This window comes from Kingella sp. SNUBH-2017, assembly GCF_028680565.1.
In the GTDB taxonomy this organism is placed as follows: Bacteria; Pseudomonadota; Gammaproteobacteria; order Burkholderiales; family Neisseriaceae; genus Kingella_D; species Kingella_D pumchi.
This window is the reverse complement of sequence record NZ_JAPHVK010000008.1, coordinates 1-56,223: the sequence shown is the minus strand read 5'-3', so window position 1 is coordinate 56,223 and position 56,223 is coordinate 1. Positions and strand designations below refer to the sequence as shown.

Annotated in this window: 53 protein-coding genes and 1 pseudogene (1 of these 54 only partly in view); 18 read left to right on the top strand and 36 right to left on the bottom strand. The window is 60.4% G+C overall.

The genetic code is table 11. The features are described 5' to 3' along the window. The 6 genes from pgi to zwf form a co-directional block, all read right to left on the bottom strand. On the bottom strand, window positions 1-108 hold the 5' portion of the coding sequence (pgi, locus tag OP500_RS07490) for a glucose-6-phosphate isomerase (protein WP_274070607.1). 1,560 nt of this gene lie to the left of the window's left edge; the window shows 108 of its 1,668 coding nt (coding positions 1-108); the start codon lies at window positions 106-108; its stop codon lies beyond the left edge, outside the window. A 104-nt stretch (window positions 109-212) separates the two neighbouring features. Then, window positions 213-1,061, bottom strand: a complete 849-nt coding sequence (locus OP500_RS07485; RefSeq protein ID WP_238748648.1) for a MurR/RpiR family transcriptional regulator — start codon at window positions 1,059-1,061, stop codon at window positions 213-215. Between the two features lie 338 nt (window positions 1,062-1,399). Then, window positions 1,400-1,960, bottom strand: a complete 561-nt coding sequence (nudE, locus tag OP500_RS07480) for an ADP compounds hydrolase NudE (protein WP_274070606.1) — start codon at window positions 1,958-1,960, stop codon at window positions 1,400-1,402. A 40-nt stretch (window positions 1,961-2,000) separates the two neighbouring features. Beyond that, entirely contained in the window at window positions 2,001-2,981 is a 981-nt protein-coding gene (locus OP500_RS07475) for a glucokinase (protein ID WP_238748650.1), read from the bottom strand. After that, a complete protein-coding gene (gene pgl, locus OP500_RS07470) occupies window positions 2,962-3,660 on the bottom strand; it encodes a 6-phosphogluconolactonase (RefSeq protein ID WP_238748651.1) in 699 nt (232 codons plus the stop codon). The genes OP500_RS07475 and pgl overlap by 20 nt, the downstream gene beginning before the upstream one ends. Window positions 3,661-3,892: 232 nt before the next feature. Beyond that, window positions 3,893-5,314 (bottom strand): glucose-6-phosphate dehydrogenase, encoded by a 1,422-nt coding sequence (gene zwf / locus OP500_RS07465; protein WP_274070605.1) that lies wholly within the window; start codon window positions 5,312-5,314, stop codon window positions 3,893-3,895. Window positions 5,315-5,536: 222 nt separating this feature from the next. On the opposite strand from zwf, the gene OP500_RS07460 reads away from it, so the two are divergent. Further along, window positions 5,537-6,877, top strand: coding sequence for a cell division protein ZipA C-terminal FtsZ-binding domain-containing protein (locus OP500_RS07460; RefSeq protein ID WP_274070604.1), 1,341 nt, complete (start codon window positions 5,537-5,539; stop codon window positions 6,875-6,877). 235 nt (window positions 6,878-7,112) lie between these two features. Then, window positions 7,113-9,044 (top strand): molecular chaperone DnaK, encoded by a 1,932-nt coding sequence (gene dnaK / locus OP500_RS07455; RefSeq protein ID WP_238748654.1) that lies wholly within the window; start codon window positions 7,113-7,115, stop codon window positions 9,042-9,044. Between the two features lie 306 nt (window positions 9,045-9,350). Here the strand turns inward: dnaK and OP500_RS07450 are convergent, their stop codons facing one another. The 3 genes from OP500_RS07450 to mltB form a co-directional block, all read right to left on the bottom strand. Then, complete coding sequence (locus OP500_RS07450; RefSeq protein WP_238748655.1) at window positions 9,351-9,599, bottom strand: putative hemolysin; 249 nt, start codon at window positions 9,597-9,599, stop codon at window positions 9,351-9,353. A gap of 60 nt (window positions 9,600-9,659) precedes the next feature. Continuing rightward, window positions 9,660-9,992, bottom strand: coding sequence for a DUF333 domain-containing protein (locus OP500_RS07445; protein ID WP_238748656.1), 333 nt, complete (start codon window positions 9,990-9,992; stop codon window positions 9,660-9,662). A 67-nt stretch (window positions 9,993-10,059) separates the two neighbouring features. Continuing rightward, complete coding sequence (gene mltB, locus OP500_RS07440) at window positions 10,060-11,151, bottom strand: lytic murein transglycosylase B (RefSeq protein ID WP_274070603.1); 1,092 nt, start codon at window positions 11,149-11,151, stop codon at window positions 10,060-10,062. Window positions 11,152-11,366: 215 nt separating this feature from the next. Between mltB and gshA the strand changes: the two genes are divergently transcribed. From gshA to OP500_RS07425, 3 genes are all read left to right on the top strand, one after another. Next, the gene (gene gshA, locus OP500_RS07435; protein WP_274070602.1) at window positions 11,367-12,740 is read left to right on the top strand and encodes a glutamate--cysteine ligase; all 1,374 of its coding nucleotides are present in this window, start codon (window positions 11,367-11,369) and stop codon (window positions 12,738-12,740) included. Window positions 12,741-12,847: 107 nt separating this feature from the next. Further along, the gene (locus OP500_RS07430; protein WP_274070601.1) at window positions 12,848-14,503 is read left to right on the top strand and encodes a hypothetical protein; all 1,656 of its coding nucleotides are present in this window, start codon (window positions 12,848-12,850) and stop codon (window positions 14,501-14,503) included. Window positions 14,504-14,579: 76 nt separating this feature from the next. Then, the gene (locus OP500_RS07425) at window positions 14,580-15,344 is read left to right on the top strand and encodes a hypothetical protein (protein ID WP_274070600.1); all 765 of its coding nucleotides are present in this window, start codon (window positions 14,580-14,582) and stop codon (window positions 15,342-15,344) included. Window positions 15,345-15,620: 276 nt separating this feature from the next. On the opposite strand, the gene OP500_RS07420 is transcribed toward OP500_RS07425, so the two are convergent. The 11 genes from OP500_RS07420 to OP500_RS07370 form a co-directional block, all read right to left on the bottom strand. Next, entirely contained in the window at window positions 15,621-16,850 is a 1,230-nt protein-coding gene (locus OP500_RS07420; RefSeq protein WP_274070599.1) for a beta-ketoacyl-ACP synthase, read from the bottom strand. Further along, the gene (gene fabG / locus OP500_RS07415) at window positions 16,850-17,581 is read right to left on the bottom strand and encodes a 3-oxoacyl-ACP reductase FabG (protein ID WP_274070598.1); all 732 of its coding nucleotides are present in this window, start codon (window positions 17,579-17,581) and stop codon (window positions 16,850-16,852) included. The genes OP500_RS07420 and fabG overlap by 1 nt, the downstream gene beginning before the upstream one ends. A 253-nt stretch (window positions 17,582-17,834) precedes the next feature. After that, window positions 17,835-18,344, bottom strand: a complete 510-nt coding sequence (locus OP500_RS07410) for an ApeP family dehydratase (RefSeq protein ID WP_274070597.1) — start codon at window positions 18,342-18,344, stop codon at window positions 17,835-17,837. Continuing rightward, on the bottom strand, window positions 18,345-19,550 hold the full coding sequence (locus OP500_RS07405; protein ID WP_274070596.1) for a beta-ketoacyl-ACP synthase: 1,206 nt from the start codon (window positions 19,548-19,550) through the stop codon (window positions 18,345-18,347). It abuts the gene before it with no gap. Continuing rightward, window positions 19,543-19,971: a hypothetical protein gene (locus OP500_RS07400; RefSeq protein ID WP_238748665.1), complete on the bottom strand. Its 429-nt coding sequence runs from the start codon at window positions 19,969-19,971 to the stop codon at window positions 19,543-19,545. The genes OP500_RS07405 and OP500_RS07400 overlap by 8 nt, the downstream gene beginning before the upstream one ends. Window positions 19,972-20,142: 171 nt before the next feature. Continuing rightward, window positions 20,143-21,387 (bottom strand): NAD(P)/FAD-dependent oxidoreductase, encoded by a 1,245-nt coding sequence (locus OP500_RS07395; RefSeq protein WP_274070595.1) that lies wholly within the window; start codon window positions 21,385-21,387, stop codon window positions 20,143-20,145. Between the two features lie 245 nt (window positions 21,388-21,632). After that, window positions 21,633-23,051 carry a TIGR00341 family protein gene (locus OP500_RS07390; RefSeq protein ID WP_238748667.1) on the bottom strand — a complete coding sequence of 473 codons (1,419 nt, stop codon included), beginning with the start codon at window positions 23,049-23,051 and terminating at the stop codon, window positions 21,633-21,635. A gap of 172 nt (window positions 23,052-23,223) precedes the next feature. Continuing rightward, on the bottom strand, window positions 23,224-25,533 hold the full coding sequence (locus OP500_RS07385; RefSeq protein ID WP_274070594.1) for an MMPL family transporter: 2,310 nt from the start codon (window positions 25,531-25,533) through the stop codon (window positions 23,224-23,226). Next, window positions 25,526-27,202, bottom strand: coding sequence for an ApeI family dehydratase (locus OP500_RS07380; RefSeq protein ID WP_238748669.1), 1,677 nt, complete (start codon window positions 27,200-27,202; stop codon window positions 25,526-25,528). Before OP500_RS07380 ends, OP500_RS07385 begins: the two co-directional genes overlap by 8 nt. A 390-nt stretch (window positions 27,203-27,592) precedes the next feature. Continuing rightward, window positions 27,593-28,186 (bottom strand): LolA family protein, encoded by a 594-nt coding sequence (locus OP500_RS07375; RefSeq protein ID WP_274070593.1) that lies wholly within the window; start codon window positions 28,184-28,186, stop codon window positions 27,593-27,595. Between the two features lie 81 nt (window positions 28,187-28,267). Further along, complete coding sequence (locus tag OP500_RS07370; protein WP_274070592.1) at window positions 28,268-30,349, bottom strand: site-specific recombinase; 2,082 nt, start codon at window positions 30,347-30,349, stop codon at window positions 28,268-28,270. A gap of 343 nt (window positions 30,350-30,692) precedes the next feature. Between OP500_RS07370 and rpsB the strand changes: the two genes are divergently transcribed. Further along, complete coding sequence (rpsB, locus tag OP500_RS07365; RefSeq protein ID WP_238748672.1) at window positions 30,693-31,424, top strand: 30S ribosomal protein S2; 732 nt, start codon at window positions 30,693-30,695, stop codon at window positions 31,422-31,424. A gap of 124 nt (window positions 31,425-31,548) precedes the next feature. Then, a complete protein-coding gene (gene tsf / locus OP500_RS07360; protein WP_238748673.1) occupies window positions 31,549-32,403 on the top strand; it encodes a translation elongation factor Ts in 855 nt (284 codons plus the stop codon). A gap of 142 nt (window positions 32,404-32,545) precedes the next feature. Here tsf and OP500_RS07355 read toward each other — a convergent pair whose 3' ends face one another. Further along, complete coding sequence (locus tag OP500_RS07355) at window positions 32,546-33,490, bottom strand: ABC transporter ATP-binding protein (RefSeq protein WP_274070591.1); 945 nt, start codon at window positions 33,488-33,490, stop codon at window positions 32,546-32,548. A gap of 140 nt (window positions 33,491-33,630) precedes the next feature. Further along, window positions 33,631-34,146, bottom strand: coding sequence for a MarR family winged helix-turn-helix transcriptional regulator (locus tag OP500_RS07350; protein WP_274070590.1), 516 nt, complete (start codon window positions 34,144-34,146; stop codon window positions 33,631-33,633). A gap of 154 nt (window positions 34,147-34,300) precedes the next feature. On the opposite strand from OP500_RS07350, the gene OP500_RS07345 reads away from it, so the two are divergent. Continuing rightward, complete coding sequence (locus tag OP500_RS07345) at window positions 34,301-35,158, top strand: EamA family transporter (RefSeq protein WP_274070589.1); 858 nt, start codon at window positions 34,301-34,303, stop codon at window positions 35,156-35,158. A gap of 57 nt (window positions 35,159-35,215) precedes the next feature. Here the strand turns inward: OP500_RS07345 and OP500_RS07340 are convergent, their stop codons facing one another. From OP500_RS07340 to OP500_RS07275, 14 genes are all read right to left on the bottom strand, one after another. Next, complete coding sequence (locus tag OP500_RS07340; RefSeq protein ID WP_238748677.1) at window positions 35,216-35,524, bottom strand: ArsR/SmtB family transcription factor; 309 nt, start codon at window positions 35,522-35,524, stop codon at window positions 35,216-35,218. Between the two features lie 111 nt (window positions 35,525-35,635). Continuing rightward, the gene (locus OP500_RS07335; protein WP_274070588.1) at window positions 35,636-36,166 is read right to left on the bottom strand and encodes a rhodanese-like domain-containing protein; all 531 of its coding nucleotides are present in this window, start codon (window positions 36,164-36,166) and stop codon (window positions 35,636-35,638) included. Then, window positions 36,163-36,357: a YgaP family membrane protein gene (locus OP500_RS07330; RefSeq protein WP_238748679.1), complete on the bottom strand. Its 195-nt coding sequence runs from the start codon at window positions 36,355-36,357 to the stop codon at window positions 36,163-36,165. The genes OP500_RS07335 and OP500_RS07330 overlap by 4 nt, the downstream gene beginning before the upstream one ends. Before the next feature lie 211 nt (window positions 36,358-36,568). Next, window positions 36,569-37,909 (bottom strand): argininosuccinate synthase, encoded by a 1,341-nt coding sequence (gene argG, locus OP500_RS07325; protein ID WP_238748680.1) that lies wholly within the window; start codon window positions 37,907-37,909, stop codon window positions 36,569-36,571. A 176-nt stretch (window positions 37,910-38,085) separates the two neighbouring features. Next, on the bottom strand, window positions 38,086-38,367 hold the full coding sequence (locus OP500_RS07320) for a PepSY domain-containing protein (RefSeq protein ID WP_238748681.1): 282 nt from the start codon (window positions 38,365-38,367) through the stop codon (window positions 38,086-38,088). 268 nt (window positions 38,368-38,635) lie between these two features. After that, window positions 38,636-39,262 (bottom strand): NAD(P)-dependent oxidoreductase, encoded by a 627-nt coding sequence (locus OP500_RS07315; protein WP_238748682.1) that lies wholly within the window; start codon window positions 39,260-39,262, stop codon window positions 38,636-38,638. Between the two features lie 2 nt (window positions 39,263-39,264). Continuing rightward, complete coding sequence (gene hutW / locus OP500_RS07310; protein ID WP_238748683.1) at window positions 39,265-41,085, bottom strand: heme anaerobic degradation radical SAM methyltransferase ChuW/HutW; 1,821 nt, start codon at window positions 41,083-41,085, stop codon at window positions 39,265-39,267. 196 nt (window positions 41,086-41,281) lie between these two features. Continuing rightward, window positions 41,282-43,564, bottom strand: coding sequence for a 5-methyltetrahydropteroyltriglutamate--homocysteine S-methyltransferase (gene metE, locus OP500_RS07305; RefSeq protein WP_238748684.1), 2,283 nt, complete (start codon window positions 43,562-43,564; stop codon window positions 41,282-41,284). Window positions 43,565-43,850: 286 nt separating this feature from the next. Next, window positions 43,851-43,985 (bottom strand): hypothetical protein, encoded by a 135-nt coding sequence (locus OP500_RS07300; RefSeq protein WP_255778784.1) that lies wholly within the window; start codon window positions 43,983-43,985, stop codon window positions 43,851-43,853. A 488-nt stretch (window positions 43,986-44,473) separates the two neighbouring features. Further along, window positions 44,474-45,634, bottom strand: coding sequence for a 5-(carboxyamino)imidazole ribonucleotide synthase (locus OP500_RS07295; protein WP_274070587.1), 1,161 nt, complete (start codon window positions 45,632-45,634; stop codon window positions 44,474-44,476). A 186-nt stretch (window positions 45,635-45,820) separates the two neighbouring features. After that, window positions 45,821-46,075 (bottom strand): hypothetical protein, encoded by a 255-nt coding sequence (locus tag OP500_RS07290; protein WP_238748686.1) that lies wholly within the window; start codon window positions 46,073-46,075, stop codon window positions 45,821-45,823. 96 nt (window positions 46,076-46,171) lie between these two features. Further along, window positions 46,172-47,269, bottom strand: coding sequence for a bifunctional diaminohydroxyphosphoribosylaminopyrimidine deaminase/5-amino-6-(5-phosphoribosylamino)uracil reductase RibD (gene ribD / locus OP500_RS07285; protein WP_274070586.1), 1,098 nt, complete (start codon window positions 47,267-47,269; stop codon window positions 46,172-46,174). A 212-nt stretch (window positions 47,270-47,481) separates the two neighbouring features. Continuing rightward, window positions 47,482-48,048: a hypothetical protein gene (locus OP500_RS07280; protein WP_274070585.1), complete on the bottom strand. Its 567-nt coding sequence runs from the start codon at window positions 48,046-48,048 to the stop codon at window positions 47,482-47,484. A gap of 88 nt (window positions 48,049-48,136) precedes the next feature. After that, on the bottom strand, window positions 48,137-48,865 hold the full coding sequence (locus tag OP500_RS07275; protein WP_274070584.1) for a YebC/PmpR family DNA-binding transcriptional regulator: 729 nt from the start codon (window positions 48,863-48,865) through the stop codon (window positions 48,137-48,139). A 207-nt stretch (window positions 48,866-49,072) separates the two neighbouring features. Here OP500_RS07275 and OP500_RS07270 point away from each other — a divergent pair, with 207 nt between their 5' ends. The 10 genes and pseudogenes from OP500_RS07270 to OP500_RS07225 form a co-directional block, all read left to right on the top strand. After that, window positions 49,073-49,480 (top strand): ATP synthase subunit I, encoded by a 408-nt coding sequence (locus OP500_RS07270; protein WP_274070626.1) that lies wholly within the window; start codon window positions 49,073-49,075, stop codon window positions 49,478-49,480. Beyond that, window positions 49,470-50,336, top strand: coding sequence for a F0F1 ATP synthase subunit A (gene atpB / locus OP500_RS07265; RefSeq protein ID WP_238748691.1), 867 nt, complete (start codon window positions 49,470-49,472; stop codon window positions 50,334-50,336). The genes OP500_RS07270 and atpB overlap by 11 nt, the downstream gene beginning before the upstream one ends. A 64-nt stretch (window positions 50,337-50,400) precedes the next feature. Then, window positions 50,401-50,643 (top strand): F0F1 ATP synthase subunit C, encoded by a 243-nt coding sequence (atpE, locus tag OP500_RS07260; RefSeq protein ID WP_238748692.1) that lies wholly within the window; start codon window positions 50,401-50,403, stop codon window positions 50,641-50,643. Window positions 50,644-50,695: 52 nt separating this feature from the next. After that, window positions 50,696-51,166, top strand: coding sequence for a F0F1 ATP synthase subunit B (locus OP500_RS07255; protein WP_238748693.1), 471 nt, complete (start codon window positions 50,696-50,698; stop codon window positions 51,164-51,166). A gap of 4 nt (window positions 51,167-51,170) precedes the next feature. Further along, window positions 51,171-51,716 (top strand): F0F1 ATP synthase subunit delta, encoded by a 546-nt coding sequence (locus tag OP500_RS07250; protein WP_238748694.1) that lies wholly within the window; start codon window positions 51,171-51,173, stop codon window positions 51,714-51,716. A 10-nt stretch (window positions 51,717-51,726) separates the two neighbouring features. Then, window positions 51,727-53,274 carry a F0F1 ATP synthase subunit alpha gene (atpA, locus tag OP500_RS07245; RefSeq protein WP_274070583.1) on the top strand — a complete coding sequence of 516 codons (1,548 nt, stop codon included), beginning with the start codon at window positions 51,727-51,729 and terminating at the stop codon, window positions 53,272-53,274. Between the two features lie 27 nt (window positions 53,275-53,301). Further along, the gene (atpG, locus tag OP500_RS07240; RefSeq protein WP_238748696.1) at window positions 53,302-54,174 is read left to right on the top strand and encodes a F0F1 ATP synthase subunit gamma; all 873 of its coding nucleotides are present in this window, start codon (window positions 53,302-53,304) and stop codon (window positions 54,172-54,174) included. Between the two features lie 33 nt (window positions 54,175-54,207). Then, window positions 54,208-55,605, top strand: a complete 1,398-nt coding sequence (gene atpD / locus OP500_RS07235; RefSeq protein ID WP_238748697.1) for a F0F1 ATP synthase subunit beta — start codon at window positions 54,208-54,210, stop codon at window positions 55,603-55,605. Window positions 55,606-55,615: 10 nt separating this feature from the next. Further along, window positions 55,616-56,041: a F0F1 ATP synthase subunit epsilon gene (locus OP500_RS07230; RefSeq protein ID WP_238748698.1), complete on the top strand. Its 426-nt coding sequence runs from the start codon at window positions 55,616-55,618 to the stop codon at window positions 56,039-56,041. A 94-nt stretch (window positions 56,042-56,135) separates the two neighbouring features. After that, window positions 56,136-56,223: pseudogene (locus tag OP500_RS07225) on the top strand (IS1595 family transposase); the annotation flags it as partial.

Sequence of the window (56,223 nt, the reverse complement as noted above, 5' to 3'; positions counted from 1 at the left end):
CTCGGCGCGGCCGGGGTCCTGGCGGAACAAATCGCGCATATGCAGGTGGCGGGTGGCTTCAAAGTCTTGCTGCAGCCGTTGCCAGGCGGGCAGGTCGATAGGGTACATAGTCGGCTCCAAACGGGTTTTACCCTTAGGGGCAATGGAAAAACGGAATAAGGCTTTTCAGGCTGCCTTTGCCCTGTGCCGGCAGGCAGCCTGAAAAGCCGTTTTCATTCTTCGGCGGCGCCGGCGCGGTGCGCCTCCACGCTGCGCTTGCCTTTGGCCAGGCTGCTGCTGGCGGCCTCGCCCAGCCGCAGCGCCAGCGAAATCACCAGAATGTCGATCACCGCCAGATGCAAAAGGCGCGACACCATCGGCGTGTACAGCCGGCCGTCTTCGCGCGAAGGCACCGCCAGCAGGCAGTCGGCCTGTTCGGCCAGCGGGCTGCCCGGGCGGGTTAGGCCGATAATCACGCAGCCGTTGTTTTTGGCGATTTCCACCGCTTCGAGCACCTCGCGCGACAGGCCGGAATTGGACACCGCCACCAGCACGTCCTGCGGGCTGAGCACCGACGCGGCCATCAGCTGGATGTGGCTGTCCACATAGGCGACGGTGGAAATGCCGAAGCGGAAAAACTTGTGCTGCGCGTCCTGCGCGACGATGCCGGAATTGCCGACGCCGTAAAACTCCACCCGCCGCGCTGCCGCCAGCAGCGACACCGCACGTTCCACTTCGGCGTCGTCCAGGCTGCCGCGCAAGCCGAGCATGGCGGCGGCGGTGTTGGACAGCACTTTTTCGCGCACGGCGGCAACGTTGTCGTCGATGTTCAGCTCTTCATGCACATAGGGCAGGCCGTTGTGGCTGGTGGCGGCCGACAGCGCGAGCTTGAACTGCGGCAGGCCGTCGTAACCCAGGCTGCGGCAAAAGCGGATCACCGTGGGCTGGCTCACTTGGGCGCGGGCGGCGATTTCCGCCACCGGCGACTGCACAAACCATTTGGGCTCGGCCAGCACATATTCGCCGACTTTGCGTTCGGCTTTGGAAAGGGTGTCGAGTTGGCGGCTGATGGTGGCAAGCATGGGAAACTCCGTATCGTGGCGGTAGCGGGCGGCTTTCAGGCAGCCTGAAAGGCAAAAAACGGGCGGCGCGGTTTTTCAGGCTGCTTTTGGGCTATGGAGCGCGGCGGGTGCGGCAAAACGCGGATGCCGCATTGCGGCGCGTGTTTCGGTGCGCGGGGCGCACCCTACAGCGCTTTGGCGAAACGGGCATATCGGTGCGAAACGGACGGCGGGCAGGGTTTCGCATTTTCAGGCTGCTTTGGCGTTTCGGCTGTAGGGTGCGCCCCGCGCACCGCAAACCGGCGCTGCCTGATTCCTTTCGCCCTATCCCGAATCTGCAAAAAGCAGCCTGAAAACATTTAGCGCTCGGCCAGCAGGCGCTGCAGCAGAAACAGCGCAGCCAGCGTGCGCGAATCGCCGGTGGCGGGGTTGTCGAGAATTTCGTCCAGGCGCGACAGCGGCAGCGGGTGCAGGATTAGCGGTTCGGGTTCGTCGCCTTCCAGCTGCGACGGGTACAGGTCTTCTGCCAGGAAAACGTGCATCGGGCTGTACATGTGGCTGGGCGAAGAATAGAGCACGCGCAGCGGTTTCAGGCTGCGGGCGGCCATGCCGATTTCTTCCTGCAATTCGCGGTTGGCGGCCTGCTCGGGCGTTTCGCCCTCGTCTATCAGGCCTTTGGGCAGCGTCAGCTCGTAGCGCTCGGTGCCGACAGCGTATTCGCGGATCATCATCAGGCTGCCTTCGTGCAGCGCCAGCACCATCACCGCCGGCCGGCGCGCGGGGGTCAGCCGCTCGTAGGTGCGCTCGGTGCCGTTGGCAAAACGCAGATCAACCGCCTGCACTTGGAAAATGCGGGTTTGGGCGGCGGTGCGTACCGCCAGGATTTCGGGTTTGCCGCGTTCGCTGTCGAAAGCCGCCATACGATGTCCTCTCTTCGATGGCAGGCAGCCTGAAAGGTTTTCAGGCTGCCTGCAGATGGTTGTCCAGCGCCACCGCCGCGCCGCTGATGCCGGGGTGTTTGCTCAGCACCACATATACCGGAATCGCCGCCAGATAGGCGTCGAAGCGGCCTTTGCTCTCGAAGCGGTTGCGAAAGGGCGACTGGCGGAAGTAGTCGATAAAGCGCGGAACGATGCCGCCGCACAGGTACACGCCGCCGCGCGCGCCTAAAGTGAGCGCCAGATTGGACGACACGGTGCCGAGCATGGCGCAGAAAATGTCGAGCGTCAGCCGGCACAGCGGCGACGAGCCGCTTAGGGCGCGTTCGCTGATTTCGGCGGCGGTCAGATCCTGCCGGCGCGCGCCTTCGCGCTCGGCCAGCGCTTCGTAAATCAGCACCAGTCCAGCGCCGCTGAGAAAGCGCTCGGCGGAAACGTGGCCGTAGCGCTGTTTGGCATACTGCCAGACTGCCATTTCCGCATCGTCGAAAGGCGGAAAGCTGGTGTGGCCGCCTTCGCCGGCCAGCGGCACATAGCCGGCGGGCGACGGAATCAGCCCGCTCACGCCCAAGCCGGTGCCCGGGCCGATAACCGCCTTGGGCGCGCCTTCCACCGGCGCCAGCCCGCCCACCTGCAGCAACTCTTCGCTGGGTGTGCGGGTAATGGCCAGCGCCTGCGCGGTGAAATCGTTGAGAAACAGCAGGGTTTCCAGATGCAGCGCCTGGCGGGTGGTTTCGATGGAAAACGCCCAATGGTGGTTGGTCATCTGCACCCAATCGCCGACGATTGGGTTGGCAATCGCCACCGCGGCGTGGCGCACGGCGGAAATATCGTGGCGGCGCAGAAATTCTTTCACCGCATCGACCAGCGTGTTGTAGTCGTTGCAGGCGAGCACTTCGACGAATTTGAACTGCTGCGGCGCGATTTCCAGCGCGAAGCGGGCGTTGGTGCCGCCGATATCGGCCACCAGCCGCGGATAGGTGTCAGGGGTGGGTGATGACATGGCAGTCTGCCTTTGCGGAATGAAGGACGAAGCTGACCGGCAGTTCGGGATCGACGCCCTGCTCGGCCTGCTGCAGCACGCGCAGCTTGTCGCCGCCGCCCAGCGCCAGATAGCAGTGCGGCGTGCGCTCGATGGCCGCCAGCGTCAGCGTGATGCGCTCGTGCGGCGCGGTTTGAGGGCTGGTAACGGCCAGCGGCTGCGGATTATCGGCGGCCAGCGCTTGCGCCAGCTGCGGCGCCTGCGGAAACAGGCTGGCGGTGTGGCCGTCGCCGCCCATGCCCAGCACCAGCACATCGGGCTGTTTGAACTGCGACAGCGCGAAAGCCAGCGCCTGCTCGTGGTTTTTCAGGCTGCCCTCGTCGGCATTATCGGCCACCAGCGGCAGCCATTGCGCGGCGGCGGCGCGGTTTTGCCGCAGATGGTGGCGCACCAGTGCGGTATTGCTGTCGGTGTGATCGGTCGGCACCAGCCGCTCGTCCACCAGCGTCAGAGCAACGCGCGCCCAGTCGAGATCGGTGCGGCTGAGTATTTCAAAAAACGCCACTGGCGATTTGCCGCCGGATACCGCCAGCACGGCCTGCGGCGATTCCGCCAGCACGCGGCGCAAATCGGCGGCCACGGCATCGGCCAGCGTTTGCGCCGCTGCTTGGGCGTCGGCGGTTTCGGTGATACGGAACATGGGATTTTCTCCGGCAGGCTGCGGCAGGCAGCCTGAAAAAGCGATACGGCAGGGCAGACAGTCTTTCAGGCTGCCTGTCGCGAATGGGGAGCGGATGACCGCGGCAGGCAGCCTGAAACGTAAAAGCAAGCGCCATGCGTTTGGTGCTTGGGCTGTAGGGCAGGGCGTTTTTCAGGCAGCCTGAAAACGCTGCGGGCAGCCTGAAAGCCGCCGCGCGTTTGGAACAGACGTTTCAGGCTGCTTCCGACCAGCGGTTGCCGTCGCGCGCGGGCAGCTCGTCGGCGGCCTGCGGCCCCCAGCTGCCGGCGGGATAGTCGTACAGCGGCACGCTGTCGGCCGCCCAGTTTTGCAGCAGCGGCTCGAGCCACGCCCACACGGTTTCGGCTTCGTCGCGGCGGACAAACAATTCCTGCCGGCCGGCAATCACTTCGCGCAGCAGCAGCTCGTAAGCGTCGGCACGGCGGCCGGCGGCGGCCTGCGCCAGATCGAGCGTCATCTCGGCGGCGGTGGTTTCGCTGCCGCCGGGCGCTTTCACCTGCAGCGACAGCGACACGGTTTCCTGCGGCTGCAGGCTGATCAGCAGGCGGTTGGCGCTGCCGCCGAAAGCGCCGGCTGCCGCTTTGAAGTTGAGCACGATGCGGGCGCTGCGCTCGGTCATGCGCTTGCCGGTACGCAGGTAAAACGGCACGCCCGCCCAGCGCGGGTTGTCGATTTCCAGCCGCAGCGCGGCAAAGGTTTCGGTGCGGCTCTCGGGCGGGACTTTGGACTCTTGGCGGTAGCCTTTCAGGCTGCCTTGCGCGGCGTATTGGCCGCGGACGCTGCCGGCGGCGGCATCGTCGCGGCTCATCGGTTTGAGCGACTGCAACAAGGCGAGTTTGGCGGCGTGGATGCCTTGGGCATCGGCGGCTGCCGGCGCTTCCATCGCGGTGTAGCACAGCATCTGCATGATGTGGTTTTGCAGCATGTCGCGCAGGGCGCCGGCGCCGTCATAAAAGCCGCCGCGCTCTTCCACGCCCAGCGTTTCGGCGGCGGTGATTTCCACCGAGCGCACATAATCGCGGTTCCACAAAGGCTCGAACACCGTATTGCCAAAACGCAGCGGCAGCAGGTTTTGCAAGCTTTCTTTGCCTAAATAATGGTCGATGCGGTAAATCTGGTTTTCGCCGAAATGGCGGCCGACGGCTTCGCTGATGGCGCGGGCGGACGAAAGGTCGGTGCCCAGCGGTTTTTCCAGCACGATGCGCACCTGTGGCGTATTGAGTCCGACCGCGGCCAGATTGGCGCAGGCGTCGGCGAAAAATTCGGGCGCGGTGGAAAGATAGACGACAACGCTTGCCGCCTGCCGCCGCTGCACGGTTTGCGCCAGCGCGTCGAAGTCGGCACGGCGGGTGATGTCGAGCCTGAGATAGACGATGCGGCGGGTGAATGCCGCCCATTGCGCTTCATCAAACGCGGTTTTGATGTGGATTTTGGCTTCGGCGTCCGTTTTGGCGACAAAGCCTGCGGTATCCAGATCGCTGCGCCCCAGCGCGATAATCCGCCCGTCGGGATGCAGCTCGCCCGCGGCGTGCGCCTGATAGAGTGCGGGCAGCAGTTTGCGCATCGACAAATCGCCGGTGGCGCCGAATAAAACCATATCGAAATCGGGCGGCATAACAATCCTTTGAAACCGTTTCAGGCTGCCTGAAATGCGCGGCACTCTGGCGGCGCGGCGGCGGGGAAAACGCGCCGCAACAGGCGGCGCGGTACACGGACGGCGGCAAAATGCTACACGCGCCGGCAGGGTTTGTCCATGCGCGGGCAGCCTGAAAAGACTGCGGGCGGGTTCTACTATATAATTGCGGCGCCGATTCACGCAAACATCCTAGGTTTACGCATGAACAACACCACTTTTCTGATCATCATCGTGCTGCTGCTGACCGTTTTGGTGGCGGTGGTGGCCTACAACATCCACCAGGAAAACCAATACCGCAAAAAAATCCGCAGCCAGTTCGGCCATGCCGACCGCGACGCGCTGATGCAGAGCCAAACCACGTCGGTGCGCGACGGCCAGACTTTCGGCGAAAGCGGCGGCAGCGGTTTGGGCGCATCGCTCAACCGCACGCCCGCCGCGCCCAAGCAGCCTGAAAAGCCTGACGAGCCTATTGAAACTCCCGCATCACCCGCGCCGTCCGCCGCCCCCCAAGCCGACGGCGACCGCACCGAAACCGCTGCCCAAAAGCAGCCTGAAAAACCCGCGCCCGCTGCCGAAACCCCTGCCGCCGAAGCGCCCGCCGCCCGATCGCAAAGCGAATTTCCGTTTGAACTGGTGTCGCCCGAGCAGCCGCCCAAGCCGGCCAAAGTCGAGCGCAAAAGCGCCGCCAAAAGCGCCGCGCCCAAACATCAGGCGCTGGATTTGGAAGACTTGCGCCGCGCCAAGCTCAAATGGTTCGACAAACGTTTCGACTATATGACCTATGTGTCGCTGAACGAGCCCAGAGAGCTGCATTCGGTGCCGCGTCTGTCCGGCCGCCACCGCTTTCAGGTAATCGGCTGCACCATGGACGGCCGTTTTCAGGCTGCCGAGCCGATTCCCGGCATTCTCTACCAAGCGTTTGTTATCGGCCTGCAGGCGGTGAGCCGCATCGGTTTGGCCGAGCGGCGCGATTTGGACGACTTCCGCAGCCAGGTCGAGCGCTTTGCGGCAAAAAACGGCGGCAGCGCGCTGTTTGAAAACGCCACCGCCTTTCTCGAAACCGCCGGCCCGCTCGACGAATTGTGCGCCCGCGTCGATCAGGCCATCGCCATCCATCTGGTAAACCAGGCCGGCGTGTCGGGCAACGAATTGCGCGCCGCGCTTACCCGCCGCGGCTTCGAGCTGATGCCCGACGGTTCGTTTGTGCTGGCGGCCGATACCGGCGGCGCCAAATACACCGCGGTTACGCTGGACGGCAACCCGTTTACCGACGGCCTGCTCTCCAGCCAGCCCTACAAAGGCTTCAGCCTGCTGTTCGACATCACCCGTGTGCCGGCATCCGACGACAATTTCGACCAGTTTATGAATCTGGTGGTGGCGGTGTCCAAAGAATTACGGCTCGATCTGGTGGACGAAAAAATCCAGCCGATTTCCAGCCAGTGGCTGAAAAACGTGCGCCGCTACATCAAGGCGCGGCAGGAAGAAATGCTGGCGGTGGAAATCGTCCCCGGCGGTGCGCTGGCCAAGCGGCTGTTTTCCTAAAGCGGTTTCAAACCGCTGCGCCCTTGTTTTCAGGCTGCCTTTGCTATGCTGCAAAGGCAGCCTGAAAACTTTTTTGCGCCGAAAAATGCCGTTTTTCGCCCTAGCCTTGCCGTCTCTTGCAAAAAATCCCCGCCCCGCCCCTTGAAAAGCCGCCAAGTTCCCCTATTTTGCCTGCCGTCGGGATGCAGCCGCATCCGCCTGAATTTATTTTATCCATCTGTTAGGAGACGCAAACATGGCAAAAGTCATCGGTATCGACCTGGGTACCACCAATTCCTGCCTGGCCATTTCCGAAAACGGCCAAACCAAAGTAATCGAAAACGCCGAAGGCGCGCGCACCACGCCTTCCATCATCGCCTATCTTGACGGCGGCGAAATCCTGGTGGGCGCACCTGCCAAACGCCAGGCCGTTACCAACGCGAAAAACACCATTTACGCGGTCAAACGCCTAATCGGCCACAAATTCGAAGACAAAGAAGTGCAGCGCGACATCGAAACCATGCCCTTCGACATCGTGAAAGCCAACAACGGCGACGCATGGGTAAGGGCGCAAGGCAAAGAACTTTCCCCGCCGCAGGTTTCCGCCGAAGTGCTGCGTAAAATGAAGCAGGCTGCCGAAGCCTATTTGGGCGAGCCGGTTACCGAAGCGGTGATTACCGTTCCGGCCTACTTCAACGACAGCCAGCGCCAGGCCACCAAAGACGCCGGCCGCATCGCCGGTTTGGAAGTCAAACGCATCATCAACGAGCCGACCGCCGCAGCTTTGGCCTTCGGCATGGACAAAAACGCCAAAGGCGACCGCAAAATCGCGGTTTACGACTTGGGCGGCGGTACTTTCGATATTTCCATTATCGAAATCGCCGATGTGGACGGTGAAAAACAGTTTGAAGTATTGGCCACCAACGGTGACACCTTTCTGGGCGGCGAAGACTTCGACCAACGCCTGATCGACCACATCATCGCCGAGTTTAAAAAAGAACAGGGCATCGATCTGAAAAACGACGTGATGGCGCTGCAACGCCTGAAAGAAGCCGCCGAAAAAGCCAAAATCGAGCTTTCCAGCGGCCAGCAGACCGAAATCAACCTGCCCTACATCACCATGGATGCCGCAGGCCCCAAACACTTGGCGATGAAAATCACCCGCGCCAAATTTGAAAGCCTGGTGGAAGACCTGATCCAACGTTCCATCGAGCCCTGCCGCACCGCGCTCAAAGATGCCGGCCTGTCCGCCAGCGACATCGACGACGTGATTTTGGTCGGCGGCCAAACTCGCATGCCCAAAGTGCAGGAAGCCGTTAAAGACTTCTTCGGCAAAGAGCCGCGCAAAGACGTCAACCCCGACGAAGCCGTGGCCGTGGGCGCCGCGATTCAGGGCGAAGTATTGGGCGGTGGCCGCAGCGACGTACTGCTGCTCGACGTAACCCCGTTGTCGCTCGGTATCGAAACCATGGGCGGCGTGATGACCAAGCTGATTCAGAAAAACACCACCATCCCGACCAAAGCGTCGCAGGTGTTCTCCACAGCCGAAGACAACCAGAGCGCGGTAACCATCCATGTATTGCAGGGCGAACGCGAACGCGCTTCGGCCAACAAATCACTGGGTCAGTTTAACCTCGGCGACATCGCCCCCGCCCCGCGCGGTATGCCGCAGATTGAAGTAACCTTCGATATCGACGCCAACGGCATCCTGCACGTGTCTGCCAAAGACAAAGGCACAGGCAAAGCCGCCAACATCACCATCCAAGGCTCTTCCGGCTTGAGCGAGGAAGAAATCGAACGCATGGTGAAAGACGCCGAAGCCAACGCCGAAGAAGACAAAAAACTGCACGAGCTGGTGCAAAGCCGCAACCAGGCCGAAGCCCTGATCCATTCGGTGAAAAAATCGCTGGCCGACTACGGCGACAAACTCGACGCTGCCGAGAAAGAAAAAATCGAAGCCGCGTTGAAAGAAGCCGAAGAAGCCGTGAAAGGCGACGACAAAGCCGCCATCGACGCCAAAGCCGAAGCCCTCGGCGCCGCCAGCCAGAAGCTCGGCGAAATGGTGTACGCACAGGCGCAGGCCGAAGCCCAAGCCGGCGAAGGCGCGGCGCAGTCGGAATCTTCCGCCAAGAAAGACGACGACGTAGTCGATGCCGATTTTGAAGAAGTGAAAGACGACCAGAAATAAGCAGTCGTTTTATGAAAACCAACGCCGCAATCCGCGCAGGATTGCGGCGTTTTTTTATCCGGCAGGCAAACACAAAGGCAGCCTGAAAGCCGCAGTTTTCAACGAAGTCAAAACAGAAAAGCCGCCCGAAAGCAGGAAAAAGCAGCCTGAAACCTTTACCAAGTCTGCCCCTTTCACACGACGCCATTAGCTTACGCCAGTCCGCTACAGACAGGCAGCCTGAAAAAACCGCGCGGTCTTTCAGGCTGCCTGAAAAAACGGCCGCCGCAGAAAAGTGTTGCGGCGGCCGTTTGGCTAAAAGCGAGTTTAACGCGGGGCGTGCTGGCGGAAGTATTCCCACTCTTCAACAACCGTGCCGTCGGGCAGGTGGCACAGGGCGTATTCGCCGCCTTCGGCGTCTTTTTTGGTTTCGAGCTTGCCGCCTTGTTTGATGCAGAACTCGGAAGCGGGGTTGGACATGCCGACCATCGGCGAATCCGGGTGTTTTTCAGGCTGCCCGTTGCCGGCGCAGGCGGCCAGCAGCAGGGCGGCGGACAGGGGGATCAGTTTGCTCATGGCGTTTTCCTTTCGGATGGTGGGTGCGGCCGGCGGCCGCAGGTTGGGAAAGCGGGGGCCTTAGCGGCGGTAGTCGGGGCGGCTCGGGCGCTGGCGGAAGTATTCCCACTCTTCAACAACCGTGCCGTCGGGCAGGCGGCAGGTGCTGCGGCCGCCTGGTTGTTCGATGCGGCCGCCGTTTTGGGCGCAGAAGCGCTCGACCATATCGCGGCCGAAAGCGCTTTGCGCCGGCACATGGCGGCTGTTGTCTTTGGCCGGCTGGACAACAGTAACCGGCCGGTGGCGGTGGATGTGCTGCGGTTCGGGATCGTGATGGCGGGGGGCGTGCGGCGGCGGTTCGACCGCGCAGGCGACCAGCAGCACGGCGGCGCATAACAAGACAGGGCGTTTCATGGTTTTTCCTTTCGTTCCGATGATGCGGTTGAGGCAGCCTGAAAGCTTTTCAGGCTGCTTGGTGGCTCTACAGGCCGTTGGCGCCAACGCCCAGGGCGATGTCGCGCACCGCCATTACATACAGGCGGCTGTTGTTGTAGTGCCAGACGGTGTAGAAATTGTTGAGACCGATAAAGTAGCGGTATTCGCCGGGCGCGGTTTCCAAGCGGAACAGCACCGCTTTTTCATCGTCGGCCACCGCTTCCTGCGGCATCACGCCCATGCGCTTGAGATCGGCCACGGTGTGGTCCATCTCGGTTTTGCGCTCCATCAGTGCCGAAAGTTCGGGCGTGGGCGTCAGCGTAACCGGCACCGCCATGCGGCCGCCGCTCTGCCAGCCGTTTTGCTTCATATAGTTGGCAACCGATGCCGCGGCGTCGGCCACGCTGTTCCAGATGTCGCGGCGGCCGTCACCGTCGCCGTCCGCCGCCCATTTGCGGTAGCTGGAGGGCATAAACTGCGGCATGCCCATCGCGCCGGCGAAACTGCCGCTAAAGCTCTGCGGATCGCGCCCTTCTTCGGCGGCCAGCTGCAGGAATTCCGCCAGCTCGCCGCGGAAATAAGCGGCGCGGCGCGGATAGCCGAACGCAAGCGTGGGCAGCGAATCGGCCAGACGGATGTTGCCCATATTGCTGCCGTAATTGGTTTCGATGCCGAGAATGGCGACAATCAGCCCGGCCGGCACGCCGTATTGCGCGGCGGCGTGGTCGATGGCGGCGCGGTTGGCCTGATAGAAGCGGCGGCCGGCGGTGATGCGCGCGGCCGGCGCGTTATTGTTGCGGAACACATACCACGGCCGCGAAGTGCCGGGCTTGTCCATCAGCCGGATAATGTCGCCGCGGTAGCCTGCGCTATCGAAAAAGGCTTTCAAGCTGCCTTCGTCCAACCCGCGCCCCTGATTGCGCCGCTCGGCAACAAACGCCTGCACATCAGGATGGGCGGAGTAGCCGGTTTGCGCCACATCGGGCGCGGGCAGGTTTACCTTGGGAATCAGCAAAGGCGCCAGCGGGTCGGTATCGGCGGCATTGGGGGTGGACGTGATCGGCTGCTCACTGCTGCCGCAGGCGGCCAAGAGCAGCGCCAGTGCGGCGGGAACGGCAGGGCGGAGTATAGGTTTCATGGCGGTTGGTTGTTTGGATTGCACAGGCAGCCGATTATATACGCAAATAAAGAGGCAGCCTGAAAGCATAAAATGTCGCATTGCCGCCCTTTTCAGGCTGCTTGCCGCTATGGCGGCGCTTGGGGCGCGCGGTGTGCCGTGTATAATGCCGCACGCCGCTGCGGCGCCTGTATGCCGCCGCTTGTGATTGTTTTTCCGCCGCAAGAGGAATCCGTATGAAACTGCCTGCGATTGCCCCCGAATATGCCGCCCGCCTTAAAGATTTCGAACAAATCCTGCTGCAAAACCAAACGCGCATCGAAGCGTGGTTCCGCCAGAAATGGAAGCAGCACCGGCCGCCGTTTTACGGCTCGGTGGACATCCGCAACGCCGGCTACAAAATGGCTTCTATCGATATGAACCTGTTTCCCGGCGGCTTTAATAATCTCAATCCCAACTTTATCCCGCTGGCGAGCATCGCCGCGCAGGATGCCGTCGATCGCGCCTGCGACAACGCCCGTTCGGTGCTGCTGGTGCCGGAAAACCACACCCGCAACACCTTCTATCTGCAAAACGTTTACGCGCTGGCCGGCATTTTGCGCAATGCCGGCTTTGAAGTGCGCATCGGCAGCCTGAATCCCGAAATCACCGAAGCGGTGGAGCTGGAAACCGCACTGGGTAACCGGCTGACCATCGAGCCGCTGTTGCGCACCCGCGGCCGCGTGCATCTGGCCGACGGCTTTTCGCCCTGCTTTGTATTGTTGAACAACGATCTTTCCGCCGGCGTGCCGGAAATCCTGCAGGATATCAGCCAAACCGTGCTGCCGCCCCTGCACGGCGGCTGGACGACGCGGCGCAAAACCGAGCATTTTGCCGCCTACAACCGCATCGCCGCCGAGTTTGCCGAGCTGCTGGGCATCGACGAGTGGCAGATCAACCCTTATTTCGAAAAAATCGGCGGACTGAACTTCCAAGAGCGCGAAGGCGAAGACGCGCTGGCCGCAGCCGTGGAGCGCGTGCTGGCGAAAATCCAGGCGAAATACGACGAAAAAGGCATTAGCGACCAGCCCTTTGTGATCGTTAAAGCCGACGCCGGCACCTACGGCATGGGCGTGATGAGCGTGAAATCCGCCGACGAAGTGCGCGGCCTGAACCGCAAAAACCGCAACAAAATGGCCAAAGTCAAAGAAGGGCTGGAGGTGAGCGAAGTCATTGTCCAAGAAGGCATCTACACCTACGAAACCCTAAACGGCGCGGTGTGCGAGCCGGTGGTGTATATGATGGACCGCTTCGTTATCGGCGGCTTTTTTCGCGTGCACGAAGGGCGCGGCGCCGACGAAAACCTGAACGCCGGCGGCATGGTGTTCGTGCCGCTCAACCACAGCATTCCCACCACCGGCTGCGCCGACGAGAACGAAGCGCAGGATAGCGACGAGAGCGGCGACTGCAAGCGCGTGTTCGCCCAATGGGACGAGCTGGGCATCCCGCGCCCCAACCCGCAAGACCCCGACAGTACCGGCAACCGCCTGTATGTTTACGGCGTAATGGCGCGGCTCTCGCTGCTGGCCGCCGCGCTGGAGCTGGAGCGCACCGCCGCCCAAGCAGCCTGAAAACCGTTTTCCCGACCATCCGCCTTTTTCAGGCTGCTTGGGCGATAAGCGCACAGCCCAATCAGGCAGCCTGAAAACCCAAAACCATCCCCCTACGAAAGAGCGCCATGCTGAACGCCGCCGATTTTCCCGCCACCCTGCCCGTTTGCGCCGACGCCGTCGAGCGCACCCCGCAGCACGATCTGCCCTATCTGCAAATCCTGCCGCCGTTCGAGCTGCTCGCCAGCCCGCTTTACGCGCAAATCGACGCGCTGGCCAGGCTCTACACCGCCGGCCGCAGCGTGTGTGCCGCCGTAGTCGGCAACGGCGCCGCCTTTGAAGCGGGCGAAGACGCCGAGATTGTAGATGTGGTGTACGACCCCGCCGGCCGCACCGCGCCGCAGGATTTGCTCGCTGCTGCCGAAGCGCTGGGCGGCCAGGCGCCGCAGCCGCTTTCAGGCAGCCTGATCCGCCCGCTGCCCGCCCGGCCGCAGCTGCGGCTGGCACGGATGCTGCTGTGGCGGCCGCACCTGCCCGACGGCGTGCTGCGCGCCCGCTGCGTGCCGATACTCGCCGCCGAGGGCGTGGCCGCCGTTACCCTGCTGCCCGCCCGCTACTGGGCGCATACGCCCTACTACCGGCAGTGGGTGGCCGCCGGACAGGGTTTAGATGCCGCTGCCGCCTTTGCCGGCCTGCTGGCGCAGGAGCCGGTGTTTTGGAAAGGCTTTGCCGACGCCGTGCGCCCCAGCGCCGCCGAACTGCCGACGCTGGGCAGCGTGCCCGGCACCGCCTTTCAGGCTGCCGACGATGCCCGCGGCAAACAGTTCGTGCGCAACTGCCGCTGGCAGGCCGGCCGCAGCTACGGCCGCAGCAGCGAGCAGGGCGCCGGCGACGACGCGGTAATGGTGGCGGCGAAAAAACTGGTGTCCGGCCAGCATGCCGGCAATGACGGCGCCGTGCGTTACGCCAAACTGCGGCTGGCCGACTTCGGCGGCGCCTTTGCCGAGCTGGCCGACGACGCGCTCAACCGCCTGCTTAACAGCCGCACGCCCGACAAAATCCATCAGGCGGTGCAAAGCGGCCGCCTGAACGCCCAGCAGGCGCCGGCGCTGGTTGCCGCGCTGCTGCGGCTGTACAACAGCGGCCAGGCCAACGCCGCCGTTTATCTCGCCTATCTCTACGGCAAAGGGCTGTATGTGTCGCAGAGCCTGCGCGAAGCCGCCGCCTGGGCGCGCCGCGCCGCTGCCGCCGGCGACTGGCGCGGCCTGCGCCTGCACGCCGAAATGGTGCTCGCCGCCCCCGAAGCCGCGCCAGAATTGCTGTCCGCCGATGCCGAAGAGCAGGCCGCCGCCGTGGCATGGCCGCAGGGCAAGGCACCCGACGAGCGCAAAATCGCCACCGCCGTCAGCCAGTTTCTCGTCCAAGACCCCGCCGTCAGACAAATGGCACGCGCCAAACTGCTGCAGGCCGCCCAAGCCGGCCACCCGCACGCCGAAGCGCGCATCGCCGAGCTGGTGGCGCAGGGTGCGCTGACCGCCGCCCCGCCCGCACCGCAATACAGCGACATCGCCGTCTGGCTCAACAACCGCCTGCAGCCGCGCAGCAGCCGCCCGCACACCCCCAGCGAAGAAGACGATATCGTCGTTTTCCCCGAAAACATGCCCGAGCTGATGCAGGACGACGAAGACCCCTACCGCCAAAAATTCATCCGCCTGGGCATCGCCGCCGCCTTCGGCCTGTTTTTGGCGGTGGTAATGGTGGTGGTGATGCGGCTGATTGCCTGAGCCGCGCAAAAAAAAAGCAGCCTGCGTAGCAAAGCGGAGTTGCGAAGCTAAAACCGTTTGAACAGGAAAACCGGCCATGTCCGATAAAACAAAACGCATACTTATCGGTTTGGTACTGCTGGTGTTGGTGTCGCTGTTTGTCTTTGATCTGCAGCTGCGCCGGCAGCGCAAGCAGGATTTCAGGGACAGCGTGATCAGCAAAACCATCGGCGGCGAAACCGGTTTGGCTCTCAAGGCCGCCGATCCCGCTGCCTATGGCCGGCTGGAAGAAAAACTGCACGCCGCAATCGATCGCCATCTGCAGGCCGGCGGAGCAACCGATGCCTACGGCCAAGCGGCCGTTGCCCAAGAAATCGGCCCTGAAATCGATATTGTTGCCGGCAGATATATGGTTAAAGGCAGCGACGAAGCCATATTGTCCTTATTCTCTGCTACCGCCGACCTGCTGGATCAGGCCAACCGCCAGCCCACCCGCAACTGCATCGACCTTCTCGAAACCCCCTACAGTATTGTCCGTAAAAAATCGGAATCGCTGGATTTGGGCGCCATGGATCGCGCCGTTGCCCAAGCCATCCGCAGCTACCGTGCCGAGCGCAGCATTCCGACAGCAAGCGAAGTGGCCGCCGCAGGGGAATCCTTAGGCGATTATCTGTTGCAGCAATATGGCGAAGAAGCTCAGGAAGTCATGAATGCCGAACCGGCACAGCTGGATCCGGCACAGCAGCGCCAGTATTGCGAAATGACCGTCGGCGCCATGCGTCATTTGGTCAGCCGCCGCGAAGCCGCCCTGCTGCGCCGGATGCTGGCCGATGCAGACGCAGAAGAGGGCGGGGAAGAATAGGGGCGCAGCGCCCGTGTTTCGTTTTTCGTTGCAAAAAGCAGCCTGAAAACCGTTTGGAACGGCTTTCAGGCTGCTTTGGTTTTTCAGGCTGCTTTTTTTGCGGGGCAGCCTGCTTTGTAGGGGGCGCACCGATACGGTGCCGGTTGGGGATTTGCTGCGCGCGGGGCATATTCTAGGGCTGATTGCCGGCGCTGTTTCTTTGAGCCAAAAGCAGCCTGAAAACGGGAAAACCGTTTTCAGGCTGCTTTGTTGTGGCAAACGGCGGTTTCAGGCTGCCTATTCTGCCCAGCGTTTGAAAATCAGCGAGGTGTTGACGCCGCCGAAGGCGAAGTTGTTGTTCATTACGTATTCGGTATTGATGGCGCGGGGGCTGCCGGCGATGTAGTCGGCGTCGCCGCAGCGCGGGTCGGGGTTGTCGAGGTTGAGGGTGGGGAAGAACCGGCCGTCGCGCATCATTTCGATGGCGAACCACGATTCGAGCGCGCCGCAGGCGCCGAGGGTGTGGCCGAGATAGCTTTTTTGCGAGCTGATGGGGATGCGGCCGAAAACGGCGGCGGTGGCGCGGGTTTCGGCGATGTCGCCGTGTTCGGTGGCGGTGCCGTGGCCGCTGACGTAGCCGATGGCATCGGGCGGCAGATTCGCGTCTTCCAGCGCCAGCTCGATGCAGCGGCGCATGGTGGCTTCTTCGGGGCGGGTGATGTGGCTGCCGTCGCAGTTGGCGCCGTAGCCGACGATTTCGGCGATGATGTCGGCGCCGCGCGCGCGGGCGTGTTCCAGCTCTTCGAGCACCATCATGCAGCCGCCTTCGCCCAGCACCAGGCCGTCGCGCGCGGCATCGTAGGGGCGCGGGGTGAGCGCTGCTTCGCCGTTGCGGCGGCTGGCGGCGTACAGGGTGTCGAACACGAATACTTCCGACGGACACAGCTGGTCGGCGCCGCCGGCGAGCATCATCGGGATTTTGCCGAATTTAATGGCTTCGTAGGCATAGCCGATGCCCTGGCTGCCGGAAGTGCAGGCGCTGGAAGTGGGAATCAGGCGGCCGGTCAGGCCGAAGAAAATCGCCACGTTGGCGGCGGTGGTGTGCGGCATCATGCGTACATAGGTGTTGGCGCTGAAGTTGTTGGGCTGGTGGGCGAGCATCAGGCCGATGTCGAGCACGTCGGCGGTGCTACCGGACGACGAGCCGGCGGCCACGCCCATGCGGCCGTCGCGGATGGCCGGGTCGCCGAGCAGGCCGGCTTGGGCGAGCGCCTGTTCGGCGGCGTCGGTGCAGTATTGCGCCAGCGGCCCCATGCTGCGCAGCTGCTTGCGCGTCCAATGCGCTGGCGGTGCGTAATCGGCAATCGGCGCGCCGAGTTTGGTTTCCAGCTCGGGATAGCTCTCCCAAGCGGCGATGTAGCGCACGGCGTTTTCTCCGGCGGCAAAGCGCGCGCGGATGTCGTCCCAAGTGCGGCCGAAAGCGCTCACCGCGCCGACGCCGGTAATCACCACCCGTTTGCTTTTCATCAGCACAGCCCCCCGTTTACCGCAATCACCTGGCGGGTGATGTAGCCGGCTTTTTCGTCCATCAGAAAACGCACCGCGTGTGCCACTTCTTCAGGCTGCCCCATGCGCGCGGCGGGAACGGCCTTCAGGATTTCGTCCACCGGCACGCGCTCATCGACGATTTCGGTGTCGATCAGGCCTGGAGCGACGCAGTTTACGGTGATTTTGCGCTTGGCCAGCTCCACCGCCAGCGCTTTGGCGGCGCCGATCAGCCCGGCTTTGGACGCGCTGTAATTGACCTGGCCGCGGTTGCCGGTGATGCCGGACACCGACGCCATGCACACGATGCGCCCGGGCGCGCGGCGGCGGATCATCGGCATCACCAGCGGGTGCAGCACATTGTAAAAACCGTCGAGATTGGTGCGCAGCACGCGGTCCCAGTCGTCGTCTTCCAGCGCGGGAAAGGCGTTGTCGCGCGTCAGCCCCGCGTTCAGCACCACGCCGTAGTAGGCACCGTGTGCTTCAATATCGGCTTCCAGCGCCGCGCGGCACTCGGCGCGGTCGGATACGTCAAACTGCAGCACCCGCGCCTGCCGTCCCAGCGCACGGATTTGTTCGGCAACTGCTTCGGCTTCGTCGCGCCTGCTGCGGCAGTGGACGACAATGTCAAAACCGTCGGCCGCCAAACCCAGGGCAACGGCCTTGCCGATGCCGCGGTTGGAGCCGGTAATCAGAATGGTGGGGGTGCTCATGGTGCGGGGTTTCCTTTGCAAATTCGGACGGAAAAAGGGTTTCAGGCTGCCTGCCCGGCGATGCCGTTTTGCCCTTTCAGGCTGCCTGAAAACATAAGGGCAGCCTGAAAGCGCTATTTTAGCCGGGCGGACGCAGGGCGGCAGCGGTGCGGGTGGGTTTCAGGCAGCCTGAAAGTTTGGTGCCTGAGTGTTTGGCGGGCTGCCGCATGGTTTTTTCAGGCTGCTTTTTATCTAGGGCAAAGCAGCCTGAAAGTCAGCCCGCCAATATCGCTTCCAGCGCTTCCTGGCTTTTGGGCATAAACACATTGAGCGCGCCGGCAAGCAGCAGGGTGCCGGCGGGCAGTTCGGCTTCGCGGCCGGCGGGTGGGGTGCGCACGGCAAGCGTGCAGTCGAACACGCCCATATTGTTGGCGTTGTCGAGCCAGGAGAGTACGGATTTCACGTCCATCACGGTGCCGACGGGAATGGCCGGCACGCCGAATTCGAGCTTGCGGGTGCCGAGCAGAAAACCCAGCTGCACGGGGCGGCCGGCATCGAGTGCCTGCACGCCCGCCCAGGCGCCGACGCCCTGCGCCATGATTTCCATGCCCTGCCAGCCGGGCAGCGCGTCGGGGCTGTTTGGCGGCAGCAGGATGCAGTCGGGGCGGACGGTGCAGACGGCGTGCAGGCTGGTGTCGTCGTAGGACAGCACTTCGTCCAAGAGCACCATGCGGCCGCTGTGCGGCAGCAGGTGGTCGGTGGGTTTGATCGGGCAGGGCTGCATTTAGGGTTCTCCGATAATAAGCACGCTGTTGTTGCCGCCGAAAGCGAAGGACGAACTGGCGCCGATGCGGCGGCCTTCGGGCCAGCGGCAGCCTGAAACGGTAAGCGCGATCGGCGGCAGCTCGGCATCGCGTTCGCCGTCCCACAGCTGCGGCGGCAGCAGGCCGGCGGGGTTGTCGGCGCGGCTGACGGCGCCCCACACAAAGGCCGCTTCGAGCGCGCCGGCGGCGCCGAGCGTGTGGCCGGTGAGCGGTTTGGTGGACGTGGCAGCGGTGGCGCAGCCGAACACTTCGGCCACGGCGCGGCTTTCCATGCCGTCGTTGAGTTTGGTGCCGGTGCCGTGCAGGTTGATCCAGCCGATTTGTGCGGGCGCAAGGGCGGCGTGTTTTAAGGCAGCCTGAAAAGCCTGCGTGGCGCCGAGTCCGTCGGGGCGGGGGGACGACATATGGTGGGCGTCGCTGCTGGCGCCGTAGCCCAAGAGCGGCAGGCTCTCGCCGTCGTTATCGCGCGTCATCACAAAGGCGGCGGCCGCTTCGCCGATATTGATGCCGTCGCGGCGCTCGGAAAACGGATTGGCGATGCCTGCGGACAAGACTTCCAGCGCCGCAAAGCCGTTAATCGTCAGCGGCGACAGGGTATCGACGCCGCCGCACACCACCGCGTCGCACAGATTCGCGCGCAGCAGCCGCGCCGCGCTGATCAGCGCCCGCGCGCCGGAAGTGCAGGCGGTGGAAACGCCGTAGCACAGTCCGTTCAGGCCATAAGCAGCGGCCACGAAATCGGCGGGCGAAGACAACAGCTGCTGCTGCTGGCCGAAGGGCAGGCCGTCCCACGCGCCGCCGTCGGCAACGTGGCGGAACAGCGGAATGTTTTCGTCGGCGCCGCCCACCGAAGTGCCGATGACCACCGCCACCCGTTCGGCGCCGTAGCGGCTGCGGGCAGCCTGAATCTGCGGCTCGATTTGTTCGAGCGCGTCCCACAACAGCCGGTTGTTGCGGCTGATATGCTCGGCGCCGAGGTTTTCAGGCAGCCTTCTGAGTTCGCGGTTTACCGCGCCGAAAGCACGGTTTTTGCCGATTACCCATTCGCTGCTGAAAGTGAGCGGACTCGCCGGCGGCGGCGCAAACAGGCCGCGCAGGTGTTCGTCCAAACCGCTGCCGAGCGCCGAAACCAGCGCCGGGCGGCCGAGCCAGACGGCGTCATTCATCGCCGTTCTCCGGCGGCAGCGGCGTAACCCGCCATTTGACGCCGCCTGCGTTGATATTGATGTCCCGCTCGTCGCTGCTGTAGTCTTTGAGCATCGGGAACATCTCGGTAAACAGCGCCTGCGCCGCGTGGTTGGGCGGCACAAAGCCGTCACGCCGCCAGCCGCGCTCGGTGGCCGAAAGCCGCGCCAGCGGGGCGCCGAAAGCGTCGGTCTGAATCCAGCGCGTCCGGCCGCCGGCTTCGCCCTGCACCACCAAAAGCGACACCTGTTCGGTGCCGCCCGCTCCGTCGAGCCGCTCGATTTTGAAACGGCGGCTCTCGCCCACATCCAGCTGCGGGCGCGCCTGCGGGTTGAAAGAAGTGCCGCAGGCGGCCAACAGCAGCGCGGCGGCAGTAATCAGGGCGGAAAGTTTGGCATTCATGTTTTCAGGCTGCCTTTAAGGTAAAAAAACGGGCGCAGTTTGGCAGTTTGGGTGGGGAAATTCAAGCTGCTGCGGCGCGGGAAAAGGCAGCCTGAAACAGCGTTTCAGGCTGCTTGGGTTTTCAGGTTGCCCTGTGCCGGCAGGGCAGCCTGAACAGCACTTAAAGCCGGTTTAACGGCATTCCTGCGGGCCGACGGTGGCGGCGAGCGCTTCGAGGCGGCGTTTGGATTTTTCAACGAAGGGGTTGGCGGTGTCCCAGGCGTAGCCGGCAAGGATCGAGCTGATCATGCGGCCGATTTCGGGGTTGCGCTCGGGGGCGTAGATGGCGTCTTGGAAGCTGCCGTCGTACCAGCCTTCAACATAGGTGCGGAAGGCATCGACGCCCACCATCAAAGGTTCGACAAAGCCGCTTTGCCAATCGACGGTTTCGCCTTTGAGCGCGCGGCCGAGCAGGTCGGCGGCGAGTTTGGCCGAGTGCATGGCGATGGTTACGCCGGAGGAGAAGACCGGATCGAGAAACTCGGCGGCGTTACCCAACAGCGCGAAGTGTTTGCCGTAGAGCGCTTTGACATTGGCCGAGTAGCCGCTGATTTTGCGGAAAGGGAAGTCGTTGTGCCATTGGGCGTTGGCCAGCACGCGCTTGAGCATGGGGACTTCGTCGGCGTAGCGGCGCAGGATGGCTTCGGAATCGCCCAGTCCGGCAAAGCGCTCGGGCAGGCCGACCACGCCGATGGAGCAGCGGTTGTCGCCGAAGGGAATCAGCCACAGCCACACGTCGCGGTGTTCGGGGTGGGTGGAAATCAGGATTTTGTTGCGGTCGAACTCGGGGTCGCTGATGTTGTCGTCGATATGGGTGAAATGGGCTTCGCGCACGGGCAGATGGGACGGGGTGTCCAAGTCCAACAGGCGCGGCAGCACGCGGCCGTAGCCGCTGGCATCGAGCACGAATTTGGCTTCCAGCACGTATTCGGCACCGTTTTCAGGCTGCACGGTGAGGCGGGCGCCGCTGTCGGTGTCGGCGAAGGCGGTAACGGCGTGGCCGAAGCGCACGTCCGCGCCCTGCTTGGCGGCTTCGTCGATCAGGATTTTGTCGAAAATCTCGCGGCGCACTTGGAAAGTGGTGCCGGGGCCGGCGGTGAATTTGTCGGTGAAGTCGAAATAGGTGTAGCGGCTGCCCCAGGTAAAGGCGGCGCCGTTTTTAAACTGGAAGCGCTTTTCGGCTTCGACGGCGGGCAGAAATCCGGCTTCTTCGATAAATTCCATACAGTGCGGCAGCAGGCTCTCGCCGATCACAAAGCGCGGGAAATGCTGCTTTTCGAGCACGCACACGGAAAAGCCGTGTTTGAGCAGCAGGGCGGCGGCGACTGCGCCGGAGGGGCCGGCGCCGATGATGGCGATATCGCAGGATTGGGACATGTTTGGTCTCCTTAGGGGTGGGGGTGTGGGTTTCAGATAGCCTTTCAGACGGCCTGGAAGGCTACCTGAAAATGGAGGGATAAGGTTTGCGCGGCATCAATATATAAAACCGTATGGGTTTAAGTTTCAGACGGCCTTTTTATATTAGGCGGGCAGGTTTCGTCATTCATAATTCACATTAGGGGAGGCTACCTGAAAAGTTCTAGCCAGCCTCCGGGGTTCAGGCGAAATATTTGAGGGATGGCCTATTTGTCCAAAACTTTGGTATTGACCAACAAGCGCACCGCTGTACCTTCATAACGCTGGTTCAACCATGCCTGTAACCGTTCGCGGTCTTTGGCGGGCAGAGGTTGGTCGAATTCGAGGGAGACAACAATATTGTTACTTGCGTCCGCTTCTTCGCTTTGAACTCTCTCAGGCTGCTCCTGCGTAGCGGGTGCAGTTTGTGCTTTTTCCCAAACCAAACCGCGCCCAACAACGATTTTTTCGGCTTCCGGATATTGGGCTTTGATTTCCCTCAGTACTGCTACGTCTTCGGGACTGGTGGTTTTGCCCGCCAGCACGGTATCGATGTAGGCCTGCTGCTCTTCCAGCTTGTTCTGTAACTGCACCGAGTTGTTATGGCTTGCCAGCAGTTCTTCAATTTTGGTGTCACTGCCCCCCGCATAGACTACTTTCACTTGCGGTTCTTTTATACCTGCCGCTTTCAGATTTGTGACCAGCAGAGTGGTAATTTTCTCGGCATTCCCTGTTCCGTTGACAATCAGCCCGACTGCACGTTCTTTGTAGTTCACCATTTTACGCAGCACGAAAAAACCTTCCTGCTGTTGTGCAGCGGCGATGGCATTGTTGGCTTTGGTATTAAACAGCTCCTGACGCACTAGTCCCGATGCCATATATCCGCTCGGAATCATCACTGCCAACACTACGGCTGTGATAATAATACGGTGCAGTCTGCGTTTGGTCTCACTTACCAGCCCCCTGCGCGGCAGCTTAAGTAGTTTGGAAAACAGTAGGGTGGAAAAAGCGATGAACACGCAGTTGATGGCAAACAGATAAAAAGCACCGAAAAAATAGTGCCAGTTACCGTGTGCTAGTCCATAGCCCGCCGTGCACAGAGGAGGCATCAGTGCAGTGGCAATTGCCACACCCGGGATGGCATTGCCTCCTTCTTTGCGCGTTAATGCCACAATGCCTGCACTACCGCCGAAGAAGGCAATTAACACGTCCCATAGGGTTGGCTGGGTACGCGCCAAAAGCTCGCTTTGCGCCTCTTTCAGCGGGGTTAGCAGGAAATACAGTGTAGCGGTAACCAAACTGATGGCGATGAACACAATAATATTGCGTGCTGCTTGGCGGATCAGTGCAGTATCGCCTACCGCGGCACCGTAACCCACACCGACGATCGGCCCCATCAACGGAGAAATCAACATCGCCCCAATCACTACCGCCGTGCTGTTTACATTCAAACCGATACTCGCCACGGCAATGGCAAACATCAATACCCACATGTTAGTTCCAGATACCCGCGTATTGGCACGGATGGCGGCATCGATTTTGTCAGGATGAGCTTGGTCATGTGCAAGGTTGAATACATCTTGCAGTTTGGTCATTGTGTGATTGTCTTGTACTTCCTGATTTTTACTATTTTCCTGTTCTTGCATTTTCTTATCCTCAAATTTTAACGATTGTTTTGAATGCCACCCCACAATTGTGATCAAGGATAGGCGGCACACTTTTTATAAGAAGCTATATTTTAGTTTTGCAGAAGTCCAACCTTAGCTTTGCCAAGATGTCGATTTATTAGTTGAAGCTCACGCTTTCAGGTAGCCTTTTTCAGACGGCCTTCCGCCCCGCACCTTCCTTCTTCAGCAGCCAGGCCGAGAGCAATACGTTCAGCCCCACGCCGAGCGATACGGTGATGCCGAAGGCGGCGACGGCGGGGGTGGTGCTGATGGCGAGCAGCAGGAAGGAGATGGCGGTGGTGAGGGCGGCGAGGAGGATGCCGCCGAGTTTGGCGGCGGGGGTTTCGCGGGCGGTGAGGGCGTAGACGGCGTAGTCCGCGCCCACGGCGGCCACCAAGAGCAGGCCGAACATGGCGAACAGGCTGACGGGCAGGCCGAGCCAGCCGAGCAGGCCGACGGTGGCGGCGGCGGAAATCAGCGGCACGGCGAGGATGAGGCTGCCGCGCCGTGCGCCGAACACGCGCCACAGCACCAGCCACGCCAGCGCGAAGGAAGCGAGCTTGAGCCAGGCGGCCTGGTTGCGGGTGTGGCGGAACAGGCCGTTCAGGTGCTGGCGCTTGTCGATCAGGCGGGCGCAGGCGCCGCCGTTTCGGTTGCACGGCAGTTTTGCCAGCGCGGCGGCAAGATCGCCGCTGCCGGCGGCGCCCTGAATGCGCACGATATTGGCGTGCCGCGCGCCGATTTTGCCCAGATACAGGCTGCGCCACGCTTCGGCGATTTCAGGCTGCAAACCCTGCTCCAGCGACACCGGCGGCGCTTTAGCGGCATCGCGCAGGGCAGCCTGAACGGTGGCGGCGGGCACGCCCAGCTGCTCGAATGCGGCGAAGTTTTCAGGCTGCTCGGCGATGTCGCGCAAACGGCGCTGCAGGCGGCGCTGTTCGTCCTGCGGCAGCAGCCATTGGTTGAGCGACTGCACGCCTTTCAGGCTGCCTTGCGCCAACAGCGGCGCTAGGGCGGTTTCCACTTCGGCGTTGCGCCGCAGAAGCTCGTCGGTATTGCCGGCGGCCACCAGCACGAAGCGGCCGCTGCTGTCGCTGCCGCTGATGTCGGCCACGGCTTTGGTGTCGGCCAAGAGCGCCGGATCGAGCGCCACCCAGTCGCGGATATCGTCCTGCCAGTTGCTTTTCAGGCTGCCTGCGGCAGCAAACAGCAGCAGCGGCCACAGCAGCAGATGCACTTTGCAAGCAGCCGCGCGCCGCATCGCGCCGGCAAACCAGGTTTCGCGCGCGGCATAGCCTTTAAACAGCGGCGGCAGCAGCAAAACCGTTGCTGCAAAAGCGCCGCAGAGCGCGGTCACCGAAAACACCGCCGTTTGGCGCAGCACCGGCAGCGGCGTGAACGCCAGCAGCAGATAGCCGGTAACGGTAATCGCCAAACTGGCGCAAAACGCCGGCAGCACACGGCGCATCGCCGGCACGCCCTGCCAGCCGCGCTCGAATACCGAAGGCGCCAGCCAGTGCAGCGGAAAATCGACCATCATGCCGACCAGGCTGGTGCCGATCACCACCGCCAGAATATGGATGTGGCCGAACAGGCCGATCACCGCCGCCAGCCCCAGCAGCATGCCGGCAATCAGCGGCACAAACAGCGCCAGCACGCGCAGGCTGCGGAACACCGCCAGCAGCAGGGCAAAGGTCAGCCCCAGCCCCAGCGCCGACATCAGCGTGCTTTCGCGCTCGGATTTGTGTTTGGCATCGGCGGCAAACAGCGCGCCGCCGGCGGCAAGGACGCGGTATCCCTTGCGCGCCGCCGTATCGCGGGTGGCATCCAGCAGCGGCAGCAGTTTTTCCTGAGCGCCGATGCCGGTTTCAGGCAGCCTGGCCCGCAGCAGCACCCAAGTAATGTTTTCATGCTCGGCAAACAGCATGCCGCTGCCGCTGTGCCATTGTAGGCGGCCGGCGGGCTGCTTTTGCTGCACAAAGCGGCCGAAGCCCGGCCAGTCCTGCTCCAGCGGCAGCAGGTTTTGCGCGAACGGGTCGGCGGCATCTTCGGCGCGGCTTTGGAAATAGGCCGCCGGATCGCTGTCCAGCAACCGGCGGTTGGGCGCATCGAGCGCATTGACGCCCAGCGCGCGGATTTGCGCGCGCAGCGCGTCCAAATCGGGGTTGATGCGGCTGTCCACCGCGGCAAACAGGCCGCTCTGGCGCCATTGCCGCGCGGTGTTTTCGGCAGCGGCAATGGCTTGCTCGGCATCGGATGCACCCACCAAGAGCAGAATCTGGCCGTTGAGCGCCCGTTCGTTGGCTTGATCGGCGGCGCGCCACAGCTCATCGATGCCGGCATCGGCCGGCAGCAGCGCGGCAAAGTCGGTCTCAATCCGCCCGCCCTGCGGCAGCCAGATGGCCAGCAGCACCGCGGCCGCCGCCAGCAGCAGCGCATACAGCCGCGCCCATTTAGCCATGAAGCGCCACCCTGCCCGAAGCGCAGGCGGTGTCGCCCTGCGTGATGGAAAAGTGGATTTTGCGCTTGGCTTCGTCGTAGCGCAGCGTCAGATCGACGGTGTCGTTCGGCCGCACAAAGTGCTGGTATTTCAGGTTTTCAATCTGTTTGATGCTGCCGTTTGCCCAGCCTAATGACGCCGCCAGATCCATCGCCCACTGCACTTCGATAACGCCGGGCACCAGCGGAAAGGTGGCGAAATGGCCGCCGAACCAGGCCAGATCGAGCGGCACGCAGCCTGAAAAACGGTAGCTGCCGCTATTTTGGTCTTGTTCGATTAAACGCCATTGCGGCGCGGTTTGCGGTACGGTAAAGGCAGCCTGAAAGTCCTGCTCGCCGATTTTAGCCTGCGGATTGCGCGGCAGCGCGGCGGCAAAACGCCAGTAGCGCGGCAGCGCGGCGGTGTCCTGCGTTTGCGCCAGATGGCGGCGCAGCGCGTCGATAACCGCAGGCCGCCCCTGTTCGCGCCAGGCTGCGATGCCTTCGGCATTGAGCGCCACCCAGGCGGCGATGCGCCCGTGCTGCGGATGGCGGCCGCAATGGGCGTCGTCCGTCCACGGATGCTCGAGCAGGTCGTGCTCGATTTGGTTGAGCGACACGCGCTTGTCTTCAAATTTGATGATGCGGTCTTGGCGGCCAAGCAGTTTCAGGCTGCTGCCGGACAATTCGGCGGCATCGGCGGTCTGCTGGCGGCCTGCCGTCCACGGCGCTTCCAGCGCCAGCGTGCCGCCGCCGCTGATATCGGCGGAAACTGCCGGCAGCAGTGTCCACGCGCCGCCGCCTTCGCGCAGCGCCACCGCGCCGGTTTCGGTGCTGCCGTACACATCGTGCGGGAAAAAGTCGAGTTTGCCGTGCAGCATTTCGGCGGTGCTCTCCGGCAGCATGCCGCCGGCGCTGACGATGCCGCGCAGGTTTTGCCGCAGCCGCGGCCAGTCGCGCGCTTCGCCCAGGCGGTTCAGCAGCGCCGGGCTGGCAATCCAGATGCAGGGCGCGCGGCTGGCGGCGATCAGGTCTTCGGGATAAACGCATTGGCGCCGGCCGAGCACCCAGCCGCAGGAAAGCGCGGCAAAGACGCGGAAACTCAGGCCGTACAAATGCTGCGGGCTGACGCTACCGTGCGCCGTCAAACCGCGCCATGCCGCCGGCAGCCGCCGCGAGAGCGCCGCCGCTTCGGCCTGCATTTGGGCAAAGGTTTTTTCGATGACTTTCGCTTCGCCGGACGAGCCGGAGGTTTTCAGCCGCAGGCGGGCACCGGCGGCCGGCAGCGGCATTGCCTGCGCCGGCGCGTCGACCTGCTCGGCATCGGCGCCGTAATGCCATTGGCAGCCTGAAAGCGTTTCGTCGTCGCTCAGCCACAGCGCGCCGGCCTGATCCGCCCAGCTGCGGTTGGCATCGGCCAGATTGGGCGGCAGATACACTTCGGCGCCCGCCTGCCAGGCCGACAGCAGGGCGGAGGCAAAACGGGCGCCGTCGTCAAACCACAGCGCCACGGTATGCACGTCGTTTTCGCGCAGCCGAACCGCCAGCGCGGCGGTGGCGGCGGCAAACTGCGCGGCCGTCCAGTTTTCCGCCAGCAGCGCGTCGGCGGGGCGGTGGAGCAGGGAAAGCAGGGGGGAAGCGGTAGCGGACATTTTTTTCAGGCTGCCTTGGCGGCGGATGGAAAACGGCGCGCATTATAGCGCGCCGGCAAAGGCAAGGCAGCCTGAAAGACGGCGGACGGGTCTTTCAGGCTGCCTTCGGCTTTCAGGTTGCCTTTAAGGTAAAAAAACGGGTGGGGTTTAGCAGTTTGGGCGGGGAAATTCAACTTGCCTCACAGAGCGGGACAGGTTGTTTCGGCAATGGGGATGGCGACTTTCAGGCTGCTTGGGTTTGTTTGCGCGTTTTGGTGCGCGGTGCGCACCCTACCGGCACTTTCATCACAAAGCAGCCTGAAACGCCCGAACAACCCGCTGTAGGGTGCGCACCGCGCACCATAGTGGGCGTTGATGGGCGTTTCGGGCTGCCTTTGGGTTTCGGGCTGCCTATTCCAGCGCCTGTTTGGCGGCGGCATCCAGGGCTTGGTCGGTTTGCAGCTGTTCAAACTGCATCACCGTGCGGTCGCCCTGTTTTTCTTTAAGCTCGATGCGGCGCACCAGCTTATCGCCGCTGATGGTGATGTTTTCAAACACCTGCTTCATCACCACGGTTTTGGGTAAGAGCAGCAGCTGCCAATTGCCGGCGCTGCCGCTGAGTTTGAGGGTGAAGTGGCGCTGCAGCTCGGCGGTGTCGCCGCCGAGTACCGCCATAAACAGTTTGACTTGGGCGGCCTGCGTGCTCTGGCTGCCGTTGCTTTTCCAGGCGCCGGAAGCGTCTTGGCGGCTGATGCCGTCGCGGCGCACGCGCAGGCGCAGCTCGAAGGGTTTTTGCAGGTGCCAGAACAGGCCGTGGCCGGGGCGCAGGGCGAAGCGGCCGCTGGTGGTTACAGGCTTGGTCAGGGTGCGCAGGTATTTTTGTTGGGTAAAGCGCCCCTGCACGGTTTTGGGCGCCTGCAGCTGGACGGTGAGTTCGCGGCTGTCGAAGGCGTGCGCGGCGGCGGCCAGGCACAGGGCGGTGAGGGCGGCGAGTAGTTTGTTCATGGGCTTGTCCTTGCGGGTGTGGGGCAGCCTGAAAAGGGGAAAACGGCTTTCAGGCTGCTTTTTTCAGGCTGCTGGGTCGGTTTAGCTTTTGCCGTCGGCTTTGGCCGGCGGCGCGTCGGCTTTGGCGCCGCTCGCTTGGTCGGGTTTTTTGCCGCCGTCTTTGCCGTCTTTTCCATCTTTGACATCGGCGGGGCTTTCGCTTTCAGGCTGCGGCCAAAACAGCACCGACGGCCGTTCTTTGACAATCTGCCAGAAGGCGGCAAACACGCCCCACCAGCTGTCGATTTTGGTTTCGCGCGAGCGCAGCGCCACCCACAGGGTGATGGAAAAACTCACCAGCAGATTGACGCCGCCGATCATCAGTACAAACACAATGCTGCGGATAAACACCCACAGGCCGAGGCCGCCGCTGGCAACGGTGTAGCCGACGTTGGCGGAAGAGAAGGCGACGTGGCGGATGTCGAGCGGCAGGCCGGTGGCGTGGCCGAAAAAGCCGGTGATGCCCAGCAGCATGCCGAAGCAGACATTACCCACCAGCGAGCCGTAGTTGCGGTGCCAGTAGTCGGCAAACCAGTTGCGCGCGCGTTGGGGCAGCAGGCGTTTGAGCAAGGGATGGTGGCGCAGGCGCATCCGCAGGTTGAGGTAGTCGCAGCGGTTGTCGAAAAAGCCGGAGATGATGCCGGAGCAAAACAGCCACACGCCGGCGATGGCGGCATACCACAGGGTGGGGCCGGCGGGGTCGATGGCTTTGAGCTGGTAGCGGATTTGCGCGTCGTTGAGCAGCGGCGTGCCGTGGTACAGGCCGTAAAACAGGGTAATCAGCAGCGCCAGGGTGGCCGCGACAAACATATTGCCGAACACCGCCACGCCCTGCGAGCGGAAAACGTCCACCAACAGCTGCGCCAGCTTTTGGTTGACCGCGCGCTTGCCGTCGTTGCGCTCGACGGCGGCGGCGATGGTGGAAGCGGTCATCGCCGGCTGCTTGGTGGCGACGGTGCCGTGCAGCACGAAAATCAGCATGAAGCCGATGCCGTAGTTCAGGCCTTCGGCGATGCTGCGCCAGAAATGGTTGTCGATTTTGGTGCCCAGATAGATTTTAAACAGCGACATCAGTGCAATCAGCACGCCGCCGCCGGCTGCGGAATAAAACAGGCCGCGGAATTCTTTTTTGTTGCGGGTGATGTAGTGCTCGCCGTGGTCGCTGGTATTTTGGGTGATGCTGCGCGAGAGCATTTTCACGCTGCGCTTCCACAGCCAGGAAATGCTGTGCTGCTCGGCGGCGGCGTTGGCCAGCGTGCCGGTAAGCTCGAGCAGGCAGCGCGGCGGAATCTGCTCGGGCGAGAACACGTCCATCAAGAGCGTCATGCGGTTAAGCGTCTGCTCCAGCCGCTCCAGCAGGTGCGCCACGCCCAGCGACGAGCCGGCGCCGGCGCCGGTGCCGCGTTTGCGCAGGTGTTCGACCTGGCGGCGGCACTGGTCGAGCATCACATACAGATGGCTGTCGTCAAAAGGCGTGTTGCTGCTGCGCGCTTCCACCCAGTGCGCCACTTCGCGCTTAAGGGCGACAAAGGGCGAATCGGCGTCCAGCAGTTTGGTGTCGAGCCGGATCAGGTCGGGCTCCAGCTCTTCGGCCGCCACCCAGATCGACAGCATTTCCACCGCATACAGCCCTTCCTGGCGCAGATAGCGGTGCACGGTTTCACGCTCGCTCTCGCCCGCTGCCGCGCGCAGCAGCCGCAGCAGCGACGCCCACAGATGAATCGGCACCGCCGTCAGCCAGCGGCCGTCGTGCTCGTCGCTAAACAGAATGGCAAACACGTCGCGCAGGTCTTTGGGGTCTTTGTAGGACGGATTGATGCGCTCGTACAGGCGGTCGGCCAGCTCGCGGCCGAAGCCTTCGCGTGAGAAAATGCCCACGCTGATAAACAGCGGATACAGGCGCACGCTGCCGAGCCAGCGGCAGAACATCGACGCCGTCTGCGCGCGCAGCTGCGGGTCTTTTTCCAGCAGCGACAACAAGGCCTGCACCCGCTGCGGCGCGCGCTTGGCCTTGCCGCGGCGCAGCCAGACCGTCAGCGCCTTGAGCAGGCCGAAGGCATCGTTGCGCGCCGCGCACAGCGCCACGAAATCGGCCAGTTTTTTTTCGTTCAAACGAACAACCATTGCGGCAAAACTCCTTTTCAGGCTGCCTGAAAGACTGCCCCGCCCGCCGTTTGCAAGCGGCTGCCTAAAGCGGGCGGAAACATCAAAAAGGGGACGATTATACCGCCAAAATCCGCTCCGCCCGCCGCAGCCGACCCCGTTTGCGCTTTTCAGGCTGCCTGAAAAGCGCTGCCGGCCGCCCCGTCGCACTTGTCCGCCGGCGGGAAACTCTCTATAATCCACCGGCTTTCGTTTTGGAAGCCTTTTTTATTTTCAACCAAACGCTCGCATTTGCCGCGAAAGGGTGCTTTGATTGCAAAGTTCTTGCGCAAATGTCTGCTTTAACCCTTTGTAAGGAAATTCAATGTCTCAAATCACCATGCGCCAGATGATGGAAGCCGGCGTACACTTCGGCCACCAAACCCGTTACTGGAACCCGAAAATGGAGCAATACATTTTCGGCGCGCGCAACAAAATCCACATCATCAATCTGGAAAAAACCCTGCCGCTGTTTCAGGCTGCCCAAGAAGCCGTCCGCCGTCTGGTTGCCAATAAAGGCACCGTATTGTTCGTCGGCACCAAGCGCCAGGCACGCGACATCATCCGCGAAGAAGCCACCCGCGCCGGCATGCCCTATGTCGATCACCGCTGGTTGGGCGGCATGCTGACCAACTACAAAACCGTCAAACAGTCGATCAAACGCCTGGAAGAAAAAGCTGCCATTTTGGAAAACGGCGAAGCCAGCGGCTACAACAAAAAAGAGCTGCTGGACATGACCCGCGAAGTGGAAAAACTGCAGCGCTCTTTGGGCGGCATCAAAGACATGAAAGGCCTGCCCGACGCCATTTTCGTGATTGACACCGGCTACCAGCACGGCACCATCGTCGAAGCCGCCAAACTCGGCATTCCGGTTATCGCCGTTGTCGACAGCAACAACAGCTTCGACAATGTGGACTACATCATCCCCGGCAACGACGACTCCGCCAAAGCCATCCGCCTGTACTGCCGCGGCATCGCCGACGCGGTACTGGAAGGCAAAAACCAGTCGCTGCAGGAAACCGTAGCCGCCGCACAGGCCGCTGCCGAAGCACAATAAGCGGGGCTTCCCGCAAAGGGGCGCTCGCCCCTTTTCCCTTTCAGGCAGGCTGTCCGCCCTTTTCAGGCAGCCTGCCCCGTTTTGAATGCGGCATCGGCCGCAACACTTTAGGAGTTTGAAAAAAATGGCGAATATTACTGCGAAAATGGTTGCCGATCTGCGCGCCGCCACCGGCCTGGGTATGATGGAATGCAAAAAAGCGCTGGTGGAAGCCGACGGCGATATGGCCAAAGCCGAAGAAATCCTGCGCATCAAATCCGGCGCCAAAGCCGGCAAACTGGCCGGCCGCACTGCCGCCGAAGGCGTGCTGGCCTATGCCATCGAAGGCAATGCTGGCGCACTGGTGGAAATCAACTGCGAAACCGACTTTGTTGCCAAAGACGCCGGTTTCCTGGCTTTCGCCCAGTCCGTAGCCAAAACCGCGGTAGCGAAAAAACCCGCTTCCGTTGAAGATTTGGCCGCGCTGGTGGAAGAAGAGCGCAAAGCCGTGATCGCCAAACTGGGCGAAAACATCAGCGTGCGCCGCTTCCAGCTGATCGAAACCGCCAACTCGCTGACCGCCTATATCCACGGCGCCGCCGCCAACGAAGGCGTGCTGGTGGAATACAAAGGCGCCGAAGACGTGGCCCGCAAAGTCGGCATGCACATCGTCGCCGCCAAACCGCAATGCGTTTCCGAAGACCAGGTTGACGCCGAAACCGTGGAAAAAGAGCGCCACATCTATACCCAGCAGGCCATCGAGTCCGGCAAACCCGCCGACATCGCCGCCAAAATGGTTGAAGGCCGCATCAAAAAATTCCTCGCCGAAGTGACCCTCAACGGCCAGGCTTTCGTGATGAACCCCGACCAGACCGTTGCCCAGTTCCTGAAAGAGAACGGCGCCGAAGTGGTGAATTTCGTCCGCTACAAAGTGGGCGACGGCATCGAGAAAAAAGAAGTCGATTACGCCGCTGAAGTGGCCGCTGCCGCCAAAGTGTAAACCGGCACCGCATCCAAACGCCCGCAGGCAACTGCGGGTGTTTTTTCGTCTGTCGGCAAAAAGCAGCCTGAAAACCTTTGAGCAAGGCTTTCAGGCTGCTTTTTGCCGTTTGGCATGCTTGAAAAGACGCGCTGTCGCGTTTTCAGGCTGCCTGCGGGTCAAAACCGACTATCCGCGCGTAATCGACGGCAGCTTTGCAATGCCCGTCCCAGTCCGGCCGCTCGGCCTGCCCGCAAAAGGCGGTGAGCCGGCCCAGCTGCGGGTGATCGAGTTCGACACGCCAGCGTTCGGGCTGGCGGAAGATGCCGGCGATGCGGCAGCTCTCGCCTTCGCCGCCGAGACGGATGGCGTCGGGCGGCACATAGCGCGTTTCGCTGACATTCAGGCAGCCGAGCAGGCGGGCGGCGGCGGCGGATGCCGGCCGCGCCAGTATTTGCTGCGGCGTGCCGTGCTGGATGATGCGGCCGTCGGCCAGCAGGGCGATGGCATCGGCGGTCAGGCAGGCTTCGGCGGGGTCGTGGCTGAGCAGCACGGCGGGCACGGCGCAGCGGACAACCTGTTCGCGCACCTGCGCCTGTAATTGGCTGCGCAGCACGGTATCGAGACTGGAAAACGGTTCGTCCAGCAGCATTACCTGCGGCTCGGCCAGCAGCGCGCGCGCCAGCGCCACCCGCTGCTGTTCGCCGCCGGAAAGAGCGGTAACGCGGCGCTCGGCAAGCGCGGCCATGCCCAGCTGTTCGAGCACGGCTTCGGTGCGGCGGCGGGCTTCGGCTTTGGGCGTGCCGCGCAGGCGCAGGCCGAAGGCGGCGTTCTGCCACACGTTCAGGTGCGGAAGCAGGGCGAAATCCTGAAACATCATCGCGCAGCCGCGCCGCTGCGGCGGCAGGCCGTTGAGCCGGCGGCCGGCCAGCAGGATGTCGCCGCTGTCGGGCTCGGTCAGGCCGGCGATCATATTGAGCAGCGTCGATTTGCCGCTGCCGCTGGCGCCGAGCACCGCCAGAATGCGGCCGTTTTCCACCGTCAGGCTGATGTCGCGGGCAACGGTTTTGGCGGGGAAGCGTTTGCAGATGTTTTTCAGTTCGAGCATGGCGGCCACTCGGGAAACGGGGTAAGGGCGGCTATCGTAGCAGGGTTTGCCGCCGCCGGCGGGTTTTTGCGGCTTTCAGGTTGCCTGAACAGTCTTGGCAGGCGCGGCGGCAGGCAGCCTGAAAAGCGGATTTCAGTCTTTCAGGCTGCCTGATTGTCGCTTTCCAAGATGGCCAGCCAGCTTTTCAAATCCTGTTCCAGGCGCTGCCGCGTTGCAGGGTCGAGCTTGTCGAGCAGGCGCTGTTCGTTGGCCACGTGGGGGAAAACGGCCTGTTCGATCCGTTCTTTGCCGCTGGCGCTCAGGCGCACCAGCAGGCTGCGGGCGTCTTCGGGGTTGGGCAGGCGCTCGATCCAGCCTTCGGCTTCGAGCTTTTTCAGGCGGGTGCTGATGGTGCCGGAGCTGACCATCAGCGACGAGTAAAGCTCGGTGGGCGTCAGCGTGTAGGGCGCGCCGCTGCGGCGCAGGGTGGCGAGTACGTCAAACAGCCCGCCGCCCAGCCCGTGCGCGGCAAATACCCGCTCCAATTCACGGTCGATCTGCGCGGCGCAGCGTTTGAGCCGGCCGATCAGTATCATGTTTTCCGCTGCCAAAGCGGGCAGCTCTTTGTGCCATTGGGCGGCGATGGCGTCCACCGCGTCTTGCTCTCGGGCGTTCATGGCGTCTCCTTTGTGCCGGTTGGTCAGTCAGCGCGCTATTTTATCTTGACAACAAGACAGTTGCTGCGTTAATTTATCTTGCTATTAAGATAAATTCATAAACTGCTTTTCAGGCTGCCTGATCCCGCCCGAACGCATCCGCCAAGGAAAACCCATGTCCGCCGCCCGCAACCGCGATTTGCTGGTTACCGCCCTTGCCCCGCTGATTTGGGGCAGCACTTATCTGGTTACCACCGAATTTCTGCCGCCCAACCGCCCGTTTACCGCCGCGCTGATCCGCGTGCTGCCCGCCGGTTTGCTGCTGCTGGCCTACACCCGCCGCGCGCCCGCACGCGGCGAATGGGCGCGGGTGGTACTGCTGGGTGTGCTCAATATCGGCCTGTTTCAGGCCATGCTGTTTGTTTCCGCCTACCGCCTGCCGGGCGGGCTGGCGGCCACGCTCAGCTCGACGCAGACGCTGATGATTCTGCTATTAGGCTGGCTGATCGGTAAAAACATGCCGCCCAAAGCCGCATGGGGCTGGGCGGCGGCGGGGGTGGCGGGCATCGCGCTGATGGTGCTGTCGCCGCAGGCGCGGTTTGACGGCTGGGGCATGGCGGCGGCGCTCACCGGCGCGGCGGGCATGGCGCTGGGCGTGTATCTGTCGAAACACTGGCGCATTTCGCTGAACGCGCTGGCCTTTACCGGCTGGCAGTTATTGTTTGGCGGACTGTTTCTGCTGCCCGCCGCCCTGCTGCTGGAAACGCCGCCCGACACGCTGACGGCGGCCAATATCGGCGGTTATCTCTATCTGAGCCTGTTTGGCGCGGTGTTTGCCTACGCGCTGTTTTTTCGCGGCATCGCCAAACTGCCGCCTGCCGTGGTTTCTTCGCTCGCCCTGCTCAGCCCCGTGTGCGCCTTTGTGCTGGGCTGGCTGTTTCTGGGGCAGAGCATGGACGCCAAATCACTCTTGGGCTTCGCGCTGGCGCTGGCATCGATTTTCGGCGTGCAAAAGGCGATGCGCCAGGCATAGGCAGTCTGAAAAGTAAAAAGCAGCCTGAAAACCGAGAACCGGGTTTCAGGCTGTTTTTTACGGCGTTTTATCTTCGGCTTCGGCGCAGAAAAACGAATACAGCAGTTTGATGGTTTCGCCCACGCGCGCATCGGCCAGATAGTAGAGTCGCTCGCGGTGCTTGGTTTCGCAGGCCACCAGCCCCGCTTCGCGCAGCAGGGCCAGTTGTGTAGAAGTGGCCGCCTGCGGCAGGCCGGTAAGCTGCGAAAGCTCGGTAACGTTGCGCTGCGCTTCGTGCAGGTTGCACAGCACGGCCAGGCGGTTGGGATTGGCCAGCAGCTTCAAAAAGGCGGCGGCTTCTTCATAGGGGGGATTTTCGGTGTCCATGATGGCGGGTTTGCGGTGTGTTTTTGTTTTAAAAGATGTTTCAGACGGCCTTTGTCGGTATTGCAAAGGCCGTCTGAAATATTGTGGCAGGCGGATTGTACCAGCTTTGCTTCAAGCCTGATTCCACGGCATCCGCGCCAGCAGTTTGGCCATGCCGCAAAATCCGGTCAGCCCCGCCGTAAGCAGCCCCGCGCCCACCAAAGCGGCGAGCAGGTAAAACACGGGGGAGAAAAACGCGCCGCCGATAACGCTAAGCAACACCAGCGAGCCGGCGCCAATCTGCACCTGCCGCATCATATCCAGCGGCGCGCTGCGGTCGGTGACGGTGGGCAGGCCGGCTTTTTTCCATGCCTGCAGACCGCCGTCCAAAATATAGGCCGTGCGCCCGTTTGCCGCTGCCGCCAGCGTTGCCGCTGCCTGCGCGGTGCGCATGCCCGACAGGCAATGGAACACCAATATATCGGCATTGGCGGCGGCAGACGGCAGTTTTTCTGCCAACTCATCGGGCGCGATGCACAGCGCTTGGGCAATATGCTCGCGCCGGTATTCGGCTGGGCTGCGGATGTCGATAAGCAGCACTTCTTTGCCGAACTTGCCGATTTCGTCCGCGCCGATGCGCGGCAAAGTGTCCGCCGCGCTCATTTTTTATCAACCGGACAAGTATTGATGCCGAGCAGGCTGTACAGCAGGCAGCTCGACATTAAACCGGTAGCCAGCGGCACTACGCCGATCCAGCCCCACCAGCCGATATAGCCCATTAGCGCGCCCGCAATCAGGGCGATACCCAAAACAATCCGGATAATCCGGTCGATTGTGCCGACATTTCGTTTCATGTTCATCTCCTGAGAAGCATATATAAGTAATTTTATATATGTGTTGAATGATAGATGAAAAGATGGCGGCTTGTCAAACTCGGGGCGGTACTTTCAGGCTGCCTGAAAGTTTTATAAAAGCCCGAAGCTGCCTGAATACCGTCTTGCCATTGATATGGAAAAAGCAGCCTGAAACCGAGAATCAGGTTTCAGACTGCCTTTAACATTTGCCTTATTTACTATCCAACTTCGGAATCACCGCGCCTTCGCCCAGCTGCACCAGTCCGGTTTGCGCGTAAATACCCAGTTTGGTGCGGGTGTCGGTAATGTCCAGATTGCGCATGGTAAGCTGGCCGATTCTATCCAGCGGGGTGAAAGCGGCGTTTTCCACTTTTTCCATGCTCAGGCGTTCCGGATGGTAGGTCAGGTTGGGCGATTCGGTATTCAGAATCGAATAGTCGTTGCCGCGGCGCAATTCGAGGGTGACTTCGCCGGTGATGGCTTTGGCCACCCAGCGTTGCGCCGTTTCGCGCAGCATCAGCGCTTGGCTGTCGAACCAGCGGCCTTGGTAAAGCAGCCTGCCCAAGCGCAAGCCGTTGATGCGGTATTGCTCGATGGTGTCTTCGTTGTGGATGCCGGTGACCAAACGTTCGTAGGCAATGTGCAGCAGCGCCATGCCTGGGGCTTCGTAGATGCCGCGCGATTTGGCTTCGATGATGCGGTTTTCAATTTGGTCGCTCATGCCCAAGCCGTGGCGGCCGCCGATGCGGTTGGCTTCAAGGAAGAGTTCGACGGGGTCGGCGTATTCTTTGCCGTTCAATGCAACCGGCATGCCTTCTTCAAAGCGCACGGACACGGTTTCGGGTTTCACCTCCACGTTTTCATCCCAAAACGCTACGCCCATAATGGGTTTGACGATTTTGATGCCGCTGTTCAGAAATTCCAAGTCTTTGGCTTCGTGCGTTGCGCCGAGCATATTGGAATCGGTGGAATAGGCTTTTTCTACCGACATTTTGTAATTGAAGCCGTTGGCAATCAGAAATTCGCTCATTTCATGGCGGCCGCCGAGTTCGTCGATAAATTGTTGGTCGAGCCAGGGTTTGTAGATTTTCAGCGCGGGATTGGTCAAGAGGCCGTAGCGGTAGAAACGTTCGATGTCATTGCCTTTGTAGGTGCTGCCGTCGCCCCAGATGTTCACGTCGTCTTCTTTCATGGCGGAAACAAGCATGGTGCCGGTCACAGCGCGGCCGAGCGGGGTGGTGTTGAAATAGGGCACGCCGCCGGTGGAAATGTGGAACGCGCCGCATTGGATGGCGGCGATGCCTTCGTGTGCCAACTGGGCGCGGCAGTCGATTAAGCGGGCGTTTTCTGCGCCGTATTCCATCGCTTTCTTGGGAATGGCGTTATAGTCGTCTTCGTCCGGCTGACCGAGGTTGGCGGTGTAGGCGTAGGGCAGCGCGCCTTTGAGTTTCATCCACAACAGCGCGGCGGAGGTATCCAGCCCGCCGGAAAAGGCGATACCGACTTTTTGTCCGATGGGGAGAGTTTGGAGAATGGTGTGGTTCGAACTCATATTTTTTCCTTTGCAAACGGGTGAATCAGGTTGCCGATTATATGCGGATGCGCCGGCGCTTTCTATGGCAAAAGGCAGCCTGAAAGCTCCCAAGCAAATTTAGAAATCCGCACAAGTGCCGGCCATGCAAAAGGCAGCCTGAAAATGTTTCAGGCTGCCTTTTTGCCGTACGGGATTTAGTCGTCGATTTTCTCTTTCAGAATCCGCAGGTCGGGGTAGGAGAGTTTGATGTCGTATTCGACATTGCCTTTGTAGGCATCGACATCGAATGCGGGGCGGCCGCGGTGGTCGTCGGCTTCGATTTTGTACACGCGGTAGCCGCGCTTTTCGAGCATTTTTACCGCTTTGGCGCGGTTTTGCTCGTAGGCGGGGTCTTGGTGCATTTTGTATTCGATGTAGTCGTCGGCCACGGCGGCGCCGGAGATGGCGATCAGGGCGGCAAGCATCAGTTTTTTCATTTTGGATTCCTTTCGTGTTGTTTGGGGCGTCTTGTTCGACGTGGGCGGATTATAGGCGGCGATAATTTGCGGAAAATTAGCGCGGCAAAAAATATCGGGCGGGGTAGGGCGGCGGGGTTTTCAGGCAGCCTGAAAACGGGCAGCCTGAAAATTTGGCACACGCCGTATGCCGTGCCTGCGCTTTCAGGCTGCCATCGGTGTTTTACTGCAGGCAGCCTGAAAGCCAAAAAAAACGCCTGCCGTTAATCGGGCAGGCGGCGGGGCGCTTTCAGGCTGCTTCGGCCGGGTCGCCGGTAACCGAATAGACTTGGCTGCTGCTGCCGGCATCGTTCAGAACGGCCAAAACGGCGGCGGCCAGACCGTTGCGGGTCATGTAGCCGGCGGGCACGGAGGTGTCGCTGCCGCTTAAGCGGTAGGCTTTGCTCTCGCCGTTGCCCAAGCCGCAGGGGCGCAGGATGCTCCAGTTCAGGCTGCTTTGGCGCAGTACGTTTTCGGCTTCGGTTTTGGCCTGCACGGCTTCGCCGAGCGCCTGTTTGAAGCGCTCGCTCATGCCGTCCCATTGTTCGCCGCAGCCCATGCTGGTGATAAGGATGAAGCGGGCGTTGGGGGTGTGGCGTTCGGCGGCGCGGATGATGTGGATATTGCCGGTGGCGTCGCTGCGGATGCCGGCTTCGTTTTTGCCGCCGACAAAGCTGATAACGATGTCGGGACGGCTGCGCTCGAAGGCGGCATCGACGGCGGCTTCATCGAGCACGTCGGCGTGAATCACGGGGATGTTGCACGCGGCGAAAAAGCCGTCGTCGGCAGCGCGCAGCACGGCGGTCAGGTTGTGGCCGCCGTGCTGTTCGATAAAGGCGCGGCCGGCGGCGCCGTTGGCACCGAAGAGCAGGATCATGGTCAGGCTCCTTCAAACAGCTTGCGCATGGCTTCGAGCTGGTGGGCTTTGAGTTCGCCGTTTTCGTCGCGGCCGACGAAGATTTTGAACATGGCGCCGCCGTTTTTGTTCATAAAGTTGAGCGAGCAGGTGGCTTTGCCCATAAAGGGGCGTTCCATCAGGTAGATGCGCTGGCAGTTTTCATAATAGATGTGGCCGTGCACGCCGCCGGCTTCGGCTTCTTGGAAGTTGTAAAAGCCGTGGCCGACTTTGCCGTTGGGCAGTTTGCCTGTTACTTCGACGATGGCGTCGGGGGTGTGGGCGATAAAGGTAACGGCTTCGTTCCAGCCGGCCACCGCCTGCAGAAATTCGACGATGCGGCTGCCTTCGGTGTGGCGGATCATGTTGTCGGGCAGGCAGCGGATTACGTCTTCGAGACTGCACTGGTGTTTGGCGGCGAGCATTTCGAGAATCTGGCCGGGATTGTCGGCCAGCGATTGGCGCAGTACGGTTTGCTGTTCGGCAGAGAGCGGTGAAGACATGGAATTTTCCTTTCCTGAAGTTTGCGGGAGGGCAAGCATCAGCTTGCGGGTAAGGGTAGGCGACCAGTAGCGGCCGCTGGTGTTAAGGCGGGCGATGCCGTCTTGATCGATTTCGAGCAGCGCGATTTTCTGCCATTGGGCGATGAGTTTTTGCGCTTCGGGGCAGCCTGAAAACAGCGAGGTGTCGATGCGGCCGAGTTCGATATCGTGCTGGACGCGGCCGAGCAGGGTTTTGTGTTCGCCGTGGCGGCTCATAAACGACAGGTTTTTGCTGCCTTTGGGCGTGTCGAGATAGCTTTTCAAATCGCCCTGCACCTGATAGCTGAAACGGCGGGTGTTGCCGCCGGCGCCGGAGCCGAAAGCCAGGCAGGGCATATTGGATTTGACCAGGGTGTTGTAAAGGTTGCGCTCGCCGCGGCCGGGATAGGCGAAGTGGTTGTTGCTCACCTGCTGCCAGCCCTGCTCGCGCAGATAGGCGACGGCGTAGGCATACTGGCGCGACTGCATGTCCAGCCCGGGTGGCACGGGGAAGGCGCCTTTTTCGATCATGCGGTTGATGGGCAAAAAGGGATAGCAGTTAAACGCGTAGGTGTCGAGACCGGAGAGCGGCAGCGACAGAGCCAGCTCCAAATCGCGCTGCCAGACATCATCGTTTTGGGCGGGCAGGCCGAACATCAAATCGGCCACAATCACCGCATCCAGCCGGCACAGTTTTTCCAGATAGGCCAGCGCTTCTTCGCCGCTGTTTTTGCGGCCGAGCCGCTTGCGGATGGCGGTATTGAAAGTCTGCACGCCGATGGAAATGCGCGTGGCGCCGGCGTCGATGCAGGCTTGGGCTTTGTCCATGCCGAAATGGCTCATGCGGCCTTCAACGGTAAATTCGCAATCATCGGCCAGCGGCAGATATCGGTAGCAGGCGCGGATCAGGCGCGCCAAGTCTTCGCTGTGCAGCGCGGTGGGCGTGCCGCCGCCGAAATACACCGCGCGGATTTTGCCGCCGATGCTGCGCTGCTCGGCTTCGCAGGCCATCTCTTCGATAACTTTATCGACATAAACCGCGCTGTAGCCGTCTTTCCAAGCATTGCGGTAGAAACCGCAGAACACGCAGTGGTTGGCGCAAAAGGGGATGTGCAGATAGGCCAGCGCGTCTTCGTTGATCGGCTGCGCCAAATCCTGCTGCCAGATTTGCTGCCATTGCGGCTGGGGCAGCGGCACCCCGCCCCAAATCGGCATCAGCGCCTGACGCTCGGGAAAAGCGTCGGGCGCGGCTTCGGTGTTGCGCCAGCTGATGGTTTGGATCATGGGTACCGCCAAATGTAAAGAAAACGGTGGTAATTGTAAATGATTTTCAGCAACGCTGCGATTGATTTACATCAAGGCGCGGAATTTTTCGAAGATTGTTGCGGTAAAGCGGGAAAAGCAACATAAAGGCAGCCTGAAAACCGTAAAACCGGCTTTCAGGCTGCCTTTTTACTGCGCGCTTGGGCGCAAACGCCGCTTAACGTTTGTTGTCCAACTCGTTACGCAGTTTTTTGGTTACGGCCATCATCACTTCGAGCTGTTCCAGCGTTTCTTTCCAGCCGCGGGTTTTCAGGCCGCAGTCAGGGTTGACCCACAGGCGCTCGACGGGCACGACTTCCATCGCTTTGCGCAGCAGGTGTTCGACTTCGCCTTCGGTCGGCACGCGCGGGCTGTGGATGTCGTACACGCCCGGGCCGATGTCGTTGGGGTATTTGAAGTCGCCGAACGCGGTCAGCAGCTCCATGTCGGAGCGCGAGGTTTCGATGGTGATGACGTCGGCGTCCATCGAAGCGATCGCGGGCAGGATGTCGTTGAACTCGGAGTAGCACATATGGGTGTGGATCTGGGTGCTGTCTTCGGCGCCGACGGACGACAGGCGGAAGGATTCGCACGCCCAGGCCAGGTATTCGTCCCATTGCGCTTTTTTCAGCGGCATGGCTTCGCGGATGGCGGGCTCGTCAATCTGGATGACTTTGATGCCGGCTTTTTCCAAGTCCAAAACTTCGTCGTTCAGGGCGAGGGCGATTTGTTTGGCAACGACGGACAGCGGGATATCGTCGCGCACAAACGACCATTTGAACATGGTAACCGGGCCGGTGAGCATGCCTTTCATCGGGCGTTTGGTCAGGCTTTGCGCGTAGGACGACCAGTAAACGGTCATCGGCGCGGGGCGGGAGACGTCGCCGAAGATGACGGGCGGTTTGACGCAGCGGCTGCCGTAGCTCTGCACCCAGCCGAACTGGGTGAAGCAGTAGCCGGCCAGCTGTTCGCCGAAGTATTCGACCATGTCGTTGCGCTCGGCTTCGCCGTGGACGGGTACGTCGATTTCCAGTTTTTCCTGCACTTCGACGCAGTAGGCGATTTCTTTTTTCATCGCGGCGTCGTAATCGGCGGCGGAGAGTTCGCCTTTTTTGAAGGCGGCGCGCGCCTGACGGATTTCGGCGGTTTGCGGGAACGAACCGATGGTGGTGGTGGGCAAGAGCGGCAGTTTCATCCATTCCTGCTGCGCTTTGATGCGCGCGGGGAAGGGCGATTTGCGCTGGTCTTCGCCTTTTTTCAGGCTGCTTACGCGCGCTTGTACGGCGTCGTTGTGGATTTTTTTGTTGGTGGCGCGGTCGGCGGCGGCGGCATCGGAAGCGGCCAGCGCGTCTTTCACGCTGTCTTTGCCGTTTTCCAGGGCGCGTTTGACGGTGCCCAGCTCGACCAGTTTCTGCGCGGCAAAGGCCATCCACGATTTGATTTCGGCATCGAGTTTTTCTTCAACCGCCAAATCCTGCGGGCTGTGCAGCAGCGAGCAGCTGGGGGCGATCCACAGGTTGTTGGCGAATTTTTCGCGAACGGGTTGCAGCGTGTCGATAACTTTGTTCAGGTTGGCGCGCCAAACGTTGCGGCCGTCGATCAGGCCGACGGACAGCACTTTGTTGTCCGGCCAGCCGTTGGCGAACACGGCCAGCTGCTCGGGTGCGCGTACGCAGTCGATGTGCACGCCGTGAACCGGCAGGGATTTGAGCAGCTCGAGATGCTCGGCGACAGACGCGAAATAAGTGCCGATGATGATGCGCACGCCGGTGTTGGCCAGCTCCTGATACACGCCGGCGAAGGCGTCGAGATAGGCCTGCGGCGCGTCGGCGGCAAGAATCGGCTCGTCAATCTGCACCCAGTCGGCACCGACGGCGGCCAGCTCGCGCAACAGTTGCGCGTAGGCGGGCAGCAGTTTGGGCAGCAGGGTTTTGACGCGGCAGCCGAATTCTTCTTTTTTCTTGCCCAGCCACAGCAGGGTCAGCGGGCCGACCAGCGTCGGTTTGATGTCGTAGCCTTGCGCTTTGGCTTCCTGAATCTGGGCGATCAGGTTGGCGGCGTTCACGGAAAACTCGGTGTCGGCGTGCCATTCGGGAACGATGTAGTGGTAGTTGGTGTCAAACCACTTGGTCATTTCCATCGCAAACTGGGTGGCGTTGCCGCGTGCCAGCTGGAAATACTCCGGCAGGCTCAGTTTGACGGCGTCAAAGCCGAAGCGTTTGGGAATCGCGCCCAGGGTGCACAGGGTGTCGAGCACGTGGTCGTAGAAGGAAAAATCGCCGACGGGCACAAGGTCGGCGCCTGCGGCTTTCTGCGTCGCCCAGTTCAGACGGCGGATTTCGGCGGCGGTTTCGCGTAGCTCGGCTTCGGATTTGGCGCCTTTCCAAAAGGCTTCGACGGCGAATTTCAGCTCGCGTTTGGCACCGATGCGCGGGTAGCCGGAAAGATGGAAGGTGGTCATATCGGTTCTCCTGATAATGGAAATGGCCGCAAACGGCCGGAAAACAGGGCGGCTGCACGGATGCGGCCTAGGCAATTTTTGTAGCCTGCAATGGTCGCGGTTTTGCCGCGCCGGCGCAAGCGCTTAATTTGAGCTTGGCGCATGAAACAATTTAATGCAGCGGCGGCAGACGGCTTTCGCGGCGAAACTGTTTTCAGGCTGCCGCAAAGGTCAAGGCAGCCTGAAAGCGCGAAAGCAGCCTGAAAAAGGTTTTCAGGCTGCTTTTTAAAAGGCGCGAACCGTGTGCTTACCAAGCTCCCGGCTCGGATGTGGGTTTGATTTTATCGGTATTGTAGAGATCTTTGGTCGGGCCTTTTTCCTGATCGCTTTGGCCGCAGGCTGCCAAAAGCAGCAGCACGGCAAATACGGGAAATAATTTCATTTTGCTATCCTTTAAGTTTAAGTTGGTTTTAATTGTACGGCTTGCCGGAAGACAGCCTGAAAAGTGTTTCAGACTGCCTGTAGGCGACCACTTTATCAAAATTTTTCGTTGGATACCAAATTCCTCGGGAGCTTTCGAGCTGCCTTTTGCATTTCCGAAGCCGGATGCCGACGGTTGCGGGACTATTGATATTCGGTTTGGGAAGCAGATTTTCCCCGTCCAATGGCGTCATTCCCGCGCAGGCGGGAATCTTGGCGGATATTCGATAATGCTTGAGAAACCATCCGGTGTGCCATCCGAAACAAGATTCCCGCCTGCGCGGGAATGACGCCGCTTGTGTGGCTTTCGCGTTTTCTGAAGGCTTTCAGGCTGCTTTATTGTGTTTCAAAATTCAAATGCCGACCGCTCGGACAAAACGCAAAGGCAGCCTGAAAACCTTGCGAAACGGTTTTCAGGCTGCCTTGTTGCTGGCGCTTGGCGCGCCGCCTTTACGGCGCGGTTTCTTTCAGGCTGCCGTGCATGGCCTGCGCTTCCCGAAGCGCGGTGTCGCTGTCGGCGGCGAGTACGGTGAAATGCCCCATTTTGCGGCCGGCGCGGGCGGCGGTTTTGCCGTACAGGTGCAGGTGGGCGCGCGGGTGCTGCAGGATGCGCGACCAGTCCGGCTCGATGTCGTGCGCACCGCCGCGCCACAAATCGCCCAGCAGGTTGGCCATGCAGCAGGGGGAAAGCAGGCGGGTGTCGGCGGGGGGCAGGCCGCACATCAGGCGCACCTGCTGCTGAAACTGGCTGGCGGCGCAGGCGTCGATGGTGTGGTGGCCGCTGTTGTGCGGGCGCGGCGCGATTTCGTTGACCACCAGCTCGCAGGTGTCGCCGACGACGAACATTTCCACCGCCAGCACGCCCACGTAGTCCAGCTCGTCGGCCAGCCGCAGCGCCATTTCGCGCGCCTGGTCCAAAACGTCCTGCGGCAGGGCGGCGGGGACGGCGGAATAGGCGAGAATGCCGTTTTCGTGGCGGTTTTCGGCGGGGTCGTAGCAGATGGCGTTTCGGCTGTCGAGACGGCAGACAATCACCGAAATCTCGCTGCGCAAGTCGAGCATTTTTTCCAGCACGCAGGGCACGCCGCCGAGCGTGTCGAAGGCAGCCTGAACGTCTTTCAGGCTGCTTGCGCGGATTTGGCCTTTGCCGTCGTAGCCCAGGGTGGCGGTTTTGACGATACCCGGCAGCAGCGCTGCGCAGTCGGGCGTGATGTCGGCGGCGCTGCGGATTTCGGCATAGGGCGCGGTGGGCAGGCCGGCGCGGCGGATATAGCTTTTTTCCAGCATGCGGTTTTGCGCCACCGCCACCGAGTCGCCCGAGGGGGAAACGCGGGTGTGGCGCGCCAGATCGCGCATCGCTTGGGCGCTGACGTTTTCAAATTCGGTGGTAACGGCGGCACATCGGGCGAGTTCGGCCAGCGCGGCGGCATCGTCGAAGGGGGCGCACAGGTGGCGGTCGGCAAAGCGGTCGGCGGGGGCGTGGGGGTCGGGATCGAGCACGGTTACGCCGTAGCCCATGGTTTTGGCGGCGAGGGCGAACATCGCGCCGAGCTGGCCGCCGCCGAGTATGCCGAGCATGGCGGGGGGAAGGATGGGAAGGTTTGCGGACATAGGGCAGCCTGAAAATCGGAAAACGGAAAAGGGCGCGATTTTAGCAGTTTTCGCCGTGCAGGCAGCCTGAAAAAAGCCTTTCAGGCTGCTTGGGGATAGGCAGCCTGAAAGTTTGCCGCAACGGCGGCGCACGCAAAACCCTGCGTTTCAGGCAGCCTGAAACGCAGGGTTTGTATGCGGCGGGGGTTATTTGAATTTGTCGCCCAGCGAGCCGAGGGCGTTTTCGGCGGCGTGCTTGGCTTCTTCCACTTTGCCGCTCAGGCCGGCTTTGGCTTCTTCGGCCTTGTCTTTGGCCGATTCGACGGCTTCGTTCACCGCTTTTTTGGCGGATTCGACGGCGTCTTTGGCGGCGTCTTCGGCGCGGTGGACGAAATCTTCAGCTTGGTGTTTGGCGTTTTCAACGGCAGATTCGACATTTTTCTTTACGTCGTCCAGATTCATGGCTTTGACCTTTCAATGTGTTGTTAAGCAAACGCCCCGCGAAGGGGCGAGCGGATTATGGCACAGTTTTGTGTAAGGGCAGGTTAATGCGGCGGCTCAGGCGCGGCGCAGCATCCATTTGATGTCGCTGCCGAGCATTTCGACGCTGCGGCTGTGCCAGATACCGCTGCCGCTGAGCGCGGCGGGGTTTTCAGGCAGCCTGAAAAGATTGCGGGCATCGCTGCCGAGTATTTTCGGCGCCTGGTAGTGGACGATTTCGTCGGCCAAATCCTGCCGCAGAAACTCGCCGGCCAAAGTGGCGCCGGCTTCCACCATCAGCTCGCCTATCTGTTCTTCTGCCGCCAGCAGTTCCAGCAGCGCGGCAAGATGGATGCGGCCGCTGCCGTCGTCGGGTAGGGTGCGCACGCGCACGGCGGGGCAGACGGCGAAACGGCCGTCGTCGGGCACGAGCGTGATGACCAGGGTGGCGCCGCCGTCGCCGGCGATGCGGTGGGCGGGGCTAAGGCGCAGGCGGCTGTCAAGCACGATGCGCAGCGGCTGGCGCAGGGTGGGGAAGTCGCGCACATTTAGCTGCGGATCGTCGGCCAGCACGGTGCCGATGCCGGTGAGCACGGCGCAGCTTTCGGCGCGCAGGCGCTGGACGTCGGCGCGGGCGGCGGCGCCGGTAATCCATTGGCTGCGGCCGTCGGCCAGCGCGGTTTTGCCGTCGAGGCTGGCGGCGGTTTTGATGCGCACAAAGGGGCGGCCGCGCTCGATGCGCGACAAAAAGCCGCGGTTCAGCTCGCGTGCTTCGTCGGCGAGCAGGCCGCAGGCGGTGGCGATGCCGGCGGCTTCAAGCAGGGCGAAACCCTTGCCCGCCACCTGCGGATTGGGGTCGCGCATGGCGGCCACCACGCGGCCGACGCCGCCGGCAATCAGGGCTTCGGCGCAGGGTGGGGTGCGGCCGTAGTGGGCGCAGGGTTCGAGGGTAACGTAGGCGGTGGCGCCGCGCGCCAGTTCGCCCGCCTGCCGCAGCGCATGGACTTCGGCGTGCGGCGTGCCGGCCTGCAGGTGGAAACCCTGGCCGACAATCTGCCCGCCGCGGGCAATCACGCAGCCGACACGGGGATTGGGCGAGGTGGAAAAGCGGCCCTGTTCGGCCAAATCGAGCGCCCGCCGCATATGGGCGGTGTCTTGTGGGGAGAATTCAGTCATGGCAATAGCAGCCTGAAAGGCTGGAAAACGGGATAAAAAGGGCTTTCAGGCTGCTTTTAGCGGCAAGGGAAAACCCTGCGGCAGCCTGAAAGCTGCGGCAGGGTCGTCAAAGCCGGATTGCCGTTTTTCCTGCGCGGCGCGGGTGTCCGGCACATGGCTTTCAGGCAGCCTGAAAAATCTGCGATGCCTTAAAAACGGCATCGGCAAACGGCTTAGGAGCCGAAGCTGACGGTTTTCAGTAGGTCTTCCAATTCGGCGGCATCGGCGTAGGGGCTGACGGCGCAGATGCTGACCAGCTCTTTGCCGGCAGCCTGAACGCGGCAGCTTTCGTTGACGGTGGTGCCGTCGCTGTCGCTGTAGAAGCTGTAGCTCAAGACGCCGTTTTGCTTGCTGCTGGAGAGATCCTGCAGATCGTTGCGTGCTTTGAGCGCGGTTTCGATGCCGTCCAGCGCAGCGTCGCCGGACTGACCCAGGCGCAGCGCGGTTACGGTGATGCCTTCGCTGTCGCTGTGTTGCAGCAGCAGGATGTCGTCGGCCTTGCTGCCTTCAGGCTGGTAGGCGGGGTCTTGGCTTTTGTCGGCATAGCCGGAATTGAGGGCGATGCTGAAGCTGCCGTCGCGGCTTTTGATGCTGGTTTCGGTAGGAATGGCGCCCGCATCGCCCTGGGTGGCGGACGGGGTTTCGGCGGCGGATGCTGCGCCGGCGGCGTTGTTTGCCTGGTCGCAGGCGGTCAGCGCCAGCAGGGCGGCCAGAGCGGTGGCGGTAAACAGAGGTTTCATCGGATTTCCTTGCTGTGGTGGTTCGGATTGCGGGCGGCAGTTTGAATGCCTGCCGCCCGTTTCAGGCTGCCTGAAAAGGTGGCGCGGTTTATTCGTCGAAATGCAAAACGGCGGAGGTGTAAACGTTTTGCACGTCGTCCAGGTCTTCGAGCGCGTCGATCAGTTTTTGCATTTTCAGCGCATCGTCGCCGGCGAGTTCGGTTTCGTTCTGCGCGCGCATGGTTACGTCGCCGTCCTGCGAGTTGAAGCCGGCGGCTTCGAGCGCGGCTTTGACCTGCGCCCAGTCGGCCGGAGCGGTGATCACTTCGATAACGCCGTCTTCGTGGCTGATAACGTCTTCGGCGCCGGCTTCGAGCGCGGCTTCCATCAGCGCGTCTTCGTCGGCATCGGTGAAGACCAGATAGCCTTGGTGGACGAAGTTGAAGGCGACGCAGCCGTCGGTGCCGAGATTGCCGCCGTTTTTGGAAAAGGCGTGGCGCACGTCGGCAACGGTGCGGGTTTTGTTGTCGGTCATGCAATCGACCATCAGCGCCGCGCCGCCGATGCCGTAGCCTTCGTAGCGCAGCTCGATGTAGTCCACGCCTTCGAGATTACCGGTGCCTTTGTCGATGGCGCGCTGGACGTTGTCTTTGGGCATATTGGCGTCCCAAGCTTTGTCCATTGCCAGCCGCAGGCGGGGGTTGGATGCGGGATCGCCGCCGCCCAAGCGGGCGGCGACGGTGATTTCTTTAATCAGTCGGGTGAAAATTTTGCCGCGTTTGGCGTCGGCACGGGCCTTTTTGTGTTGGATGTTCGCCCACTTGCTGTGTCCGGCCATGAATATTCCTTTATGTAATAAAGCCGCCTGCCCTTGTTTGGCAGGCTCAAAAGTGGCGGATTTTATCATAATTCTGTTTTTGTACGGACGGATCCGTTGCGCCCTTGCCTACGGAGTTTTGTTAAGACGCAGGACGCCGATGTTTGAAAAAATTACGCTTCCAGCCGTGTTTTCACAAGCCTTAACGAATTTGCTTGACTGTTGTGGGTGTCTTTGATTATATTCGGCCGGCTTGAAATCGGCGTAGAGATTCGGACGGCTCTTGTGTTTGCGTTAGTTGGTGTGCAGTTGGCGGTAACTTTGCTGGTTTCGGCGTTTTGTTATTGGGTGTGGGACGGCGCTGCCGGCGTGTCGCTTTTGCTCGGCGGTTTGTCTTATACGGTTCCTACTCTGGTTGCGGTATTGCTTTTAAAATTTTTCTACTCGCGCCCTGCTTTCGCCGGGGCGGTGTTTCTCGCTTCAGAAATTTTAAAAATAATACTGGCCGGCTTTGCCGCTGTGGCTGTTTTTTACTTGTATGGCGGATTGCGCGAGATGTTTTTTATCGCCGGTTTGCTGTTGGTCAGTCATCTGGTTTTTCTACTATTTCTGAAGGTCTATCGTTATGGCAAGTGAATCGTCTGGTGCTGCCGACTATATCAAGCACCATCTGCAGAGTCTTACCAGTCTGAATGATGTCAGCGAAGGTCAGGGCTTGCAGAATATCGCCGACTTCTCTTTTATCAATCTTGATGCAATCTTTTTTGCCATCGTGCTCGGCGTCGTTGGTTCTTTCCTGTTGTGGCGCGCCGCCAGGAAGGCGACTTCTGGGGTGCCAGGCCGTTTTCAGGCTGCCGTCGAACTTCTGTATGAGTTTGTCGATGATATGTGCAAAGGCATCATCCACAATGAGCAGTCGCGCAAAGTGGTAGCCCCGTTGGGTTTGGCGCTGTTTACATGGATTTTCCTGATGAATGCGATGGACTTACTGCCGGTGGATCTGCTGCCGCGCGTGTGGCAGGGAATGACCGGCAACCATCACGCCTTGCTGCGTGTGGTACCGACCGCAGACATCAATACTTCCCTTGCGCTGGCTATCGGCGTACTGATTTTCTGTATTTTCTACAGCATTAAGATTAAGGGCGGCAAAGGCTGGGTGCATGAGTTGTTTACCGCGCCGTTCGGTCCGATGCTGGGTCCGGTTAATTTTCTTTTGAATATTCTTGAATATCTCTCCAAAACTTTTTCCCATGGCATGCGGTTGTTCGGTAATATGTATGCCGGTGAGCTGGTATTCCTGCTGATTGCGCTTCTGGGCGGCTCTTGGGCGGCTTCAGGCAGCATTGGTTTCTTGGATCCGATATTGTTTTTCTTCCATATTATTGCCGGCGCGGCATGGGCGATTTTCCATATTCTGATTATTACCCTGCAGGCATTTATTTTCATGGCTTTGGCTTTCGTTTATATCGGCCAGGCACATGACCACCACTAAACAGTTTTTGATGTAGTTTGTGTAGTTCCCTTTCTTTATCTTTCTTGTTTAAGGAGTTTTTACTATGACTTACCTCGGTTTAATCGCTATTGCTTGTAGCCTGATCGTTGCATTGGGCGCATTGGGTGCTTCTATCGGCATCGCAATGGTTGGTTCCAAATATCTGGAATCTTCTGCACGCCAGCCTGAATTGATCGGCCCGCTGCAAACCAAACTGTTCCTGATCGCTGGTCTGATCGACGCGGCTTTCTTGATTGGTGCCGCAATTGCCCTGCTGTTTGCCTTCGCTAAACCGTTCCAAGGTTAATAGATATTTCCGATTCGTTTGAATTTGAAAACCAATACGGAAGGTTATCAAAGTGAACTTAAATGCAACCTTAATTGCACAGCTAATCGTCTTTTTGATTTTGGTTGGCTTTACCATACGCTATGTATGGCCGCCTATCGCCAAAGCATTGGACGAGCGCGCTGATAAAATCGCCGAGGGTTTGGCTGCGGCCGAGCGCGGTAAAAGCGATTTTGAGCAGGCAGAGAAAAAAGTTGCAGAACTCTTGGCTGAAGGCAGGAATCAGGTTTCCGAAATGGTAACCAATGCCGAGAAGCGAGCCGCCCAGATTGTGGATGAGGCGAAAACTCAGGCCGCAAACGAGGCTGCCCGTATTTCCGCTCAAGCAAAAGCAGATGTTGAGCAAGAGGTAAACCGTGCGCGCGAAGCCTTGCGCGAACAGGTTTCGGCACTGGCAGTAAAAGGTGCGGAATCCATCTTGCGTCGCGAAGTCGATGAAAAACAACATGCGCAGTTGCTGGCTTCTTTGAAACAGGAGCTGTAAGCCAATGATAGAGTTTGCAACCATTGCCCGTCCTTATGCGAAGGCCATTTTCGAATTGGCTGAAAGCGAACAGGCCGACAACTGGCAAACTTCTCTTAAAGAGGCTGCTTGGCTTGTCCGGCAGCCCCAAGTGGAAGTTCTGATCGCTCAAACCGATACCGATGCCAAGCAAAAGGCCGATATGCTGATTGACTTGCTGGGTGATTCGCCTGCTTTGGGCAGCTATAAATTCAAAAATTTCCTGTATGTACTGGCTCAGGAAAAACGTTTGCCGGTACTGCCTGAAATTTATGAGCAGTTCAAGGAACTGGTGCTGTCGCGTAAGCATATCAGGCAGGCAGTTGTCTATACCGCTTATGATATTGCCGACGAAAATCAAAAACAGCAGATTATTCAGGATTTGGAGCAGCATTTCCAAACCAAGTTGCAAGCTGTTTTCGAAACTGATCGCGATTTAATCGGCGGCATCAAGGCAGTAGTTGGTGATCAGGTGTTAGATTTGTCGGTACAGGGTAAATTGCAAAAACTGTACGCGACTATGACCAATTAGGAGAGTTTTCATGCAGCTTAATCCTGCTGAAATCAGCGATTTGCTGAAAGCTAAAATTGAAAATTTAAATACGAAGCAGGAAGCCCATACCCGCGGCACAGTTATTTCTGTTACTGACGGCATTGTGCGTGTGCACGGTCTTTCTGATGTGATGCAGGGCGAGATGCTCGAGTTTCCGAACAATACGTTCGGCTTGGCGATGAACTTGGAGCGCGACTCTGTAGGTGCCGTAATCTTGGGTGAATACGAGCATATTACCGAAGGTGACGAAGTCAAATGTACCGGTCGCATTTTGGAAGTTCCGGTTGGTGCGGAGTTGGTTGGCCGCGTAGTCAATGCGCTGGGTCAGCCGATCGACGGTAAAGGTCCGATCAACAGCTCTCTTACCGCACCGATTGAAAAAATTGCTCCGGGTGTGATTGCCCGCCAATCCGTCGATCAACCGATGCAAACCGGCTTGAAAGCGATCGACTCCATGGTTCCTGTAGGTCGTGGTCAGCGTGAGCTGATCATTGGCGACCGTCAAACCGGTAAAACTGCCGTTGCGCTTGACGCGATCGTCAACCAAAAAGGTACCGGCGTTATATGTATCTATGTGGCGATTGGCCAAAAGGCTTCTTCGATTGCCAACGTGGTGCGCAAGCTGGAAGAACACGGAGCGATGGAGCATACCATTGTCGTGGCCGCTTCCGCTTCAGAAGCTGCGGCGTTGCAGTTTATCGCCCCTTATTCAGGCTGCACTATGGGCGAATACTTCCGTGATAACGGCCAGGATGCCTTGATTGTGTATGACGACTTGTCCAAACAAGCCGTTGCCTATCGTCAGATTTCTCTCCTGTTGCGCCGCCCGCCCGGTCGCGAAGCCTATCCTGGCGATGTATTCTATCTGCACAGCCGTCTGTTGGAGCGTGCCGCCCGCATCAATGCCGATGAAGTTGAAAAACTTACCGGTGGCAAGGTAACTGGCAAAACCGGTTCCCTAACCGCTCTGCCGATTATCGAAACCCAAGCGGGTGACGTCTCGGCATTTGTACCAACTAACGTAATTTCAATTACCGACGGCCAAATCTTTTTGGAAACCGACCTGTTCAACTCCGGTATCCGCCCGGCCATTAATGCCGGTATTTCGGTATCCCGTGTAGGTGGTGCTGCCCAAACCAAAGTGATTAAGAAACTTGGTGGCGGTATCCGTTTGGCTTTGGCCCAATACCGTGAATTGGCGGCGTTTTCCCAGTTCGCATCCGATTTGGACGAAGCTACCCGCAAGCAGCTGCAACACGGTGAAGTGGTAACCGAGCTGATGAAACAGCAACAGTTCAGCACTCTGAATACCGCGGAAATGGCATTGACTTTGTGGGCGATTAACAATGGTTCATATTCTGATGTTCCGGTTGCCAAAGCGCTTGCATTCGAAGCTGAATTCCTGAGCTATGTCCGCACCCAGCTGCCGCAAGTATTGGAAGCAATCAATGCGTCTGGCGCGATGTCCGATGAAAACGAACAAGCGCTTACTGATGCGATGAAGTCGTTCAAGGCTTCTTACAACTATACAGCCTGAAAGGCTTAGCAGGGAAGGAGTCTGAAAATGGCAGTAGGAAAAGAGATTCTCACCAAGATTCGAAGCGTGCAAAACACGCAGAAAATCACCAAAGCAATGCAAATGGTGTCAACCTCTAAAATGCGTAAGACTCAAGAGCGTATGCGCTTGGCTAGGCCGTATGCCGAGAAAGTTCGCCAAGTAATGGGTCATCTTGCCCAAACTAACGAATATCACGGCATCCAGCTGTTGGAAGAGCGTAAAGAAGTCAAACGTGCTGGCTTTATCCTGATTACCACAGATAAGGGGTTGTGCGGCGGTCTGAATGCGAACGTATTGAAAAGATTCTTTGCGCAAGTTCAGGATTATCAGGAACGCGGCATTGCGGTTGACGTTGTGTGCTTTGGCAGCAAAGGTTTAGCGGCATGCCAGCGCATCGGCTTAAATGTTATCGCCAGCGTCAGCAATTTGGGTGATACGCCCAAAATGGAAATTTTGCTGGGTGCGCTAACTGAAATCTTTGGCCGCTATGAAGACCAGTCTCTGGATGTTATCCATTTGGTTTTCTCCTGCTTTGTCAATACGATGAAACAGGAACCCCGTTCCGAAGTACTGCTGCCGATTGGTTCCGGTGTTCTGGATGCGGACGACGGACAGAAATACCACTGGGATTACCGCTACGAGCCCAACCCAACCGTTGTGTTGGAGTATCTGCTCAGACGCTACCTTGAATCGGTGGTATATCAGGCAGTCAGCGATAACATGGCTTCCGAGCAGGCTGCACGCATGGTGGCGATGAAAGCGGCAACCGATAACGCTGGTAACGCGATTAAGGAATTGCGCTTGGTGTACAACAAGTCGCGTCAAGCAGCGATTACTACAGAATTGTCAGAAATTGTGGCAGGTGCCGCAGCCGTTTAAGGCAGCCGCCGGCCCATCAGATAGGATACGATAATGAGTGAAGGCAAAATCGTACAAATCATCGGCGCAGTAGTGGACGTGGAATTTCCTCGTGATGCTATCCCCCGCGTTTACGATGCTTTGAAATTAGTGGATCGTGATTTGACCTTGGAAGTCCAGCAGCAGCTTGGCGACGGCGTAGTCCGTACCATTGCAATGGGTAGTTCCGACGGTTTGAAACGCGGTTTGGCCGTAAAAAATACCGGTGCTCCGATTACCGTGCCGGTGGGTCAGGCTACTTTGGGTCGCATTATGGACGTGCTGGGCAATCCGGTGGATGAAGCCGGCCCGATCGATGGCGCCCATACCCGCGCCATCCACCAGCCTGCTCCCAAATTTGACGAATTGTCCAATGCCACCGAGCTTCTGGAAACCGGCATTAAGGTGATCGACCTGCTGTGTCCGTTTGCCAAAGGCGGTAAAGTGGGTCTGTTCGGTGGTGCCGGCGTAGGTAAAACCGTAAACATGATGGAGTTGATCAACAACATCGCCAAAGCGCACAGCGGTCTGTCAGTATTTGCCGGCGTCGGTGAGCGTACCCGCGAAGGTAACGACTTCTACCACGAGATGAAAGACTCCAACGTATTGGATAAAGTGGCCATGGTTTACGGTCAGATGAACGAACCTCCGGGCAACCGTCTGCGTGTCGCCCTAACCGGTTTGTCTATGGCCGAACACTTCCGTGATGAAAAAGACGAAAACGGCAAAGGCCGCGACGTACTGTTCTTTGTGGACAACATCTATCGCTACACCCTGGCCGGTACCGAAGTATCCGCCCTGTTGGGTCGTATGCCTTCCGCCGTAGGTTACCAACCGACGCTGGCTGAAGAAATGGGTCGTTTGCAAGAGCGTATTACCTCTACCCAAACCGGCTCCATTACTTCCATCCAAGCCGTATACGTACCGGCGGACGACTTGACCGACCCGTCTCCTGCGACCACTTTCGCCCACTTGGATGCGACCGTGGTATTGAGCCGCGACATTGCTTCTCTCGGTATTTATCCCGCAGTTGACCCGCTGGATTCCACTTCCCGCCAGCTCGACCCGATGGTTCTGGGTCAGGAGCACTACGATGTAGCCCGCGGCGTGCAGTCCACCCTGCAGAAATACAAAGAGCTGCGCGACATCATCGCTATTTTGGGTATGGACGAATTGTCTGACGAAGACAAACTGACCGTAATGCGTGCCCGCAAAATCCAGCGCTTCCTGTCCCAGCCTTTCCATGTGGCCGAAGTGTTTACCGGCTCTCCCGGCAAATACGTTTCCCTGCGCGATACCATTGCCGGCTTCAAAGCCATTCTGAGCGGCGAATACGACCACCTACCCGAACAGGCCTTCTATATGGTCGGCGGTATCGAAGAAGCGGTTGAGAAAGCCAAAACCCTGAACTAAGGAGCCGGGCATGGGTGTCATGCAAGTTGAAGTGGTAAGTAACGAGAACAACATCTTTTCAGGGGAGGCAACTTTTGTGGTAGTACCGACTCTGGAAGGCGAACTCGGTATCTACCCGCGACACGAACCGATTATGAACTTGGTGCGTCCCGGCGCATTGCGGCTGACCGTGCCCGACTCCAACCAGGAAGTCTTGGTAGCGGTATCCGGCGGCGTGCTGGAAGTTCAGCCGCATAAAGTAACGGTATTGGCTGACGTAGCGGTGCGCAGCAGTGAAATGGACCAGGCGCGTGCGGAAGAGGCGAAGAAGAACGCCGAAGCCGGCGTTGCCAAAGCCCAGGACGAAGAATCGCTGGCCAAAGCCCAAGCAGCACTGGCCGCCGCAATTGCCGAGCTGAAAACGCTGGACTATATCCGCCTGCACCAAAAGCACTAAACCCGAAGCAAAGCAAAACCTGCCTGCCATTTTTGATGGCGGCAGGTTTTTTTATGGGGCTGTACTAGATAAGCAGTCATGTTAGACTGCAAAAATGAAGATAACCCATTGTAAACTAAAAAAGAGTATTCAAAAGAAACTGCTTCAGTTTTTTGTACTCGAAGTTACCGCCCGTTCAGCCG

Bases quoted from the DNA above. Each gene is read 5' to 3' on its own strand.
- atpD (WP_238748697.1), top strand. From the start codon at position 54,208: ATGAGTGAAGGCAAAATCGTACAAATCATCGGCGCAGTAGTGGACGTG.
- OP500_RS07340 (WP_238748677.1), bottom strand. From the start codon at position 35,524: ATGGACACCGAAAATCCCCCCTATGAAGAAGCCGCCGCCTTTTTGAAG.
- gshA (WP_274070602.1), top strand. From the start codon at position 11,367: ATGAAACTGCCTGCGATTGCCCCCGAATATGCCGCCCGCCTTAAAGAT.
- OP500_RS07345 (WP_274070589.1), top strand. From the start codon at position 34,301: ATGTCCGCCGCCCGCAACCGCGATTTGCTGGTTACCGCCCTTGCCCCG.
- hutW (WP_238748683.1), bottom strand. From the start codon at position 41,085: ATGATCCAAACCATCAGCTGGCGCAACACCGAAGCCGCGCCCGACGCT.
- OP500_RS07380 (WP_238748669.1), bottom strand. From the start codon at position 27,202: ATGTCCGCTACCGCTTCCCCCCTGCTTTCCCTGCTCCACCGCCCCGCC.
- atpA (WP_274070583.1), top strand. From the start codon at position 51,727: ATGCAGCTTAATCCTGCTGAAATCAGCGATTTGCTGAAAGCTAAAATT.
- mltB (WP_274070603.1), bottom strand. From the start codon at position 11,151: ATGAAACCTATACTCCGCCCTGCCGTTCCCGCCGCACTGGCGCTGCTC.
- OP500_RS07275 (WP_274070584.1), bottom strand. From the start codon at position 48,865: ATGGCCGGACACAGCAAGTGGGCGAACATCCAACACAAAAAGGCCCGT.
- OP500_RS07350 (WP_274070590.1), bottom strand. From the start codon at position 34,146: ATGAACGCCCGAGAGCAAGACGCGGTGGACGCCATCGCCGCCCAATGG.
- OP500_RS07330 (WP_238748679.1), bottom strand. From the start codon at position 36,357: ATGAAACGAAATGTCGGCACAATCGACCGGATTATCCGGATTGTTTTG.
- OP500_RS07320 (WP_238748681.1), bottom strand. From the start codon at position 38,367: ATGAAAAAACTGATGCTTGCCGCCCTGATCGCCATCTCCGGCGCCGCC.
- atpG (WP_238748696.1), top strand. From the start codon at position 53,302: ATGGCAGTAGGAAAAGAGATTCTCACCAAGATTCGAAGCGTGCAAAAC.
- OP500_RS07430 (WP_274070601.1), top strand. From the start codon at position 12,848: ATGCTGAACGCCGCCGATTTTCCCGCCACCCTGCCCGTTTGCGCCGAC.
- OP500_RS07375 (WP_274070593.1), bottom strand. From the start codon at position 28,186: ATGAACAAACTACTCGCCGCCCTCACCGCCCTGTGCCTGGCCGCCGCC.
- OP500_RS07300 (WP_255778784.1), bottom strand. From the start codon at position 43,985: ATGAAATTATTTCCCGTATTTGCCGTGCTGCTGCTTTTGGCAGCCTGC.
- OP500_RS07450 (WP_238748655.1), bottom strand. From the start codon at position 9,599: ATGAGCAAACTGATCCCCCTGTCCGCCGCCCTGCTGCTGGCCGCCTGC.
- OP500_RS07385 (WP_274070594.1), bottom strand. From the start codon at position 25,533: ATGGCTAAATGGGCGCGGCTGTATGCGCTGCTGCTGGCGGCGGCCGCG.
- pgl (WP_238748651.1), bottom strand. From the start codon at position 3,660: ATGTTCCGTATCACCGAAACCGCCGACGCCCAAGCAGCGGCGCAAACG.
- OP500_RS07315 (WP_238748682.1), bottom strand. From the start codon at position 39,262: ATGATCCTGCTCTTCGGTGCCAACGGCGCCGCCGGCCGCGCCTTTATC.
- OP500_RS07280 (WP_274070585.1), bottom strand. From the start codon at position 48,048: ATGAAACCTCTGTTTACCGCCACCGCTCTGGCCGCCCTGCTGGCGCTG.
- OP500_RS07410 (WP_274070597.1), bottom strand. From the start codon at position 18,344: ATGCAGCCCTGCCCGATCAAACCCACCGACCACCTGCTGCCGCACAGC.
- OP500_RS07395 (WP_274070595.1), bottom strand. From the start codon at position 21,387: ATGTCCCAATCCTGCGATATCGCCATCATCGGCGCCGGCCCCTCCGGC.
- OP500_RS07425 (WP_274070600.1), top strand. From the start codon at position 14,580: ATGTCCGATAAAACAAAACGCATACTTATCGGTTTGGTACTGCTGGTG.
- atpB (WP_238748691.1), top strand. From the start codon at position 49,470: ATGGCAAGTGAATCGTCTGGTGCTGCCGACTATATCAAGCACCATCTG.
- argG (WP_238748680.1), bottom strand. From the start codon at position 37,909: ATGAGTTCGAACCACACCATTCTCCAAACTCTCCCCATCGGACAAAAA.
- nudE (WP_274070606.1), bottom strand. From the start codon at position 1,960: ATGGCGGCTTTCGACAGCGAACGCGGCAAACCCGAAATCCTGGCGGTA.
- OP500_RS07475 (WP_238748650.1), bottom strand. From the start codon at position 2,981: ATGTCATCACCCACCCCTGACACCTATCCGCGGCTGGTGGCCGATATC.
- OP500_RS07295 (WP_274070587.1), bottom strand. From the start codon at position 45,634: ATGTCCGCAAACCTTCCCATCCTTCCCCCCGCCATGCTCGGCATACTC.
- zwf (WP_274070605.1), bottom strand. From the start codon at position 5,314: ATGCCGCCCGATTTCGATATGGTTTTATTCGGCGCCACCGGCGATTTG.
- OP500_RS07290 (WP_238748686.1), bottom strand. From the start codon at position 46,075: ATGAATCTGGACGACGTAAAGAAAAATGTCGAATCTGCCGTTGAAAAC.
- rpsB (WP_238748672.1), top strand. From the start codon at position 30,693: ATGTCTCAAATCACCATGCGCCAGATGATGGAAGCCGGCGTACACTTC.
- OP500_RS07445 (WP_238748656.1), bottom strand. From the start codon at position 9,992: ATGAAACGCCCTGTCTTGTTATGCGCCGCCGTGCTGCTGGTCGCCTGC.
- OP500_RS07335 (WP_274070588.1), bottom strand. From the start codon at position 36,166: ATGAGCGCGGCGGACACTTTGCCGCGCATCGGCGCGGACGAAATCGGC.
- OP500_RS07390 (WP_238748667.1), bottom strand. From the start codon at position 23,051: ATGCAAGAACAGGAAAATAGTAAAAATCAGGAAGTACAAGACAATCAC.
- OP500_RS07400 (WP_238748665.1), bottom strand. From the start codon at position 19,971: ATGAATGCCAAACTTTCCGCCCTGATTACTGCCGCCGCGCTGCTGTTG.
- OP500_RS07485 (WP_238748648.1), bottom strand. From the start codon at position 1,061: ATGCTTGCCACCATCAGCCGCCAACTCGACACCCTTTCCAAAGCCGAA.
- OP500_RS07355 (WP_274070591.1), bottom strand. From the start codon at position 33,490: ATGCTCGAACTGAAAAACATCTGCAAACGCTTCCCCGCCAAAACCGTT.
- dnaK (WP_238748654.1), top strand. From the start codon at position 7,113: ATGGCAAAAGTCATCGGTATCGACCTGGGTACCACCAATTCCTGCCTG.
- OP500_RS07460 (WP_274070604.1), top strand. From the start codon at position 5,537: ATGAACAACACCACTTTTCTGATCATCATCGTGCTGCTGCTGACCGTT.
- tsf (WP_238748673.1), top strand. From the start codon at position 31,549: ATGGCGAATATTACTGCGAAAATGGTTGCCGATCTGCGCGCCGCCACC.
- metE (WP_238748684.1), bottom strand. From the start codon at position 43,564: ATGACCACCTTCCATCTTTCCGGCTACCCGCGCATCGGTGCCAAACGC.
- ribD (WP_274070586.1), bottom strand. From the start codon at position 47,269: ATGACTGAATTCTCCCCACAAGACACCGCCCATATGCGGCGGGCGCTC.
- atpE (WP_238748692.1), top strand. From the start codon at position 50,401: ATGACTTACCTCGGTTTAATCGCTATTGCTTGTAGCCTGATCGTTGCA.
- OP500_RS07405 (WP_274070596.1), bottom strand. From the start codon at position 19,550: ATGAATGACGCCGTCTGGCTCGGCCGCCCGGCGCTGGTTTCGGCGCTC.
- OP500_RS07420 (WP_274070599.1), bottom strand. From the start codon at position 16,850: ATGAAAAGCAAACGGGTGGTGATTACCGGCGTCGGCGCGGTGAGCGCT.
- OP500_RS07250 (WP_238748694.1), top strand. From the start codon at position 51,171: ATGATAGAGTTTGCAACCATTGCCCGTCCTTATGCGAAGGCCATTTTC.
- OP500_RS07370 (WP_274070592.1), bottom strand. From the start codon at position 30,349: ATGGTTGTTCGTTTGAACGAAAAAAAACTGGCCGATTTCGTGGCGCTG.
- OP500_RS07230 (WP_238748698.1), top strand. From the start codon at position 55,616: ATGGGTGTCATGCAAGTTGAAGTGGTAAGTAACGAGAACAACATCTTT.
- fabG (WP_274070598.1), bottom strand. From the start codon at position 17,581: ATGAGCACCCCCACCATTCTGATTACCGGCTCCAACCGCGGCATCGGC.